This window comes from Arhodomonas aquaeolei DSM 8974, assembly GCF_000374645.1.
In the GTDB taxonomy this organism is placed as follows: domain Bacteria; phylum Pseudomonadota; class Gammaproteobacteria; order Nitrococcales; family Nitrococcaceae; genus Arhodomonas; species Arhodomonas aquaeolei.
In genome coordinates, this window is the sequence record NZ_KB894801.1 from 109,773 (window position 1) to 166,664 (window position 56,892).

Below are 56,892 nucleotides of genomic sequence, written 5' to 3' on the forward strand. Positions count from 1 at the left end.
ACCCCGTCGCTGCCATACGATGGTGTCGTCATGGACGCGGGCACACAGGCCCGCGGACCTGCCCGCGAGTCGCGACCCCCGGCCGCCCTCCGCTGGCGACCTGCCAAGCATGGTCGCTCGCGGCACGTTTTGCCAGCCGGCCGCCCCGGCCACCGTGTTACGCTTGCCGTCACCCATGTGTAACGGGACTACCATGAGCGACACCCTGCCCGAGCTCGCACCGCGGCTGAGCGCCATCATCGAGGCGCTGACGCCGGCGTCCATCGTTGCCGTCGGAGGCGGACTGGCGCCGGAAGAGCGCTGGCACGCGATCACTACGACGCTCGCCGCCGACGATGCGCTGGGACATCTGCAGCCGGGCGTGCGCTTCGATCTGGCTCTGGCGGACGCCGCCACCGGGCCCGCTGGAGAAGACGCCGCCGTGATCCTGGCCCGCCTGCGCGACCTGTGCGCGAGGCACGTGCTGGTGGCTACCCATGATGGCGCCGCCGCGCCCTGGCGGCGGCGTGACCTCGTCGGTCTCGGTTATGTCCATCTCGGCGACTGCGTCGAAGGCCGACGCGAGGTGCGGTTGTTCGAATTCGATATCTCCACCTACAAGACGACGCCGGACTGGTTGAGCCCACGCAACTGGGCCAATCCGGAAATGTGGGACCGCTACCGCTGGTAGACGCCGGCCGCGCGGAGCCAGTGCAGGACCCTGTCGGCCACCGGCTGCCAGTGCGGCTCCAGCATCATGCCGTGTCCCACCCGGCCGGCGAGTTCGTAGTCCGCGCCGATCTGCTGCGCCGCGGAGCGCAGCTCTTCCGGTGCGAACAGCGCGTCCTCCGCGGCGGCCACCAGCAGTGTCGGCACCCCGGCCCGGCGCAGCGCCGCGGCACTCGGCAACGGTCCGAACGTCATCTCCCACAACGCCCGGGGCGATTCCCGCTGCATCAGCGGCGCGAAACGCTCGACCACTGCGTCCGGGACCCGCGGTGAGAACAGGGCGCGGCGGGCCACGTCGATATCCACCAGCGCCGGACCGGCCCCCTGAAGCATCGAGAGCTGGCCGGCGAGCATCGGGTCGCGCCCCATCAGGCGCAGGCCGGAGCCCAGCAGCCCGGTGGGCGGGACCGGTGCCAGCAGCACCGCTGCCGCAACCTCGTGCCGCGCGCGCTCGATCAGGCGCTGCACGACGAACCCGCCCATGGAGTGGCCGACGAGGATGCAGGGTTCCCCGGTCCGGGCCATTACCGACTCGACGTCCGCCACGTAGGCGGCGATGCCGGCGGTATCCAGGCGTCCGCCGCTGTCGCCGTGGCCGCGCAGGCTCACTGCGAGGCCGGGCACGCCGGCCGAGGCCAGGTGGTCCAGCCAGTGGGCCTGCCAGCACCAGGCGGCCGCATACGCACCGTGGACGAGGATCACCGGCGGTGAGCGGCGCCGGTGCACAGGCAGACCCGGGTGACGCACCTCCAGCGACGGCACCGGCCCTGCCGCCATGGCGTCCAGCCAGTCCGTCCAGGTACCGAACATCAGGCCTGTCCCCGCCGGCCGAGGACAAACCAGACCAGGCCGGCGGACTGCAACAGCGCCAGCGTCCCGAGGCAGACCGTGTAACCGGTAGCGCCGTAAGTGCTGGTCGCCGGATCCTCCCAGAGGTGAAGTACGCCGCCCATGCCCCACTGCACCGCGAACGCGCCAACGAACACCAGCAGATTCAGCGCGGTATTCGCGCGTCCGGCCAGCTGGCCGTGGAAGTGCTGCGAGAGCGCGGCGTACGGCACAGTGCCGGAGGTGCCGAGGAGACCGAAGGCCATCCACAGCATCAGCGGGAAGGCGCCGCCGGAGAGGATCAGCGCGATCTCGACGAGCAGGAAGCCCGTCATGCCGCACACGGCGACGGTCCCCGGTGCCACCCCGCGCCGCGCGAACCGGGTCGCCACGGTGCCGGAGAGCAGGAAGCCGGCCACCACCGCCAGGCTCAGCCCGGTGAGATGCAGGGCCACGCCGCCGCGGTCCAGCCCGGCCACGTCCCGTAGCCACGGCCCCGCCCACAGCCCCTGTATGGCGAGGAACGCCGCCTGCGAGGCAACCGTGAACGGTGCCAACCGCCAGAAATAGCGGTCGCGGAAGACCTTGGCAATCCCACCGAGCTGCTGTCCCAGGCCCAGATGCGCCGGGGCCTCCTCGTGTTCCGGCGCAACCTGGAGCAGTGTCAGCGAGATGAGCACGGAAAAACCCGCGAGACCGATGAACAGCATCTCCCAGCTCGTAAAGCCGAGCAGCCACTCCACCGGGGCGGTTGCGGCGAGGGCGCCCGTGCTGCCCACCGCCATCAGGCAGCCGTTGATGAACGGCAGCCGGCGCGCCGGGAACCACTGCACGAAGGCCTTGAACGCGGCCATCATGCAGCCGGATACGCCGAGACCGATAAACGCGCGCCCGACGGTCAGGCTGACCAGCGAGTCCCCCTGGGCGAACAGCCACGCGCCGAGCCCTGCGATCAGCAGCAATGCGGCCTCGACCCGCCGCGGGCCGAAACGGTCAAGCAGCATCCCCAGCGGCAGCTGGGCAACGGCGAACGCCAGGAAGAACGCGCTGGTGAGCAGCCCCAGGTCGGCGGCATTGATACCCGTGTCCGCCACCAGGTTGGGGGCGATCACGGAATTGACCGTTCGGTAGATGTAGGACAGGAAATAGCCGAGGGCGAACGGCACGAACACGCAGAGCGCCGTTGCCACGCCTGGCCTTGTCGATGTCTGTCCCGCCATGTCGCCGGAGGAGCTCATGCCCTGCCCCCTGTGCCCGAAAGCGATGCAGTCTAACAGAGGCCCCGGGGGGCGGCATGGCGCGGTGCGGAACGGCGGTGGCCGTCACCGGTCAATCGTGCAAGGCGTCCCTAGGCCATACCGGTCTGGGGCGATACCCTAGTGTCCTGGTCCAGGACATCGGGGATCCGTCGCCGCGGACCCGAAACCGGAATTGGGAGAATCGATGAGCACCGAGCCCGCCACCGTTTACCTCAGTGACTACACGTCCCCGGCCTACCTTGTCGACGAGGTGGCCCTGGACTTCGAGCTCGGCGACGAGGAGACCCTCGTCTATTCACGGCTGCAAGTGCACCGCGCGGGGCATACGGCACCCGGCTCGCCGCTGGTGCTGGACGGCGAGGACCTCGCGCTGGAGGCGCTGGCCATCGACGACCGCCCCCTGGACGCCACCGAGTTCGACGTCGACGAGCGCTCGCTGACGCTCGCCGGCGTGCCGGAGCGCTTTACCCTGTCCGTCACCACGCGGCTGCGGCCCCAGGACAATACCCGGCTGGAGGGGCTGTACCGTTCCGGCGGGATGTTCTGCACCCAGTGCGAGGCCGAGGGCTTCCGCCGGATCACCTATTTCCCGGACCGTCCCGACGTGATGGCACGGTATACCGTGACCATCACCGCCGATCGCGGCGCCTGTCCGATACTGCTGTCCAACGGCAACCCGGTGGGTAGCGGCGAGCTCGACGACGGCCGTCACTGGGTGCGCTGGCACGACCCCTTCCCCAAGCCGAGCTACCTGTTCGCGCTGGTCGCCGGCGACCTGCACTGCCACGAGGACCGGCACACGACCCCCTCCGGGCGTGATATCCGCCTGGCGATCTACACCGAGCACGCCAACGCCGGGCGCACGGCCCACGCCATGCGTTCGCTCAAGGCGGCGATGGCCTGGGACGAACGGACCTACGGGCTCGAGTGCGACCTCGACAACTACCTCGTCGTAGCGGTCGGCGACTTCAACATGGGGGCGATGGAGAACAAGGGGCTGAACATCTTCAACACCCAGTACATCCTCGCACGGCCCGACGTCGCCACGGACGCCGACTACACCAATATCGAGGCGGTGATCGGCCACGAATACTTCCACAACTGGACCGGCAACCGCGTCACCCTGCGCGACTGGTTCCAGCTCAGCCTCAAGGAGGGGCTGACGGTCTTCCGCGAGCAGCAATTCAGCGCCGACCGCGGCGCGCCGGCGGTGCGCCGCATCCAGGAGGTACGTACCCTGCGTGCCGCCCAGTTTCCCGAGGACGCCAGCCCCATGGCGCACCCCGTGCGCCCGGGCGCGTACGCCGAGATCAATAATTTCTACACCGCGACGGTGTATATGAAGGGCGCCGAGGTCATCCGCATGTACCACACCCTCCTGGGCCAGGAGGGGTTCCGCCGCGGACTGGACCTGTATTTCCGGCGTCACGACGGCCAGGCGGTGACCTGCGAGGACTTCCTTGCGGCGATGGCGGACGCCAATGACGTCGACCTCGGCCAGTTCGCCCGCTGGTATAACCAGTCGGGCACCCCGGTGATGCGTGTCAGCGACGAGTACGACCCGGCAGACGGCCGCCTCACGCTGACCGTCACCCAGGAGACCGCACCGACGGCGGACCAGCCGGATAAGGCGCCGCTGCACATCCCGCTCGCGATCGGCCTGGTCGGGGCGGACGGCGCCGACCTGCCGGTCCGTCTCGCCGGCGAGACGGATGCCCCGGCGCCGGGCACCCGTGTGCTGGACGTGCGCGAGCCGGAACAGCGTTTCGTGGTGGAGGGACTGACGGAACGGCCGGTACCGTCTCTGCTCCGCGGCTTCTCCGCACCGGTGCGTCTGGACTATGACTACACCGACGAGCAGCTGGCCTTCCTGTTCGCCAACGACAGCGACGCCTTCAACCGCTGGGAGGCCGGCCAGCGCCTGGCGACGCGCATCCTGCTGCGCTGGGTGGAGAATGGTGTCGGCGAGGTCCCTGCGACGTTCGTCGATGCGTTCCGCGAGACACTCAACGACACGGCGGCGGACCCCGCGCTCGTCGCCGAGGCCCTCACCCTGCCCGGCGAGGGCTTCATCGCCGAGCAGATGGCGGTCATCGAGGTCGACGCGATCCACGAGGCGCGCGAACACCTCCGCGCCGCCCTCGCCCGCGCCCTCGCCGCGGACCTCCGCACGGTCTATACCCGCAATGCGGTCGATGGCCCCTACCGGCCCGAGGCGGAGGACATGGGCCGTCGGCGGCTGCGCAACGTCGCCCTCGACTACCTCGCCACGGTGGAGGACGACGCGCTGGCACGCTGCCTGGCGCACTACCGCGAGGCGGACAACATGACCGACACCATGGCCGCCCTCGCCCTGCTCGCCGACCGCCCGGATGCGGAGGCCGAGGCCGCGCTGGAGGCGTTCGCGGAGCGCTGGCGCGACGATCCGCTAGTGCTGGACAAGTGGTTCCGCGTGCAGGCGCTCTCCCGCCGCGAGGACGCCTTCGAGCGCGTGCGCGCCCTCGCCGCGCACCCGGCATTCGATCCGCGCAACCCCAATCGCCTGCGTTCGCTGATCGGTGCGTTCTGCCAGGGCAACGCCGTGCGTTTCCACCGCGCGGACGGTGCGGGCTACACTTTCCTCGCGGACTGGGTCATCGAGCTGGACGGGATGAACCCGCAGGTCGCCGCGCGCCTGGCCAAGACGCTGAGCCGCTGGCGGCGCTACGATCCCCGGCGCAGTGAGGCCATGCGGGCCGCGCTCGAACGGATCGAAGCGCGTCCGGCGCTGTCCAAGGATGTTGGCGAGGTCGTGGCGCGCAGCCTCGAACGCTCAGAGGATCATCACAACGGGTAAGCCCATGAAACGTCTCTTCTCGGTCCTGGCCACCGCGATCCTCGCGGTGGCGCTGACGGGGGCGGCGACTGCCCAGTCGCTGCCCCGTCCCACGTCGCTGCAGCAGGGGGAGGCCCGGCTGATTGCCGAGCTGCTCAGCCAGTACCATATCCGTGACCAGGCGGTGAACGACGACCTCTCGCGGGCCGTCTACCGGGCGTACTTCGACGCCCTCGACCCGCAGCGCTACTACTTTCTTGCCAGTGACATCCAGTCGTTTTCGGGCTACCGCACCGAGCTCGACGAGATGGTGCGCAACGGCCGGCTCGACCCGGCGTGGGAGATCTTCAACCGCTACTACCAGCGGGTCCGCGAGCGCGTTGACTATGCCCTGTCGCTCCTCGACGGGGACTTCATCCGCAACGGCGAAGGGCGATTCCAGCTCGACCGGGACGACGCGGACTGGGCGGCCAGCAGCGACGAGCTGGACGCGCTCTGGCGCAAGCGCGTGCGTCACGACGCCCTCACCCTGCGGCTCAACGACACGCCCTGGTCGAAGGTCCGGGAGACCCTGCGCGGACGCTACGAGCGCATGGCACGGACGCTCGGTCAGTATCGCCCGGAAGACATCTTCCAGACGTTCATGAACGCCTGGGCCGGGCGTTATGACCCGCACACCAGCTACCTCTCACCGCGTCGCTCCGAGAACTTCGACATCAACATGAGTCTGTCGCTGGAGGGCATCGGCGCGCTGCTCAAGGGCGAAGGGGCGTACACCGAGATCGTCGAGCTCATCCCCGGCGGGCCCGCCTCGGGCAGCGGTGAGCTCTCCCCCGGCGACCGAATCATCGGCGTCGCCCAGGGCGACGGCCGGATGGTGGACGTAGTCGGCTGGCGGCTCTCGGACGTTGTCGAGCTGATCCGCGGTCCGCGCGAATCCGTCGTGCGCCTGCGCGTGCTCCCGAGCGAGGCCGGTGGCAGCGCCTCCCCCGAGGTGGTGAAGCTCACCCGCAACCGCATCGAGCTGGAGGAGCAGGCCGCGAGTTCGCGGGTCATCGATGTGGACGAGGGTCTCAACGCCCGGCGGATCGGCGTGATCACCATCCCCGCGTTCTACATGGACTTCCAGGCGGCCGAGGCCGGTAAGAAAGACTATCGCAGCACCTCACGGGACGTCGCCGACCTCATCGACGGTTTCGACGGCAAGGTCGACGGCATCGTGCTCGACCTGCGCGGCGATGCCGGCGGCTCCCTGGAGGAGGCGACCCGCGTGGCCGGTCTGTTCGTGCCCGAGGGGCCGATGGTCCAGGTCCGCCGCAGCAGCGGCGACCGCGAAGTCCTGCGTGACAAGGACGACGGCACCACCGCCTACGACGGGCCGCTCACGGTACTGGTCGACCGCTTCAGCGCCTCCGCCTCGGAGATCGTGGCCGGCGCACTGCAGGACTACGGCCGTGCGGTCATCGCCGGCGACCGCACCTTCGGTAAGGGAACGGTGCAGACCCTCGTCGACCTCGAGCGTTTCGGGCTGGACGGCGACGAGCCCACCGGCCGGCTCAAGATGACGGTGGCCAAGTTCTACCGGATTACCGGCCACAGCACCCAGCTTCGCGGTGTCGAGCCTGACATCGATCTGCCCATCGCCAGCCCGGACGAGACCGGTGAACGTGCCACGGACAACCCTCTGCCCTGGGACGAGATCGATGACGTGGCGTTCCACCATCGTGCTGCCCCGCTGCCTCTCGAGCGCCTGCGCGAGCGCCACGAGGAGCGGATGAAGACCGATCCGGCCCTGCAGGCGCTGGCCGGCGAGGTGGCCCGGCAGGAGGCGGCCCAGGCGGATACCACGGTATCCCTGGACGAGGCGGTGCGTCGTGACAGGGCCGACAAGGCCCGGGCCGCGAGGCTCAAAGCGGTCAACCGTGAGCTCGAGGCGCTGGGCCGTTCCCCGGTGGAGAGCCTGGATGACCTCTCCGACGACAATCGTCCGGATCTGGTGCTGCGTGAAGGGGCACGCATCACCGCCGATTTGGCCGAGCTGACCGGCTCGGATCCGGCACGTCATACGGCGGCGGCGGAGGAGTAACCCCCGCCGCGGGTCTTGCCCTCCTCGGCCCGGCATCGCAGAGTGTAGGGCCACCGGGCCAACGCGGGGATTTCTCTCGAATGCAGCGGCTTGTGCAGTTTCCGCTCGACAATCCGTGGCTGTCCGCCCTGTTCTGGGTGGTCGTGACCGTGGCCGTGCTCTACCTGGCGAGGCGACCGGCACGCCGGTGCATCCGGGTGGGCGGCACCGGCCTCGCCCGGGGCCTGCAGCGGGCCCATGCGCAGCTGTCGGCCGTCCGCCGGCGGCTCGGACGGACCTATCGCCGCCTGCTGGTGGCCTATGTCCGCGAGGGTGCGCGCGTGCGCACCGAACGTGAGCTTGCCCATCTCGAGCACACGATACAGCGGGACCTCTCCGGCTTTCCCCACCTCCAGCAGGTGCTCACCGGCCAGCTGCGGGACCTGGAAGCGGACTACCGCCAGACGGAGGAGACACCACCACGGCCGCCGGAGTGGGTTCGGGCGGTGGACTCCGTGGTCTCGCTGGAGCGCCCGGACGACCCGTCCGTGGCCCGTGTGCTGGACGACATGCACGCCACGCTGGAACGCGCCTGTCACAACACCCTGCAGAGCTACCGTTCGGCCAGTCATCGCCGGCACCGGGTGATCCGGCGCATGGTGCCGATCTGGCGGCGCATGAGCCGTACGCTGGAGACGATCCGCGGCGGTGTGGAGCGTGTCGAGGGCCGTGCGGCGGCGCTGGACCGGCGCATTGCGGTCTTCGAGCGCCTGAGCCAGCGGGAGAGCGATCCGGTCCGCCGCGCCGCCGGGCAGGCGCTGGTCCGCTGGATCGGAGCCCTGCTTGCCCTGGCGGTCACCGCGACCGCCGCCGTGACCCTGCACGCCCTGCTCGTGCGGCCGCTCAACGAGATCGGCGCGGCCACCGGTACCGGGCCTGCCGGAATACCGTTCTCCGCCTGGTTGTCAGCGACGTTCATCAGTGTCACCGCCCTCGCCGGCTTCGTGCTGGCGGAAACCACGCGGGTGACGCGTATGGTGCCGGCCCTGGGCAATGCGCGGACGGCGATACGTACGGGATTCGGAGTCCTCGCGGGCACGGTGCTCGCCTTGTTCGCGGTGATGGCCGGCGCGCTGGCGCTCACGCGCGACTATCTATTCGCCCTCGATGCCGCCGGGGATGCGCTGTTCGCCGGCGGCACCGCCTCGATCGCACCGCCCGTATTCATGTGGACGCCGGCACTGGTCGAGGCGGGTCTGGCCTTCACCCTGAGCCTGGTCGTGGCGCTCATCCCCATACCGCTCGAAAACACCCTGCGCCAGGGCCTGGTCGCGATTACGGCGGCCGCGGTCGCGCTCCTGCGGGTGCTGGACGCGGTCGTGCGTCTCGCCACGGCAACCTGCGTATTCCTGACCCGCCTCGTCCTGGCGCTCTACGACCTGATCGTCTTTCTGCCGCTGTTCGTTGAGCGTGCCGTACGCCGCCGCCGAACAGGGACCACCACGGAGGCCCCGGAGGGCGCCACGTGAGGGGATGTGGCATTACCCGCGCCACGGCACTGGCGGCGCTGCTGGCCACCGGCACCGGAATCGCGGCCCCCGGGACCGGGACGCGCCACTGCCTGCTGGTGGACCCGGCGGCCGCCGCCGCGGTCCCGCCCCAGGTCCTGTTCTCACAGATGGGCCGTCCCGACGCCGGGGACACGCTGCGCATCGTTGTCGGGGCCGACCGGGTGACGGATGTCACGCTCTCCCCGCGCCCGGGCCTGCGAACCGCGGAGCTGCTGGCCGGTGCCCGAGGGCTGGCGTCAGCGGGATCGGCAGCGGACGGCGGTACGGCCTGGCGGCCGTCGCCGGCCCGGTGCCTCGGTGACGGTATGCCCACGCGTGTGGTGGTGGCCGGACGTCTGACAGCGACGCCCGCCCCGGAGAAGGTGGCGGCGGGGACGCTCGCCGACGTCACCCTGCTGTCCCTGCCGGTCGGCGACGATGCCGGTGACGAGACCGGGCTGGATGCCTGGCGAAAGGCCTGGCCGGCGGCAACGCCGGTGCGGCTGATGCCCCTCGCGGGACCGGAGCTGCCGGCGACGGAGGAGTCGTCCGACGACGGCTGAACGGCCCCTGGCTCTGTCCGACCCGGCGATCCCGTCCGGCGGGCCGTTGCCGGCCGCGTGGGCCCGTGTGCCATGCCGGGATTCCGGATTCAGGGGGCTAGCTATGCCGGCTCCATGTGCACGACGACGAGCTGCAGGCGTTCACGGCCGCGGTAGGCGTTGACGTCCAGGCGGTAGGCCGCTCGCACCGCGCCGTCCAGATCATCCCAGCCGTGGTCCGCGCCGCCGAAGGCGATCGCGTCCACCACCGGCCCGCCCTCCACCGGCGAGAGCCGCAGCTTGAGATGGCTGCCCCCGACGATCCGGCGCTCACGCACGGCGAACGTCCCCTCGAAGACCGGCTCGGGAAACGCCTGGCCCCACGGGCCGCCGTTGCGCAGCCGTGCCGCGAGCTCCAGGGTGAGCTCATCCGGCGCCAGCGTGCCGTCGGTGAGTACCGTGGCGTCCAGGTCGGAGGCGCTGACCCAGGACTTTACCGTCTCCACGAAGGCCTCCCGGAATCGTTCCAGATGGGCCTCCGGCAGCGATAGTCCCGCCGCCATGGCGTGTCCGCCGAAACGCGGGATCAGCCCGGGATTGAGGGTGTCAATACGCTCGAGCACGTCCCGCATGTGCAATCCCGGAATGGACCGTGCGGAGCCCTTGAGCATGCCCTCCTCCCCTGCCGGGGCAAAGGCGATTACCGGGCGGTGGAAGCGCTCCTTTACCCGCGAAGCCACGATGCCGATGACGCCCTGGTGCCAGTCCGGATGTGCCAGGCACAGGCCCGGCGGGACACCGTCGTCGTCCATCTTCGCGACCAGCTCGTCCACGTGGGCCACGGCCTCGGCCTTCATCCGCCCCTCGATCTCGCGGCGCTCGCGGTTCAGTCCGTCAAGGCGCTCGGCGAGTCCGCGGGCGTGGGCGGGGTCGTCGCTCAGCAGGCACTCGATACCCACGGACATGTCGTCAAGGCGCCCGGCGGCGTTAAGCCTCGGCCCCAGGGCGAAGCCGAGGTCCGAGGCAACGACCCGGGCGGCGGTGCGCCCGGAGACGTCCAGCAGCGCCTGTATCCCAGGGCAGCCCTGCCCCGCGCGGATCCGTGCCAGGCCCTGCTGGACCAGGGTGCGGTTGGTGCGGTCGAGCGGCACGACGTCCGCGACGGTGCCCAGGGCGACCAGATCGAGAAACGCCGCGAGGTTGGGAGGTGCCATGCCGTTGGCGTCGAACCAGTCCGCGGCCGCCAGGCGGCGGCGCAGCGCGGCCATGACGTAGAACACCACCCCGACGCCGGCGAGCGCCTTGCTCGGGAACGGGTCGCCGTGGCAGTTGGGATTCACGATGGCATCAGCCGACGGCAGCGTCGGCCCGGGCAGATGGTGGTCGGTAACGATCACGCGAATGCCCGCGTCACGCGCCGCGGCGACACCATCGAGGCTCGATATGCCGTTGTCGACCGTAACGATGATATCCGGCGAGCGCTCGCGGGCGACCTCGACGATCTCCGGGCTCAGGCCGTAGCCGTACTCGAACCGATTGGGGACGAGGTAGTCGACATTCGTCGCGCCCATCGCCCGGAGGGCGCGTAGGCCCACCGCGCAGCTGGTCGCACCGTCAGCGTCGAAATCGCCCACGAAGAGCACCCGCTGATCGCCCTGTACCGCTTCGGCGAGCAACGCCGCGGCGGCGTCGGCGCCGCCGAGGGTGGCCGGGTTGGCGAGCGTCGCGAGTGCCGTGGAAAGATCGGCCGGGTCGTCGATACCCCGTGCCGCGTAGACCCGGCGGAGCACCGGGTGCCAGTCCGGCGGCATGCGGTCGGGATCGCCGGTGATCGCGCGACGCTCCAGACGTGCGGCCATCAGGCGCGCTCCAGGTGGTGGGCCAGTGCGCGGACCCGGCGCCAGATGCGGTGGCCGTCGCCGCGCCGGCACCGCCAGCCCGGAACGCCGCCGGTATGGATCCGGATCTCGCTGCGGCGGCCGGACGCCAGGGCCGCAGTGAATGCTGGGACCCAGTGGCTCTCGAAGCGCTGCAGCGCTGCGAGCCACCCCTCAAGGTCGCCACTGGTGATCGCGGCGTCCGGCGCCGCCCAGTGGACGATGTCGTGACCGTCCCCCTCGGGCAGGCGACCGTCGTCGACAAGCGGTTCGTGCGCCGCCCCGCCGCTGGCGAGCGCCAGTCCGGCAAGCACCGGGTCGCCGGTGAATGTGCGGCTGCCAGCGAGGACGCCGCCGGGCTCCGGGTGGGGGGCGTAGCCGCCCCCCCAGAACCAAAGTCCGTTCACCGTCAGACGGCCCGCGTCCTCACGGGCCGCGTTGAAGGCGAGCCCGTGAAGCAGCATCTGGGTCTCGTTGAGCAGCCCGCGCCAGGCACGGCCGTCCTCGCCCTCGGGCAGGAAGGCGTCGATGTAGCGGCCCGCCAGCTCACGGGTCGAGGCGACCTCGGGGCCAGGGCGAGCCGGCGTGACCAGGCGCAGGAACAGACGGGATCCGATCGCGGTCACGGTCAGCCCGTCCTCGCGGAACAGGCCGTTGAACGCGTCGGCGACGGCCTGCGCCTCCGCCGGCTCGAGGCTTGCCGCGTCACCGGCGAAGGCCAGAAGCCGGTCGCGGTCCGGGCGCAGATGGAGCGGGTCGGCGCAGTACCACAGGGCCTCGTCCGGGCTGCCGCCGGCGCCGGCGAGCCCCAGTGCGCCGGCGCCGGGGAAGGCGGACGGCCACGGGGCGATGCCTTCCGGGGCGGACACCCGCAGCCGGGACGCACGGGCCAGTAGTCGCTCCGTGGCGGGCACACGTCCCGTCTGCGCCAGGTGGTCCCGCAGCTGCGGCGGCAGCGGCCCAAGCAGCCCCGGTGCCAGGAAGTCGAGGCGCGGCGCCCTCACAGTGTTATCAGGACAGACGGCCGAGGATGGCGTCTTTCACCGCGCCGGTGGTCGCGTCCACGGTGCTCACTGCGCCGTCGGCATGCTGCTTCGCCACGTCCGGGTCCTTGAGGCCGTGGCCCGTGAGCGTGCACACGACGGTGCTGCCGGCCTCGATCCGCCCGGAGCGGACATCGCGCAGGGTGCCGGCGACCGATGCCGCCGAGGCCGGCTCGCAGAAGATGCCCTCATGGTCGGCGAGCATGCGCTGGGTGGCCAGGATCTCCTCGTCGGTGAGCTCGTCGAACCAGCCGCCGGACTCGCTGCTGGCCGCCCAGGCGTAGTCCCAGGACTGGGGATTGCCGATACGGATCGCCGTGGCCACCGTCTCCGGCTCGCTCACCGCGCCGCCGCGCAGGAACGGCGCGGAGCCGCTGGCCTGGTAGCCGACCATGCGCGGGCGCTCGCGGACCACACCGCTGTGGAACGGGCGGTGACCGCAGGGCAGGTACGCCGCCGTCGGCGGGTCGTGGGGTCCGAGGGCGAGCTCCGAGTAGCCCATCCAGTGCGCGGTAATGTTGCCTGCGTTGCCCACCGGCAGGCAGTGGTAGTCCGGCACCCGCTCGAGCTCCTCGACGATCTCGAACGCGGCGGTCTTCTGACCCTGAAGACGGTAAGGGTTGACGGAATTGACGATGCTCACCGGGGCCTGCTCGGCGAGCTCCTTGACGATGCGCATGCCGTCGTCGAAGTTGCCCCGGATCTGCAGCACCGTCGCACCGTGCATGATCGCCTGGGCGAGCTTGCCCAGCGCGATCTTGCCGTCCGGGATGAGCACGAAGGCCTTGATACCGGCCCGGGCGGCGTATGCCGCCGCCGAGGCCGACGTGTTGCCGGTGGACGCGCAGATGAGCGCCTCACTGCCCTCGGAGACGGCGTGGGTCACGGCCACGGTCATGCCGCGGTCCTTGAACGAGCCGGTCGGATTGAGCCCCTCGTACTTCACGTAAAGGTCAACGTTGCTGCCGAGCGTACGCGGGATGTTGTTGAGCCGGATCAACGGCGTGGCGCCCTCGCCGAGGCTCACGACGCGCACGTCGTCGGCCAGCGGAAGGCGGTCATGGTACTTGTTGACGAGGCCGGTGTAGCGGGTTCTGAACGGCATAGGTCCTTCCAAGTGACAACCAGCACGGGCGCGTGCAGGGAATGGACCGCGGTGCGGTCCGGCGCATTATTCCAGTGTTTCCACCCGGATGCGATGCACCTGGCCGCGGATCGCCTCCATCGCCTCGATGGCCTCGCAGGCCTGGTTCATCTGCATCTCCTCGACCCGGTGGGTGAGGATGATCACCGGCACGTCCTCGGCGCCCGGTGCCGGCTGTTTCTGGATGATGGCCTCGATGCTGATGCCGGAGGCGCCGAGCAGCCGTGCCACCTCGGCGAGCACACCGGGGCGGTCGAGCGCCTGCATGCGCAGGTAGTACGCCGTCTCCACGCGGTCCATGGGGACGACGGGGTCGTTCGAGAGCGCGTGGGAGTGGAAGGCGAGGTACGGCACCCGGTCCTCCGGGGCCAGGGTGAACTCGCGCACCACGTCCACCAGGTCGGCCACGACCGCGGACGCGGTTGGCTCGGCGCCCGCGCCCGGACCGTAGTAAAGGGTCGGCCCGAGGGCGTCTCCGTGGATCATGATGGCGTTCATCACGCCATCGACGCTCGCGAGCAGCTGGCGCTTGGGCAGCAGGGTCGGGTGCACCCGCAGCGCGATGCCGGTCTCGGTGCGGCTCGCGATGCCCAGGTGCTTGATGCGGAACCCGAGCTCGTCGGCGTAGGCGACGTCCTCCTGGCCCACGTGCGAGATGCCCTCGACGTGCACCTTCTCGTACTGCAGCGGGATACCGAAGGCGATGGACGCCAGGATCGTGAGCTTGTGCGCCGCGTCCACGCCCTCGACGTCGAAGGTCGGGTCCGCCTCCGCGTAACCCAGGCGCTGGGCTTCGGCGAGCACATCGCCGAATTCGCGATCGGCGTAGAACATCTCCGAGAGGATGAAGTTCGCGGTGCCGTTGATGATGCCGGCGAGCCACTCGATATGGTTGCCGACCAGACCCTCGCGGATCGCCTTGATCACCGGGATGCCGCCGGCCACCGCCGCCTCGAAGGCAATGGACACGCCCTGCTCCCGCGCCCGCTCGAAGATCTCGTTGCCGCTTGCCGCGATCAGCGCCTTGTTGGCGGTGACCACGTGCTTGCCGAGTTCGATGGCGCGGAGGGTGAGGTCCTTGGCCAGGGTCTCGCCGCCGATGAGCTCGACGATAATGTCGGTCTCCGGATCCTCCACCACCTCGAACGGGTCGGTGGTCAGACGGATGCCCTCGGTGGAGCAGGTGCGCGGGCGGTCGAGATGCCGCGCGGCAGCGTGCACGATCTCGATGTCGCGCCCCGCCCGGCGGCTGATCTCGTCGCGATTGCGCTGCAGCAGGTTAATCGTGCCGCCGCCGACCGTGCCCAGGCCCAGAAGGCCGACCTTCACCGGTTTCAAGAGCTCGCCTCCTTCAGGTAACCGTCTCTGCGAAACATCTGTTTGATCCCGCGAATCGCCTGCCGCGTGCGGTGTTCGTTCTCGATCAGGCCGAAGCGCACGTGGTCGTCGCCATAGTCACCGAAGCCGATGCCCGGCGACACCGCCACCTTTGCGTCGGCGAGGAGCTTTTTGGAGAATTCCAGCGAGCCCATGTCGCGGTAGGGCTCCGGGATGGGCGCCCACACGAACATGGTCGCCTTCGGCCGCTCCACCGCCCAGCCTGCCTGGTTGAGCCCGTCACAGAGGGCGTTGCGACGCCGCCGGTAGGTCTCGCGGATCTCCTCGACACAGTCCTGCGGGCCGTCCAGGGCGCTGATCGCGGCGACCTGGATGGGCGTGAACATGCCGTAGTCGAGATAGGACTTCATGCGCGCGAGCGCGGCGATCAGCTTGTCGTTGCCGCAGACGAAGCCGACGCGCCAGCCCGGCATGTTGTAGCTCTTCGACAGCGAGAAGCACTCGACCGCCACCTCCTTCGCCCCGGGCACCTGGAGGATCGAGGGGGCCTGGTAGCCATCAAAGACGATGTCCGCGTACGCGAGGTCGTGGACGACCCAGATGCCGTGCTCACGGCAGATGTCGACCACGCGCTCGAAGAACTCCAGGTCCGCGCAGTTGCCCGTCGGGTTGGAGGGGAAGTTGAGGATGAGCATCTTCGGCTTGGGCCAGGTGTCCTTGATCCCCTTCTCCAGCTCCTCGAAGAAGTCGACCCCGGGCACCAGCGGCACGTGGCGGAGGTCCGCGCCGGCGATGACCACGCCGTAGGGGTGGATCGGGTAGCTCGGGTTCGGTACCAGCACGTTGTCGCCCGGCCCAAGCGTGGCCAGGGCGAGGTGTGCCAGCCCCTCCTTGGACCCGATGGTGACGATGGCCTCGGACTCGCGGTCGAGCGTCACGTCATAACGCCGCGCGTACCAGTCGCAGATGGCCTTGCGCAGGCGCGGGATGCCGCGGGACATGGAGTAGCGATGGGTGTCCGGGCGCTGGGCGGCCTCGACCAGCTTGTCCACGATATGTCTCGGCGTGGGGCGGTCCGGATTGCCCATGCCGAAATCCACGATATCCTCGCCGCGGGCCCGTGCGGCGGCCTTGAGCTCGTTGACGATATTGAAGACGTAAGGCGGCAGCCGGCGTATGCGCTGGAATTCCTCGTTCACCTCAGGGCCCCTGCGTGATGGTTGCAATGTATCGAGCCCCGATTCGGCGCGCGGATCGGGGGGTATCGGTCACGAGCTCAGATAGAGGCCAAAAGCTACTCACGGTACGGAAGGCTGTCAATTGACCGACGGCGCGCCCTTGCCGCCGCGGCGCGCGCTTCGCTATCGTGACCGGTATGAAGCTGAGTGAAGAAAAGGGCGACGGCAGCTTCCGCATTCGAGGTTACGATGCGGGCCGGATCGTTGTAAACGAGACCGGTTACGAGCACAGCCTCGTGCTGGCACCCGAGCACCTGGACACGGACTGGCCGCCGCAGCGCTTCGACGACCTTCGTCGTGAGCACCTGGACGTCGTCCTTGAACTCGACCCGGAGGTTATCCTGCTCGGCACCGGCGGGCACCAGCGTTTCCCGGGCCGCGATCTCATGCTCTGCGTTCTCGAGCGCGGCATCGGTTTCGAGGTGATGGACACCGCCGCGGCCTGCCGCACCTACAACATCCTCATGGCCGAAGGGCGGCCGGTCGCCGCCGCCCTCCTCATCGACTGACTCCGGGGCCGCCCCCGGCTATCCGAATACCGTGTCCTGGGAAAAGCCGGCGCGTTCCATGACGTCCCGCAGCTTGCGCAGGGCGTCGATCTGGATCTGCCGGACCCGCTCACGGGTGACGCCGATCTCGTTACCCACCTCTTCCAGCGTGGCCTTCTCGTGGCCGCGCAGCCCGAAGCGCCGCATCACCACCGCCCGCTGCTTCTCCGAGAGCTGCTCCAGCCAGGCGTCAAGATGTGCCAGCACGTCGCTGTCCTCCAGCGCGGAGAACGGATCCGGGTTGGTATCGTCCGGGATCGCGTCGAGCAGCACCCTGTCCGCCTCCCGGCCGATGGGCACGTCCACGGAGGTCACACCCTCGTTGAGCCCCATCATGCGGCGAACGTCCTCCACCGGCCGGTCCATCGCCTCGGCGATCTCCTCGATGGTGGGCTCGTGGTCGAGCTTGTGGACGAGCTGGCGGGCAGTGCGGAGGTACTGGTTGATTTCCTTGATGACATGGATCGGCAGGCGGATCGTGCGGGTCTGGTTCATGATCGCCCGTTCGATGGTCTGGCGTATCCACCACGTGGCGTAGGTGGAGAAGCGGAACCCCCGTTCCGGGTCGAATTTCTCCACGGCACGGATCAGCCCGAGGTTGCCCTCCTCGATCAGGTCGAGGAAGGCGAGGCCGCGGTTCATGTAGCGCCGGGCGATCTTCACCACCAGGCGCAGGTTGCTCTCGATCATGCGCCGCCGCGACGCCTCGCAGCCGCGCTGGGCGCGACGCGCGTAATAGACCTCCTCGTCAGCGGTGAGCAGCGGCGAGAATCCGATCTCGTTGAGGTAGAGCTGGGTAGCGTCGACGGTGTGCTCGTGCCCCTCTCCGCGCCGGCTGCGCGATGGGGCGGGTTCTTCGGTAGCGCTCTCCCCGTCGTCGGCGATGCCTCCGGCAGCAGCCGGGGCAGCGGCGGGTTCCTCGAGCAGCAGCTCGTCCTCCTCAATACCGCCTACCGGGACTACGGCCTCGGGTTCAACCCTAAGAGCCTGCTTACTGGCCATGTTGCTCCTCCATGCCCGCCGGTACCGACACGCCGGCACCGGACATCTAGGGAACCGGTCGTTCCACGGGAAAACGGGCTTATCGTTATATGGGTCCCAATATATGCCTGCTCGGGAGGCGAAGCAACGGGGCGTGGGCGGGATTCGGAGCCGCCTTAGCGGGACGGGAGATATTTCAACGGATTCACCGGGTTACCGTTTCTCCTCAACTCGAAATGTATCCCGGTATGACCTTTCGGCGTCCGGCCGGCGTGCGCGAGTGGCGTCCCTGCGTCGACACGCGTGCCCTCGGTGACGAGCAGCTCCCGGTTGTAGGCGTAGGCAGTGAGGTAGGATTCATTGTGCTTGACGATGACGAGCCGTCCGTAACCACGCAGGCCGCTGCCACTGTAGACCACACGCCCCGAGGCGGCGGCACGGACGGTATCGTCGCCGCCGGTGCCGATCGTGATCCCGTGCTTGCCGCTGCCGCCCGCGCTGTAGCCCTCCAGCACCTTTCCTTTCAGCGGCCAGCGCCAGTCGCCCGGTGGCTTCGTTTCCGGCGCGGGGCTGCTGCTGCGGGTACCCGCACTGCGTGTGCTCCGGGAGGAGCTGCCGGAACCCGTCGAGGTGGCCGCCGAACGGCTGCCTCCGGACGACGGACGCAACGTCAGGCGCTGCCCCGGGTAGATGGTGTACGGCGCCCCGATGTGGTTCCAGCGGGCCACCTTCTTGTAGCTGAGCCCGTAACGCCAGGCGATGCGGTAAAGGGTGTCGCCGCGCTGGACGCGGTAGGTCGCCGGTGGATCGCCGGCGGAGCCGGCCGGCGGCAGCCGTGAGCGGCCGTAATCGAACTCGGCGCAGCCCGCGAGCACGAGTGCAAGCATCATCACCAGAGCCGGCGCGGCCAGCCGGATCACAGCCGGACGACGACCACCGCCAGGACGATCAGCGCCACGCTCGCCCAGCCGATCCGGTCGACATAGCGGCGCAGCCAGGGCTCCACGCGGGGACCGCCCCAGGCAACCACCGCCGCCACCAGCACGAAGCGCGCGCCACGCCCCACCGCGGAGGCGAGCACGAAGGGCGCGAGGGCCAGTGACATGGCACCCGCGGCGATGGTGAACACCTTGTAGGGGATGGGCGAGAAGCCTGCGGCGAGCACCACCCAGAACCCCCATGCCGCGAACCACGTCCGTGCGGTCTGGTAGGCGGACCAGTAGCCGAGGTCGTGGATCAACGGCTCGACGACCTGCAGTGCAAACGCACCGATGGCGTAACCGGCGAGCCCGCCCACCACCGAAGCGAGCGTGGTCACAACGGCAAGCCGCCACCACCGCTGCGGGCGCGCCAGCACCATCGGTGCCAGCATCACATCCGGCGGGATCGGAAAGAAGGACGACTCGGCAAAGCTCAGCGCCGCCAGCAGCCAGGCGGCGTGGCGGTGGGCGGCCCAGGCGAGCGTCCGGTCGTACAGCCACGAGAACACCCGCGTCACGCCAGGCCTGCCTGCATCGGCACGAAGCTCACGTCCGAGAGCCGCCGCACGGACACGCCCTCCCCGTCACGCTCGTAGACACACAACGATTGCCCGCCGGATTCGCCGATTGGCGCGACCAGGCGCCCGCCGGGGGCGAGCTGTTCGAGCAGGGTCTCCGGCAGATGGGATGGCGCCGCGGTCAGGAGGATGGCATCGAACGGCGCCTCACTGGGCCAGCCGGCGTAGCCGTCGCCGAGGCGCTGACGGACGTTGTGCACGCTGAGCTCGCGCAGATGGGCGTTGGCCTTGCCGTAGAGTGCCCGGATCCGTTCGATGGTGAACACCCGCGGCACCAGCGCGGCCAGGACGGCGGTCTGGTAGCCGCAGCCCGTGCCGATCTCGAGCACCGAGCGCGGCTGGGCACCGCTCGCGATCAGGGCCTCGGTCATGCGGGCCACGACGAACGGCTGGGAGATGGTCTGGCCGTGGCCGATGGGCAGCGCGGTGTCCTCGTAGGCTCGGCTGGCCAGGGCTTCGTCGACGAACAGGTGGCGCGGGATGTGACGCATGACGTTGAGTACCCGGGGGTCGCCGATACCGGCGTCGCCGAGGCGGCGCACCAACCGCTCGCGGGTACGTTGGGAGGTCATGCCGATGCCGCGGCGAAGCTGATCCGGGGTCATGACAGCCCCCCGAGCCAGCCGGCGATCTGTTCCAGTGCCGAGTATCGCGTGAGGTCGACCTGCAGCGGTGTGATCGACACGTAGCCACGGCGGACGGCGTCGAAGTCGGTTCCCGCGCCCACGTCCTCGGCATCCCCCGGCGGGCCGATCCAGTAGATGGGCCGGCCGCGGGGGTCGGTATCGCGGACCACGGGCTCGGCGCGGTGACGTTGGCCGAGCCGCGTCGCCTCGAAACCGGCGATGCGCTCCAGCGGCAGGTCGGGTACGTTGACGTTCAGGATCGTGTCCGCCGGCAGCGGGTCGCGGCGCAGCTGCTCGAGCAGTCTCTCGGCCACGGCAGCCGCCGTGTCGTAGTGGGTCGGCTCGTTGCCGGCGAGGGAGACGGCCACCGCGGGCAGCCCGAGGTGCCGGCCCTCCATCGCCGCCGCCACGGTGCCGCTGTAGAGGACGTCATCGCCGAGGTTCGCACCGGCGTTGATCCCGGAGACCACCATGTCCGGCTCCGGGTCGATCAACCCGGTCACCGCGAGGTGAACGCAGTCCGTCGGGGTCCCCTCGACCCGGAACACCCCCTCGCGGACCGGCCAGACCCGTACCGGCGTATCCAGTGTCAGGGAGTTCGAAGCGCCGCTGCGGTCGCGCTCGGGGGCGACGACCACCACTTCCGCATGCCGATCGAGCGCCGCGGCAAGGGCCCTCAGTCCCGGTGCGCGGTAGCCGTCGTCGTTGCTGACCAGAATGCGCATGCGCCTCCCCAGTGCCCGTCACAATGACGGCCAGTATACCGTGACTGCGAGCCGCATCCAGCAGTAGCGGTGCGTGTGCGCAGACAGGTAGCATGTCGTCGAGGCCGCCACCGGCGCACACCGGCGTCAGCCCAGAGGGAACGATGAGCGAGCATGATCGGGACAGCGACCCCACCCTCTTTCGCGAGGCCATGCGTGACGTCCGCCCCCTGAAGGACGACGGCCGGCACGACGCCGCGGCACCGCGTCCGCGGCCGGTCCCCCGCCAGCGCCTCGCGGACAACAGCCGGGTGATGGCGGAGCTGCTGCGCCCGCCGCAGGACGACACCGACCTCGGTCCGGAGCGCGGTGAGGCGCTGAGCTACCTCCGCGACGACATCGACCGCCGGGTGCTGCGCCGCCTGCGACGCGGACGCTTCGTGATTCAGGCCGAGCTCGACCTCCACGGGATGGTCGCCGCGGACGCCGTCGGCGCGCTGCGGGATTTCCTCCAGGAATGCCGGGAGCGGGACGTGCGCTGCGTGCGCATCATCCACGGCAAGGGCCGGCGCTCCGGCAACGACGGCCCGGTGCTCAAGGGCAAGGTCGACCGCTGGCTGCGCCAGCGTGACGACGTCCTCGCCTTCTGCTCGGCGCGCCGCGTGGACGGCGGCACCGGCGCGGTCTACGCGCTGCTCGGCGACTGACTCAGCTCAGGTATTCGGCGCCACCGAAGTACGGTCGCAGGACCTCCGGCAGGCGCACGCGGCCGTCCGCCTCCTGGTAGTTCTCCAGTACCGCGATCAGGCAGCGCCCGACGGCAAGACCCGAGCCGTTGAGCGTATGCACGGGCTCCGGCCGGCCGGTCTCCGGGTTGCGCCAGCGCGCCTGCATCCGCCGGGCCTGGAAGGCCTCGGTGTTGCTGCACGAGGAGATCTCCCGGTAGGCCTGCTGTCCCGGCAGCCACACCTCCAGGTCATAGGTCTTGGCCGCGGCGAAGCCCATGTCGCCGGTGCACAGCGTGACCACGCGATACGCGAGCCCGAGGTCTCGCAGGACGCGCTCGGCGTGGCCGGTGAGCTCCTCCAGCGCCTCGTACGAGCGCTCCGGATGGCTGATGTGCACCAGCTCCACCTTCTCGAACTGGTGCTGGCGGATCATGCCACGGGTGTCCTTGCCGTAGGAGCCGGCTTCCGAGCGGAAGCACGGGGTCTGTGCCACCATGCGCAGCGGGAGCGCGGCCGCCTCGATGATCTGCTGGCCCGCGAGGTTGGTCACCGGGACCTCGGCGGTGGGGATAAGGTACAGGGGGTGGTCGCCGGATACGGCGAACAGGTCCTCCTCGAACTTGGGCAGCTGGCCGGTGCCCTCCAGGGTCTGCGGGGCCACGAGATACGGGACGTAGACCTCCTCGTAGCCGTGCTCGCGGGTGTGCACGTCGAGCATGTAGCCGGCGAGCGCCCGGTGCAGCCGGGCCACCGGCCCGCGCAGGACCACGAAACGCGATGCCGCGATACGCGCCGCCGCCTCGAAGTCCATGCCGTTGGCGAGCGCGCCCAGGGCGACGTGGTCCCGGGGCGTGAAATCGAACGCCGCCGGCTCGCCCCAGTGGCGCAGGGGCACGTTGTCCGACTCGTCGTCGCCGTCGGGCACGTCGGGATGCGGCAGGTTAGGGAGCCCCAGATGGATCTCGTGGAGCTCGCGCTGAACCGCCGCCAGGCCCTCCTCCGCCTCGCTCACCCGGTCAGACAGTGCCGAGACCTCGTCGAGCAGCGGCTGGATGTCCTCGCCGGCGGCCTTCGCCTGGCCGATGGCCTTGGAGCGGGTCTTGCGCTCGTTCTGCAGCTCCTGGGTGCGCACCTGCAGCGTGCGGCGCTCCTCCTCCAGGGCCTGGTAGCGCTTCGTATCCAGCTCGTAGCCCCGGCGGCGCAGCTGGGCCGCCACACCGTCGAGGTCGCCCCGCAGGGTCTTTACATCCAGCATAGGTCTGTCCGTGTCTCCGGTTCTCTACAACACTCGGCCCGGGGGCGCCCGAACCGCGCCGCGGGTGGGCACGGGCCCGGCCGGCCAAGCCGTCGGCGGGCGCGTCATCGCCGCAGCACGGGATTGTAACCGCCCCGACCCGCCGGCGCGAAGCGACCGTGGCTCCGCGCGCGCGAACCGGCGCGATGACAGGTAGAATCGGCGTTCCCGAATCGGTGCGGGGCATACGGTCCCGGCCGGAACGGTTCAGGCAGAGTCATTGCGCCGGCACGGCGGCGCGGAACGAGGCGTTGATGGATCTTTTCGAGAGCAGCGCCGGCGGCGAGCACGAGCCGCTGGCCCACCGCATGCGGCCGCGGGATCTGACGGATTTCGCCGGGCAGCCCCATCTCGTCGCCGAGGGCAAGCCCCTGCGGCGCATGGTCGACTCGGGCGTGATCCGCTCGATGATCCTCTGGGGGCCGCCCGGCACCGGCAAGACCACCCTCGCCGAGGTCCTCGCGACCGCCTCCGGGGCGCGCTTCGAACGACTCTCCGCGGTGATGGCCGGCGTCCGCGAGCTCCGGGCGGCGGTGGACCGTGCCCGTGCCGCCACGGGCGAGGCCACGGTGCTGTTTCTCGACGAGATCCACCGCCTGAACAAGAGCCAGCAGGACGCGCTGCTCCCTCACGTCGAGTCCGGCCTGCTGACCCTGATCGGCGCCACCACGGAGAACCCGTCCTTCGAGGTCAACTCCGCCCTGCTCTCCCGGGCCCGCGTCTACGTCCTCAAGGCCTTGGACGAGGACGCGCTGGTCACGGTCATGGAGCGTGCCCTCGGCGACGCGGAACGGGGCCTGGGAAGGCGCGGCATCCGTGCCGACAGCGACGCCCTGAAGACCATCGCCCGCGCCGCCGGCGGCGACGCGCGCCGCGCCCTGGGGCTGCTGGAGACCGCGACCGACTTCACCACCCGGGACGGGACCGGCGAGCGCCTGACCATGGATGCCCTGGAGGACGTCCTCGGCCATCAGGGCACGGCCATGGACCGCCAGGGCGATGCCTATTACGACCTGCTCTCGGCGGTACACAAATCCATCCGTTCGTCGCGTCCGGATGCCGCCCTGCTCTACATCGCACGCTTCATCGACGGCGGCGGCGACCCCCTGGACGTCGCCCGGCGGCTCGCCGCCATCGCCTCCGAGGACGTCGGCAATACCGATCCCCGTGCCCTGCCCCTGGTCATCAGCGCCTGGGATGCCTACCTGCGCCTCGGGGACTACGAAGGGCAGCGCGCTCTGGCCCACGCGGCGATCCATCTCGCGGTCGCGCCCAAGAGCAACGCCATCGACCGGGCCTGGAAGACGGCGCAGGCGTATGTCCGCGCCCATCCGGACCTGGAGGTGCCGATGTACCTGCGCAACGCGCCGACAAAGCTCATGGAGGGGCTCGGCTACGGCAAGGGATACCGTTACGCGCACAACGAGCCGAACGGCTACCCGGCCGGCGGGAATCACGACTGCTGGCCGGAAACCCTGACCCCCGAGCCGTTCTTCCGGCCCACGGAGAACGGCCAGGAACGGCGCTTCCGCGAGCTCATGGAATGGCGCCGCCAGCTTGACGAGCAGGCCGACAGCGGCGGGCACGCCTAGTCCCGCGGAGAGGGGGAGGCGGCCCCGGCTCGCCGTGAAACGACGCGGACGGCCGGACGCTCAGCCGCCCTGCCCCGCCTCGTACTCCGGCGGCGCGATCAGGTCCGAGCCCTCGGGCACCTCCGTGGCGAAGACGTCGGCCGACAGGCTGACGTTGCGCTCCAGTGCCGACAGCTCCAGGCGGACCGTCTGGCCCAGCCCGTCCTCCAGCCGCAGGACATTGGGCACACCGTCGTTCATGTGCAGGCGCACACGCTGCACGCTCCAGTCGTCGCTGCGCGGCTGCAGATGGATCCAGCCGTCGTCGCCGACGCTCATGTCGAACTGCTCGCGCAGGTCGTCGTAGCTGCCGCTCAGCAGCAGCGCCGGCCCCACGCCGAGGACGTCGCCCACCGGGCGCACCGTTACCTGGCGCAGATCACGATCGTTCACCCACAGCCACTCGCCGGTGGCCACGATGCGCTGGGCGTACGGCGTCTCGTAGACCCAGTCGAACTCCCCGGGCCGGCGCAGGGCGAAGTGCCCGGTAGCGCGCTCGACCACGGCGCCGGATTCGTCCCGGGTGGTCTGCACGAACGCGCCGCGCAGGGTGTTCACGGACTCGAAATAGGACTGCAGCGCGTCCAGCGGTGCCGCGGCGGCGGTACCGGTGACGGCGGCCAGCGCGAGCACGAGGGTGTGGATGCATCGCTTCACGGGTAGCACTCCCCTGGGTCGGTGCGTTCAGTCGGCGGGCGGCGGCGGCGAGGCGAGGACCTCGCGGCCGCCGTTGGACTGCAGCGGCCCCACGATACCGGCACTCTCCATCTCCTCGACCAGCCGGGCCGCACGGTTGTAGCCGATCTTCAACCGGCGCTGCACGCCGGAGATGGAGGCCTTGCGGGTCTCCGTGACCACGCGCACGGCCTCGTCGTAGAGCGGATCGCTGTCCTCGCCGCCGCCGTCGGACGACAGGCCCGGGATGCTCGCGGCATCACTGCCCGGCTCCTCCAGGATCTCCTCGACGTAGTCCGGGCTGCCGCTGCGCTTGAGGTGTTCGGCGACCCGGTGGACCTCCGCGTCGGAGACGAAGGCGCCGTGCACGCGCTCCGGCATGCCGCGGCTGCTCGGGCCGAGATAGAGCATGTCGCCCTGACCGAGCAGCGACTCCGCACCCATCTGGTCGAGGATGGTACGGGAATCCACCCGTGAGGAGACCTGGAAGGCCATGCGCGTGGGGATGTTCGCCTTGATCAGGCCGGTGATGACGTCCACGGACGGCCGCTGGGTGGCGAGGATGAGGTGGATGCCGGCGGCGCGCGCCTTCTGCGCCAGCCGGGCGATGAGCTCCTCCACCTTTTTGCCCACCATCATCATCATGTCGGCGAACTCGTCCACCACCACCACGACGTAGGGCATGGGCTCGAGCCGCGGTGCCTCGGGCACAGCGTCCGGGTCGCCGGCGGACGAGGCGGGCATCTCCGGCGGCGTCCACAGCGGATCGGCAAGGGGCTCGCCGCGATCGGCGGCCTCGCGGATCTTGCGGTTGCAGCCGGAGATGTTGCGCACCCCGAGGGCGGCCATGAGCCGGTAGCGGCGCTCCATCTCGCCGACGCACCAGCGCAGGGCGTTAGCGGCCTCCTTCATGTCCGTGACCACCGGCGAGAGCAGGTGCGGGATGTCGTCGTAGACCGAGAGCTCCAGCATCTTCGGGTCGATCATGATCAGGCGCACGGCCTCCGGGGTATTCCGGTAGACCAGGCTGAGGATCATCGCGTTCACGCCGACCGACTTGCCGGAGCCGGTGGTGCCCGCCACCAGCAGGTGCGGCATCTTGCCGAGATCCACGGTCACCGGGGCACCGCCGATGTCCTTGCCGATCGCCAGCGTCAGGGGCGCATGGGCACGGGAGAAGGTATCCGACTGGATGATCTCGGAGAACGCGATCACCTGGCGGTGCTCGTTGGGGATCTCCAGCCCCACCACGGACTTGCCGGGGATCACCTCGACGACGCGCACGGAGGTTACCGACAGCGCCCGTGCCAGGTCCTTGGACAGGTTGGAGATCTGGCTGACCTTCACGCCCGCCGCCGGCTGGAGCTCGAAGCGCGTGATCACCGGGCCCGGGTGGACCGCGACCACCTCGACCTTCACGCCGAAGTCCGCGAGCTTCGTCTCGACCAGCTCGGACATCGTCCTGAGCGCCTCCTCGCCGTAACCGGCCTGCTCCGCCGGCGGCGGGTCGAGGAGATCGGTGCCCGGCAGCTCGCCCGGACCCACGTCCTCGAGCAGCCGCAGCTGGTCCCGGGTGCTCGCCGGCCGCTGTGAGGACGCCGGCGCCGGCTCGACCTGCGGCTCCTTTGCCACCTTCTTCGGCTTGTCCCTGCCACGGCTCTTCGGCCTCGCCTTCTCCGCCGGCGGCGGCGCGGGCGATTCCACCACCTTGGGCCGGCGGGCCCGTTCGGCACGCCGCTGACGCGCCGACTCGGCCCCCCGGTTGATCGCCTGGCGCACCGCCCGGGTCAGCGCAAACACGAACCGGCCAATCCGCTCGGCAAGCCGTATCCAGGACACACCCGTGCAGACGGTGAACCCGGCGGCGAAGGCGGCCATTGCCAGCAGGGTGGCACCGGTGAAACTGAACGCCTGCTCCAGCGCCCGCGCCGTGACCACGCCGAGGATGCCGCCGGAGCTGAGCGGCACGGTCCCCGGAACCGGCGCCACGTGGAGCGTCGCCACTGCGGTGCCGGCGACGAGGGTGACGACGAAGCCGGCAAGCCGCAGCCCGAAGACACCCCAGTGCATCGCACCGTGGAGACGCTGCCACTGCCAGACCAGCGCCGCGCCGAAGGCGATCATCGCCGGGATGAGGTAGGCCAGGTAGCCGAGCAGGAACAGGCTCAGGTCGGCAAAGAACGCCCCCACGCGGCCGCCGGCGTTATGGACGTCGGCGACCAGGGTGGTATAGCTCCAGCCTGGGTCCCTCGGGTCATAGGTGACCAGCGAGAGCAGCAGGAAGCCGGCGACGGCGAGCAGCAGCAGCAGGGCTGCCTCCCGCAGGCCGCGGCTGATATGTTGCCCCCATGGCAGGGCGGCGTTTTCGGTGGACTGTGCCTTGGCCACTACGTCGGCCCCATGCGTTCACAAACAGTCAGAAGTTTAGCGCGTAAGCGCCTATCATTGCGAGAAAATGATCAATGGATGAAGCGGTGCCAGAAGGCCCCGGCCCGGATACGTCCCTGACCCTGGAGCTCGTCGACGACATTCGCCGTGTCCCCGCGGCGGCGTGGAACGCCCTCGAGGGTAGCGGCAATCCGTTTCTCCGCCACGAGTTCCTCGCGACACTGGAGGCATACGACGCCGTCGGCGAGACGGTCGGCTGGCTGCCCCACCACCTCGTCCTCCGCGACCACCACGGGGATATCGTCGCCGCCGCGCCGGCCTATCTCAAGACCCATTCCTGGGGCGAGTTCGTGTTCGACTTCGCCTGGGCCGACGCCTACGCCCGGCACGGGCTCGATTACTATCCGAAACTGGTGGTTGCAGTGCCGTGGACGCCCGCCACCGGACCGCGGCTGCTGCTGTCGCCCGGCGGGGACGCCGAGCGCCTGTCGCGGGCACTGTTCGACGGCGCCCGGGAGTGGGCCGGCCGCAGCGGTGTGTCCTCCGTGCACTGGCTCTTCCTCACCGCCGTGGAGGCCGACCGTGCCGAGGCGGCGGGGTATGCGCACCGGCTGGGCTGTCAGTTCCACTGGCACAACAACGGTTACGGGGATTTCGACGACTTCCTGGCCGCGCTGACGTCCAAGCGGCGCAAGAACATCCGCCGCGAGCGACGGCTCGTGGCAGACGCAGGGCTGCGGATGCGCACCGTCCACGGCGACGAGGCGGACGCCGATCTCTGGCGTGCGATGCACCGGTTTTACTGTAACACCTTTCATGAACGCGGAAACGTGCCGGTACTCAGCGAGGCCTGCATGGCGGCGCTCGGGCGATCACTGGGGCGGCGGGTGGTGCTGTTCGTCGCCGAGCGCAACGACCGTCCGATCGCGGCGGCGATGTGCCTGCGTGACGGCGAGACCCTGTACGGCCGCTACTGGGGGTGCGACGAGGTGGTCGATGCCCTGCACTTCGAGACCTGCTATTACCAGGGTATCGACTACTGCATACGCGAGGGGCTGCGGTGTTTCGAGCCGGGCGCGCAGGGCGAGCACAAGGTGCCGCGCGGGTTCATGCCGACGCTGACCCACTCTGTACATCACCTGCATGAACCCGCATTCCGGCGGGCGGTCTCGGAATTCCTCGGCCGTGAGCGGCCCGCCGTGAAGGCCTACGCCGAGGAGCTTACACTGTCGGGACCGTATAGGCAGAGCGACTGAACGACGACGATGACGCAGGTTCCATGGATCGCACCCGGTGACAACGAGACACCGTTCCCGGACCCGGAGACGTTTGCGCTCGAAGAGCCGAACGGACTGCTCGCGATCGGTGGCTCGCTGACGCCGTCACGGCTGATCGAGGCCTACGCAGCGGGGATATTCCCGTGGTTCTCCGAGGACCAGCCGGTGCTGTGGTGGAGCCCCGACCCCCGCGCGGTCATTCCGCCGCACGCCATCCACGTCGGGCGCAGCCTGCGCAAGCGCCTGCGCCATTCCGGTCTGTCCGTGACCCTGGACCGGGCGTTCGAGGCCGTGATCCGGGCCTGCGCGGCACCGCGTGCCGATGAGGCCGGCACCTGGATCACACCGGCGATGGCCGATGCCTACACGGCCCTGCACCGGATGGGCATCGCCCACTCCGCGGAGGTCTGGGACGATGGGCGCCTCGTCGGCGGGCTCTATGGCGTCTCCCTGGGCGCGGCCTTCTTCGGCGAGTCCATGTTCAGCCTGGTCGCCGACGCGAGCAAGATCGCCCTTGCCCGGCTGGCCGGGCAGCTTGACGAGTGGGGTTTCGGGCTGATCGACTGCCAGCTCCCGACCCCACACCTGGAGCGCCTCGGTGCCCAGGCCTGGCCGCGGCCGCGCTTCCTGCGTGCGCTGCGCGAGACCCAGCAACGCGCACAGCGGCACGGTCCATGGGCCTTCGGGACAATTTCACCGCTGGAGGGGGCATCGCAGCCATGACCGAGGGTGCGCCCCGCCGTCTGGCCGCGTACCTCACCGGCGAGGAGCCGTGTCCCTACCTCCCGGACCGGCAGGCCCGGACGGCCTTCCTCGACCCGGAGGCAGCAATGTCCCCGGCGCTCTACGGACAGCTCCTCGCCATGGGGCTGCGCCGCAGCGGCGCCTACGTCTATCGGCCGCTGTGCCCCGGCTGCAGCGCCTGCGAGAGCCTGCGCATCCCCGTGGCGGCGTTCCGGCCGCGCCGACGCCAGCGACGCGCGCGCCGGGCTGCCGCCGGCTGGCGTGTCGAGGTCTCGCCGGCGCATTACGACCCCGCGCACTACGCCCTCTTCCGGCGCTACATCGACAGCCGCCACCCGGAGGGCGGGATGGCCGACACCGACGAGGCGGCCTACCGGCGTTTCCTGTTCGCGGACTGGTGTGACACGGAGCTGATCGAGCTCCACGATGGCGATCACCGCGTGGCCGTGGCCGTCACCGACCGGGTGCCGGACGCACTGTCCGCGGTGTATACCTTCTTCAATCCCGCCTACTCGTTTGCGAGCCCTGGCACGGTGGCGATCCTGCTCCAGCTCGAGCGGGCCGCCGCCCTCGGGCTGGATTGGCTGTACCTCGGCTACTGGATCGCGCAGGCACCGACCATGCGTTACAAGAGCGAGTTTACGCCCCATGAGCGTTTCGAGCCGGATGGGCAGTGGTACCGTATCGAGGCCAATGGCCGCCGCCGACTCGCGCCGAGTGAGCCGGTAACGCGATAAACACTTGGAGGGTAGGCCCCGGATTCGCTAGCATTAGGGGTTTAGATCAGCTCCGATGGCGCACGTCCGCCCGGGGCGTTGTCGGGCAACAAGAGTAGAGGCTGAATGGCGAAAGAAGACAACATCCGGATGAACGGCACGGTAATCGACGTGCTCCCGAACACCATGTTCCGCGTCGAACTGGAGAACGGTCATCAGGTTACCGCGCATATCTCCGGTAAGATGCGAAAACACTACATCCGGATCCTGCGCGGCGACAAGGTAACGGTGGAACTCACCCCCTACGACCTCAACAAGGGACGTATCGTCTACCGCGCCCGCTGACCCGCCATCTCGCCGATCACCGCGGTCGCCGCCGGACAGGCTCCGGCGGCGACACCCTGTAAGGCGACTCCCCGTCGCCTGATTACTCCTCGACCACCGCCTCGCTGATCTCGAAGAGCAGCTCGTCGGTACCCTCGTCTGCGTCGATGGCGACGTGGCCACCGTTGGTGAGCCGGCCGAAGAGCAGCTCGTCCGCCAGCGGCCGCTTGATCCGGTCCTGGATGAGGCGGGCCATCGGCCGCGCGCCCATCTTCGGATCGTAGCCCTGGGTCGCAAGCCATCGCCGCCCGTTGTCGGTAACGTCCACGGTGACCTTCTTCTCCGCGAGCTGGTGACGCAGCTCCCGGATGAACTTCTCCGCCACCTGCTCGACCACAGCCGGGGCCAGCGGATTGAACTGGATCATCGCGTCCAGGCGGTTGCGGAACTCCGGCGTGAACGTCCGGCGGATCGCCTCCACGCCGTCGCTGGCATGATCCTGCGTGGTAAACCCGATGGATCGACGGCTCTGCTCCTCGGCCCCGGCGTTGGTGGTCATCACCAGGATCACGTTGCGGAAATCGGCATGACGGCCGTTGTTATCCGTGAGCGTACCGTGGTCCATGACCTGCAGCAGGAGGTTGAATACGTCCGGATGGGCCTTCTCGATCTCATCGAGGAGCACCACCGCGTGGGGGTGCTTGATCACCTCCTCGGTGAGCAGCCCGCCCTGGTCGAAGCCGACGTAGCCCGGGGGGGCACCGATCAGCCGCGAGACCGCGTGACGCTCCATGTACTCCGACATGTCGAAGCGCACCATGTGGATACCCATCTGCTCGGCGAGCTGGCGGGTGACCTCGGTCTTGCCCACGCCCGTCGGACCGGCGAAGAGGAACGAGCCCACCGGCTTGCCGGTGTCCCGCAGCCCGGCGCGTGAGGTCTTGATCGTCGCCGCCAGGGTATCGATGGCCTCGTCCTGGCCGTAGATATTGCGCTTGAGGTCCCGCTCCAGGTGCTCGAGCATCCGCATGTCGGAGTTCGAGACCCGCTTCGGGGGGATTCGGGCGATCTTGGCGATGATCGTCTCCACATCCGACGCTCCCACCGTCTTCTTGCGCCGCGACGGCGGCAGCAGCCGCAGGTTCGCGCCCGCCTCGTCGATTACGTCGATGGCCTTGTCCGGCAGACGCCGGTCGGTGATGTAGCGTGCGGACAGCTCCGCCGCCGCCTCCAGGGCCGGCTGGGTGTACTTCACCCCGTGGTGTGACTCGAAGCGGTCCTTGAGTCCGCGCAGGATCTGCACCGTCTCCTGGACCGTCGGCTCGGATACGTCGATCTTCTGGAAACGCCGGGCCAGGGCCCGGTCCTTCTCGAAGATGCTGCGGTACTCCTGATAGGTGGTCGAGCCAATGCACTTGAGCTCGCCGCTGGCGAGCATCGGCTTGATCAGGTTGGAGGCGTCCATCACGCCCCCGGAGGCCGCACCGGCACCAATGATGGTGTGGATCTCGTCGATGAACAGGATCGCGTGCTGCTCCTTGTGCAGCTGCGCGAGCAGCCCCTTGAGGCGTTTCTCGAAGTCACCGCGATACTTGGTACCCGCCACCAGGGCGCCGAGGTCCAGGGCATAGATCTTGGCGTCCTCGAGCACGCTGGGCACGTCGCCCTCGACGATAAGACGCGCCAGGCCCTCCGCTATCGCGGTCTTGCCGACACCCGCCTCGCCCACGAACAGCGGGTTGTTCTTGCGCCGCCGGCACAGCACCTGAATCGTGCGCTCGATCTCGTGACGCCGCCCGATCAGCGGGTCGATCTTGCCGCGGCGGGCACGGGCGTTGAGGTCGGTGGCGAAGCTCTCGAGCGGGGTCTTCTGGGACGATTCCTGCACGGTCTCCTCTTCGTCCTCCTTCGGCGAATCCGGCTCGCCGGCACCCTCCTCGCCCGGCACCTTGGAGATACCGTGGGCAATGTAGTTCACGGCGTCGAGCCGCGAGATGTTCTGCTTGTGCAGCAGATAGAGGGCCTGGGACTCCTGCTCGCTGAAGATCGCCACGAGCACGTTCGCCCCGGTGACCTCCTTGCGCCCGGAGGACTGCACGTGAAGGATCGCGCGCTGGAGTACGCGCTGGAAGCCCAGCGTCGGCTGGGTCTCGCGGGTATCCTCCGGCGGCAGCAGCGGCGTGGTCTCGTCCAGGAAGGCCTCCAGCTCGTCGCGGAGCTGGTCGAGATCGGCACCACAGGCCCGCAGCACCTCGAGCGCCGCCGGGTTATCCGTCAGTGCCAGCAGCAGGTGCTCCACCGTAAGGAATTCGTGCCGCTTGTCCCTCGCCTCCTTGAAGGCGAGGTTCAGGGTAAACTCAAGTTCTTTGCTCAACATGCGCCCTCACCCGATTGCCCTCGTGCCAGGGCCTGGCTTTGCCGTGGCGAAAAAGCCGGTACTCGATCGGTTGGACCGGGCACTCGGCACGCGGTTCCCATTCAGGCCGGTTCCATGGTGCACATCAATGGGTGTTCGTGGGTCCGGGCATAGTCCATTACCTGCTCGACCTTGGTCTCCGCGATATCCCGACTGTACACCCCACAGATGCCTTTGCCCCGTGTATGTACGTGTAGCATGACCTGCGTGGCCTGACTGCGATCCATGCGGAAGAACGTCTGCAGCACCTCGACCACGAAGTCCATGGGGGTGTAGTCGTCGTTGAGGAGCACGACCCGGTAGAGGGGCGGCCGCTTGAGCTTCGGGCGCGCCTCCTCGACCGAGACGTCTCCTTCCTTGCGCGGATCGTTCGGCTCACTCATCGATATTCATGCCTGCCTTTCTGGTCGAGTGATATGGGCCCTGAGGGTCGATTTTAAAAGGTCCCGGCGGGGTAACCAACGCCGACGCAAGCCGCAGGTAGGCGCTGAGCCTATATTAACGCGATCAATGGGCGCGGCTGTCCCCGGCCGCCATGCACCTCGCAATGGCGCGACGGGCATTGGTCATACGATAACAGGGACGAAAAAAAGCCCGGTGCCTGACCGGCACCGGGCCCCGTTCGGGCAGCTCGCCGCCGCGGTCTACTTCGCCGCGGTCTTGAACTGCTCCTCCTCGGTCGATCCGGTCATGGCCGTCACGGAGGAGGTGCCGCCCTGGATCACCTGGGTGACCAGGTCGAAGTAGCCGGCACCCACCTCGCGCTGGTGGCGCGTGGCGGTGTAGCCGTCCTTCTCGGAGGCGAACTCCGCCTCCTGGAGCTCCGAATAGGCCTCCATCTGACGCTCCTTGTAGCCCTTGGCAAGGGTGAACATGGAGTAGTTCAGGCTGTGGAAGCCGGCCAGCGTGATGAACTGGAACTTGTAGCCCATCGCCGCGAGCTCGTTCTGGTACTTGCGGATGGTCGCCTCGTCGAGGTTGCCCCGCCAGTTGAACGACGGCGAGCAGTTGTACGCCAGCAGCTGGTCCGGGTACTCCTTGCGGATCGCCTCGGCGAAACGCTTGGCGAAGCCGAGGTCCGGCTTGCCGGTCTCGCACCAGATCAGGTCGGCGTACGGGGCGTACGCGAGACCGCGGGCGATCGCCTGTTCCTCGCCGGCGCGGGTGCGATAGAAGCCCTCCGCGGTACGCTCACCGGTGATGTAGGCGTGGTCGCGCTCATCGATGTCGGAGGTGATCAGGTCCGCCGCCAGGGCGTCGGTGCGGGCCACCACCAGGGTCGGCACGCCCATCACGTCCGCCGCGAAACGCGCGGCCACCAGCTTCTGCTCGGCCTCCTGGGTCGGCACGAGCACCTTCCCGCCCATGTGGCCGCACTTCTTGACCGCCGCGAGCTGGTCCTCGAAGTGCACACCGGCGGCGCCCGCGCGGATCATGCTCTTCATCAGCTCGAAGGCGTTGAGCACGCCGCCGAAGCCGGCCTCCGCGTCCGCCACGATCGGCGCGAGCCAGTCGACACTGTCATCGCCCTCGGCGGTGGTGATCTGGTCGGCGCGCAGCAGCGCGTTGTTGATCCGCTGCACCACGGACGGCACGGAGTTCACCGGGTACAGGGACTGGTCGGGGTACATGGTCTCGCCGAGGTTGGCGTCCGCCGCCACCTGCCAGCCGGAGAGGTAGATCGCCTTGAGACCGGCCTTGACCTGCTGCATGGCCTGGTTGCCGGTCATCGCACCCAGCGCGTTGACGTAGTCGTCGTCCTGCTGGATCAGGTTCCAGAGCTTCTCCGAACCCAGGCGGGCCAGGGTATGCTCGATCTGCACGGAGCCGCGCAGTCGCACCACGTCTTCGGCGCTGTACGGACGGGTAATGCCCTTCCAGCGCGGATTCTCCGCCCACTCGCGCTCGAGTTCGCGGATCGCAGTCTGTTTGTCACTCATCTGTCTTCGCCTCCCGTTGACGGGGCCTTCGCAGGCCCCTGCAAGTACAGGTCGTCAGCTTCGTGTCTCCGGGGGATACGGCGTCCTGACCGGCGTCTGGCCGGTACGATCTGGCCATGGGACGCTTTAGACTGTGCGCCTCTCATCGATCGACACGGACGCCTCCCGAAGACGGACGGCCCTGCCGCCCGCGCCGGATCCCGGCCCGGGCGACTCTCCACCTGGGGCCATGTCGGCACGCCACCGTGTGGTCGTGCCTCAAGCCCGTCGGCCCCTGGTGGCACCGGCATCCCGCGCCTCAATCTTTAGCCCCACGGCCCGGGATGCTGATCTGGAGCATAATGCCGCGACGCAACATTTGACAACCCTATTTCAACAATATTCAATATTGGAAATTCCAATCATTATGCTCGCGAGGTATCAACGTGGCGGATGAGCCGGACAGCATCGGGCGCATCTATTACAAGCACAACCGCATCAAGCAGCTACGCGCGTTCTGCTTTGCCGCCCAGTCCGGCAGTATCTCCAAGGCGGCGGAACGGCTGTTTCTCAGCCAGCCCTCGGTATCGCTGCAGATCCAGGCGCTGGAGCGGGAGCTCGCGATAACCCTGTTCGAGCGCCGTGGCCCACGGATACGGCTGACGCCGGACGGAGAGACGCTCTACGAGCTCGCACAGCCGCTGGTGGAGGGCGTCGACGCCCTGCCCGAGCGTTTCGCCGCACGCAGCCAGAGCCTGCACGCCGGACGGCTCGACATCGCCGCCGGCGAGAGCACCACGCTCTATATCCTCCCGGACCTGATCCGGCGGTTCATGGCGCAGTACCCCGAGGTCCACGTCAAGCTCCACAACCTCCAGGGCCGGGAGCTCTGCCAGGCCATCCGCCAGGACGAGGTGGACTTCGCCGTGGGCTCCATGCTCGACCTCCCGGACGACATCAATTACCGCGCGGTCTACTCCTACGGCCTGTCGCTGATCACGCCGCTGGATCACCCCCTCGCCCAGAAGTCGGTCATCAGCCTCGAGGACTTGGCGGACGGCGAGCTGATCGTCCCCCCCAGGCAGCTGACGACCTGGCGACTGATCAACCTGGTGTTCCAACAGCACAGCGTGCCCTATCACGTCCGCCTGGAGGTCGGCGGCTGGGAGATCATCAAGCGCTACGTGGAGCTCGGCTTCGGTATCGCCATCGCGAGCAATATCTGCCTCACCGGCGAGGAGGCCATCGCCGTACGCCCGCTGCCGGACATCTTTCCCCGCCGCACCTACGGCGTGATGACGCGCCGGGGCAAGTTCCTCTCGGCCCAGGCGCGGCGCTTCATCGAGCTGATGAAACCGGACTTCTTCGCCGGCGAGAGCGCGCTGCGCGCGAACCCCGCCCCCGCGGTCAGCGAGAACGTTTTCGTCTCCGCGGACGACCTGGAGGCGCCGCCCCACAATGACTGAACGCTGGCATCCCCACGTCACCGTGGCCGCCGTCATCGCCGACGGCGACCGTTTCCTGTTCGTCGAGGAGTCCGTGGACGGCAGCATGCGGCTGAACCAGCCCGCCGGCCACCTCGAGCCCGGAGAAGGTCTGGTCGATGCCGTGCGCCGTGAGACCCTGGAGGAGACCGCGCGGGTCATCGAGCCTACGGGCATCGTCGGCATCTACCGCTGGCGCCACCCGGAGCGGGACCGGACCTTTCTGCGCACGACGTTCGCCGCCCGGGTCGTCAGTCACGATCGCGATCGGGCCCTCGACCCAGACATCCACCGCACGGTGTGGCTCACCGCCGGCGAGGTTACCGCGGCACGTGAGCGCTGGCGCAGCCCCATGGTCGGCCGCTGTGTCGAGGATTACCTGCGCGGCGCGCTCCACCCCCTGGAACTCCTCAGCGACCTGGCATAGGTGCCGGCCGGCGCCCGGGGCGGTGGTCAGCGGCAGTGCCGGGTTAGTAAGATCCCCAGATGACTTCCGAGCGCATCATCGTCGGCCTCTCCGGGGGCGTGGACTCCGCGGTCGCGGCACTGACCCTGCTCGAGCAGGGGCACCGCGTCGAGGGACTGTTCATGAAGAACTGGGAGGACGACGACACCGATACCCACTGCACCGCCGCCGAGGACCTCGCCGATGCCGCGCAGGTCTGCGACGAGCTCGGCATCCCGCTGCATCAGGCCAACTTCGCCGCCGCCTACCGCGAAGAGGTCTTCGCCCACTGCCTGCGCGAGTACCGCGCCGGGCGCACCCCTAACCCGGACATCCTGTGCAACCAGCGGATCAAGTTCCGGGCGTTCCTCGATCACGCACGCCGGCTCGGTGCCGACCGCGTCGCCACCGGGCACTACGCCGGCATCGGCGAGGCGAACGGACGCCATACGCTCCTGCGCGCGGCCGACCGCAACAAGGATCAGAGCTACTTCCTGTACACGCTGGATCAGGAACGCCTCGCCGCCGCCGTCTTTCCCCTAGCGGGGATGACCAAGCCGGACGTTCGCGAGCGCGCCGAGGCCGCCGGTTTCGACAACTTCGACAAGAAGGACAGCACCGGGATCTGCTTCATCGGCGAGCGCGATTTCCGCGCCTTCCTGGCCCGTTACATCGCCACCGACCCCGGCGACATCGTCACGCCGGACGGCGAGGTCGTCGGCCGCCACCAGGGCCTGGCCTTCTACACGCTTGGCCAGCGCCGCGGCCTCGCCCTTGGCGGGCGCGCCGGGCACGGCGACGGGGCCTGGTACGTGGTCGACAAGGACATGACCGGCAACCGGCTGATCGTCGGCCAGGGCCACGACCACCCGCTGCTGCTCAGCACCGGCCTGCGTGCCGGCGAGCTCTGCTGGGTGGACGGGGAAGGCCCGGCGGGACCGCTGCGGTGCACCGCCAGGACCCGCTACCGCCAGCCCGACCAGCCCTGTCGCCTGACCCCGGAAGGCGACACCGTCCGTGTCACCTTCGAGACACCGCAGCGCGCGGTGGTGCCCGGGCAGTCCGCGGTCTTCTACGACGGTGAGCGCTGCCTGGGCGGCGGCATCATCCAGGAACGCCTCGCCGGCAACACCCCGGAGGTCGTGCGTGGCGTCGCGTGAAATGGATCAGGTGCTGGCCCTTGCCGGGATTCTCCAGGCCCTGGAGCAGGTACGCGCCATAGCCGCCCACGGCCACGCTGACCCCAGGCGGATGGAGCCCTGCCTGCGGGGCCTGCTCGGCACGATGGATGGGGGCGTGGCGGATCTCTACGGCGGCCGCGAGGCCCTCTATCCGGGCCTGCGCCTGCTCGTCGAACAGCTCAGCGCACCCCGCGAGGCCCAGCTCACCCGCTATCTCGTCACCGTCCTGCATCTCGAGCGCCGGCTCTCCAGCGACCGCCGGCGCTTCCCCCGGGTCGTCTCCGGACTGCGCACCGCGGCGGAACAGGCGAGCTATTTCGGCTCGGTGCGCCACGACAACGTCCTCCACAATCTGGGCGATCTATACTCCGAGACGGTGAGCACGCTGCGGCCCCGGATCATGGTCCAGGGCGAGCGCGCGCACCTGGAGGACGGCCGCAACGCCGCGGCGATACGCGCCCTGCTGCTCAGTGCGTTACGCGCCGCCGCATTGTGGCGTCAGACCGGCGGCAGCCGCTGGCGGCTGGTCTGCTCCCGTCACCGCCTCATTGAGCGCGCGCGCGAGGCCCTGGCGACCACCTGAGCGCGCACGGGTGTGTCGCCGATGGCGCTACCGCACTGCCACATCAATACTTTCCTCGTGTATCATAGCCTGCGCTTTGAGCTAGCACATCCAATGGACACGCAGTGCATCACCGCCCGGCAACGGCAGGGAGACAAGGCCGAAGCCGCGGGGCTGACTGCCCGCACTCGCACTGGGAGGTAAAATGAGCAACAGCTTCAATACAAAATCCACGCTGGAGGTCGGCGGGAAAACCTACGACATCCACAGCCTCGACGCCCTCAAGGGTCAGCACGACGTCGACCGCCTCCCCTACTCGCTGAAGATCCTCCTCGAGAACCTGCTGCGCAAGGAAGACGGCGAGGCGGTCACCGCCGATCACGTCCGGTCCGTGCTCAACTGGCAGGCGAAGGCGGAGCCGTCCGACCAGATCGCCTTCACGCCCGCACGCGTGGTGCTCCAGGACTTCACCGGCGTCCCTGCGGTGGTGGACCTCGCGGCGATGCGCGATGCGATGCAGGAGCTGGGCGGTGACCCGAACCTGATTAACCCGCTGGAGCCGGTGGACCTGGTGGTGGACCACTCGGTGATGGTCGATCACTTCGGCAAGCCGGATTCCCTCGATCTCAACACCAAGATCGAGTTCAAGCGCAACGAGGAGCGTTACAAGTTCCTGCGCTGGGGCCAGAAGGCGTTCTCGAACTTCCGTGTGGTGCCGCCGGGCACCGGCATCGTCCATCAGGTCAACCTCGAGTACCTGGCCAAGGGCGTGATGACCAAGGAGGAGAACGGCCGCACCCTCGCCTACCCGGACACCCTGGTGGGCACGGACTCCCACACCACCATGATCAACGGCCTCGGCGTGCTCGGCTGGGGCGTCGGCGGCATCGAGGCGGAAGCGGCGATGCTTGGCCAGCCGATCACGATGCTCATCCCGCAGGTCATCGGCTTCAAGCTCAACGGCTCGCTCCGCGAGGGCGCCACCGCCACCGACCTGGTGCTCACGGTCACCCAGATGCTCCGGCAGAAGGGCGTGGTCGGCAAGTTCGTCGAGTTCTACGGCGACGGCCTGGACAACCTGCCCCTGGCGGACCGGGCGACCATCGGCAACATGGCCCCGGAGTACGGCGCGACCTGCGGCATCTTCCCCATCGACGCCGAGACCATCCGCTACATGGAGCTCTCCGGGCGCGACGCCGAGACCGTCGAGCTGGTCAAGGCCTATTCCAAGGCCCAGGGCCTGTGGCGCGAGACCGGTGCCCGCGAGGCCGACTACTCGGATACCCTGGAGCTGGATCTCGGCGACGTCGTGCCGAGCATCGCCGGCCCCAAGCGTCCCCAGGACCGCATCGCCCTCACCGACGCGAAGAGCGCCTTCCTCGATACGCTGGAGAACGAGCTCGAGGCCCACGACGCGATGCCGGCGAACGGCGACGTCGCCCGCTTCGAGGGTGAGGGCGGCCACGCCGCACCGGGCAACGAGAACTGGCACGAGGCCGGCGCGGTCGAGTTCGAGCTCGACGGCGAGAAGCACTGGCTCAAGCATGGCGACGTGGTGATCGCCGCGATCACCTCCTGCACCAATACCTCCAACCCCGCGGTCCTGGTCGCCGCCGGCCTGGTGGCCAAGAAGGCGCACGAGCTCGGTCTCACGACGAAGCCCTGGGTGAAGACCTCCCTCGCCCCCGGTTCCCAGGTCGTGCCGGCCTACCTCAAGGATGCCGGGCTGATGCCGCACCTCGAGGCGCTGGGCTTCAACGTGGTCGGCTTCGGCTGCACCACCTGCATCGGCAACTCCGGCCCGCTGCCCGAGCCGATCCAGAACGCCATCCGCGAGGGCGACCTGGTCGTCTCCTCCGTGCTCTCGGGCAACCGCAACTTCGAGGGCCGGATCCACCAGGACGTGCGTACCAACTACCTCGCCTCGCCGCCGCTGGTCGTCGCCTACGCCCTCGCCGGCTCCATGGCCAAGGACCTCGACCGCGAGCCACTGGGTCAGGACAAGGACGGCAACGACGTCTATCTCAAGGACATCTGGCCGTCCCAGCGCGAGATCTCCGAGCTCATCGAGAGCAAGATCAACTCGACCATGTACCGCGACAAGTACGCCGACGTGTTCGCGGGTTCCGAGACCTGGCAGAAGCTCCCGGTGCCGGAGGGTCAGATCTACGAGTGGCCGGAGTCGACCTACGTCAAGAACCCGCCCTACTTCGAGGGCATGGCCATGCAGCCCGCCGGTCTCGGCGACATCAGCGGCGCGCGCTGCCTGGTCAAGGTCGGCGACTCCATCACCACCGACCACATCTCCCCGGCCGGTGCGATCAAACCGGACAGCCCGGCGGGCAAGTACCTCCAGGAGCAGGGGGTGGTGCCGGCGGACTTCAACAGCTACGGCTCCCGCCGCGGCAACCACGAGGTGATGATGCGCGGCACGTTCGCCAACGTGCGGCTGAAGAACCAGCTCGCCCCGGGCACCGAGGGCAGCTGGACCACCTTCTTCCCCACGGACGAGCGCACCAGCATCTACGACGCCGCCATGCGCTACAAGGAGGCGGACACCCCGCTGGTCGTGCTTGCCGGCAAGGAATACGGAACCGGCTCCAGCCGTGACTGGGCGGCCAAGGGCACGCGCCTGCTCGGCGTGCAGGCGGTCATTGCCGAGGGCTATGAGCGTATCCACCGCTCCAACCTGGTCGGCTTCGGCGTCCTGCCGCTGCAGTTCAAGCAGGGCGACAGTGCCGACAGCCTCGGCCTCACCGGCGAGGAGGTCTTCGACATCGCCAGCGTCGAGAACGAGCCGGAGACCGTGAAGGTCACCGCCCGCGGCGCCGACGGCAAGACCACGGAGTTCGAGGTGGACGTGCGCATCGACACGCCCACCGAGTGGGAGTATTACCGCAACGGCGGCATCCTCCACTACGTGCTTCGCCAGCTCGCCGAGAACGGTCACGCGGCCTGACCCGGCCGGGTAAGGCATGACGTGACGACCAGGCCCGGCCCTCCGCGGAGGTCCGGGCCTTTTCCTTGTCATGAAGACAGCGAACGCTCGCGCCCTGCCCATGGCCTCGCTGGAACGCCGCCTGCTCGCCGGCGAATTCCTGGGGCATGTCCTGCTCGTGGTGCTGCTGCTTGGCGCCGGCGTCCACTGGCCGGTGGCCATCGCCGTGGCGATCTCTCTGGCGCTCGCCGGTCGCGCGGGCTATGTCGCTTTCTCCCGCACCCTCGCCCGCACGCTGGATGACCGTCCCGCGCCGCGCACCGGGCTCGCCGCCGGGCTTCGCGCCGGCGTTGGCGAGTGGCTCGCGCTCACGTTCACCCACAGCGTCCTCCAGCCGTTCTGCGCCGGATTGCTCCTCAGGTGCCGCTGGCCGTCACCCGGCGACCGCGACGAGCCGGCCGTGGTCCTCGTGCACGGCTACTGCGCCACGGCCACCTACTGGCTACCCATGTTCCTGCGCCTGCGCCGCCGGGGCCTGGCGGTGGTGCCGCCGCCGACCCTGGAGCCGGCGTTCGGAGGCATCGACGAACAGGCCGACGCCCTCGGCGCGCACCTGCGCGACGTCCGGGCCCGGTATCCCGGGAGGCCCGTCGTGCTTGTTGGTCACAGCATGGGCGGACTGACCGCCCGCGCCTGTCTCGCCGCCGGCGGCGGCGACGCCGTTATCGGCATGGTGACGCTGGGCACGCCCCACGGGGGCACCCGTCTGGCCCGGTTCGGCCCCGGGAAGAACGCCCGCCAGATGCGCCCCGGTAGCGCCTGGCTGGCGGAACTGGAGCGCGTGGCACCGCCGGGCGCCCTGCCCCTGACCGCGGTCGCGGCGAGCCACGACGAGCTCGTCAGCCCCTGGCGTAGCGCACTGCCCGCAGGCGCGTGCGCCCACCGGATCGTGCCGAGCGGTCACCTCGCACTCGGCTGGCAACGCGCGAGCGCGGACGCGGTCTCGGAGGCAGTGTCCGCCGCTCGTCGGCGGCCGGAGTCACCGTCGCCAAGGTGATCACAGAACACGAATCCGTAGGCCGCGGTCGCCGGCCGGGACGCTAGACTTCAGGACCCGGGCCACGCCATGCAGTGACGGAGGCGGACTATGGGATTCCTGCATCAGCTTCGCGAGGAGCAGGCGGCTATCCGCGAGCGGCTCGACGCCCTGGAGCGCGGCCTCGCGGCCTTTCACGCCGCCGACCATCCGGACGCCCGCGCCCTGCACGATGACACCCTTGCGCTGGTTCAGGCGCTACTCCCGCATCACGTGCACGAGACCCAGGCCCTTGCCCGCTGTCTGGCCGCCCATGAAGGGAACGGCCGTGCCGAGGCCCTCCGGCGCGCGGCGGAGCGGGTCCTGGAGTGCGGTCAGGCGCTGCTCGAGCAGCTCGAGGATATCGAGGAGGACATCGTCATCCCCCGCGACCGGCTCCCGACTCTCGGCGAGCGATTCATCACCGTGACCCGGGAGCAGCTACGCCGGGAGGAGCAGGAACTGCTGGACGCGGCGGAGGACACCCTGAGCGCCGGCGAGTGGCGGCGCCTGGCGAAGAGCCATACCGGCGCCACCGCGGACCGTGGCTGAACGCCCGGTCAGGCGCCGCCGGGGGTAACGACCCGGTCGCCGCCCGCCTCGTGGGCAGCGTCCGCGGCAGCGCGGGCCCGTCCGATGAGCGTCCACGTGTCGTCGTCGTCCTTCAGCGAGGCGACGCCGACGGACGCAGACAGCCGGATCGTGGGCGCGAGGTCCTGGAAACGGCAGCCGCTAACGCGCTGGCACAGCGTCTCCGCCCACTCCAGCGCCTCCGATTCGGCGACGTCCGGGAGCGCGACGAGAAACTCCTCACCGCCGTACCGGCCGACGGTGTCGATCGCACGCAGCTTGTCGCGCAGCGCGTCCGCGACACGCCGGAGCACCACGTCGCCGGTATCGTGCCCGTACTCCCGGTTGATCGCCTTGAAGCCGTCCAGATCCACCATTACCACGGACAGCGGTTGTCCCAGGCGCAGCCCCCGGCGGACCTCCTCGGCGACCGCGTTGATGACCGTAGGGCGGTTGCTCAGTCCCGTGAGCGGGTCGAGGACACTCAGGTCATGGGCCCGTTCGCGGGCGCGCTGAAGCTCGATCTGCTGGCGCTTGAGCTGCCGCCTCAGCCCGTCCACGTAGCCGGCAAAAAAGCCGCCGCAGGGCACCATCACGGCCAGTGCGATCAGCTGCAGGACCTCTTCGCGGGGATCGATCGCCCATGGCCGGGTGTGCATGAGCAGCGCCACCACCGCGCCGTAACACCCCATCGCCAGCACGCCCACGGTCGTGAACTGCCAGTTGCGCAGGCGGAAGACCCCGAACATCAGCAGGATCAGGTAAAGCAGCAGCAGCGCTCCGCGCGCCCCAGACACATAGTAGAGGCTGAGGGTCATGAACACGCAGGCCGCCACCATCTGCACGCCGGTGATACTCGGATCGCGCAGACGTTCGTTACGGCCGCTGCGCAGTATCGCGTAGATCACCGCGTTAAAGACCAGGATCCCGGCGGAGATGCCCAGCCACGGACGCCAGTCGAGCAGCCCCTGATGGACGTACAGCCCCTTGACCCCGATGGCGGTGGCGTAGACCAGACCGGCCATCAGGAAGCGCTTCACGCGAAGGCGCTGGAAAGGATCGTGATCGGGGATCACACCAAGCGTCGTCATCACCGCCACCTCTAGGGCCCGTCAGCCGTCATCCGACCGTACGGGCTCATCCGATTCCAGGTCCCCGAGCTGGACGTTAAGCGCGTCTATGGAGATCCAGATCTCGCGTAGCGACAGCCCCAGCGAGACCATCATCGCGCACAGGCTCACCCCGAACGCGATCTTTGCAGGTCCCGGCTGTGCGGCGAAGATCAGAAACATGCACAGCACGCACAGGAACAGGCTCGTCACCCCCGCGACCTGCATGTGCCGGATCAGCATCACCCGCCGCCGCAGGTTATCGATCTGCCGGCGTACGCTGTGGCTCTGCTCGCTGCGATAACGTGCCTGCAGCTCCCGAATGAGGGCCGCAAGGCCGAGGAACCGGTTCGTATAAGCGAGCAGAAGCAGCGAAATGGCGGGAAACAGGAGGGATGGCGTGGCCAGGGAGAGTTCCATGGGGCCAACTATACCCCCGGCCGCCGCCCGCGGACAGCGGCCGGGAAACGCCGGTGGCTACTGGCCGCCGCCCTGGGGCTGGCCGCTGCCACCCCCCTTCTTCTGGGCCGCCGCCGCATCACGCATGCGCTTACGCAGATCACGCTGGGCCGCGTTGTACTGCTTGATGAGGTCCTCGGTGTTCGGGTCCTCTTTCTTCATGGCCGCCAGGAGTTCATCGCGGAACTTTTTCTGGGACGCCTGGATATCCTCGTTCGACAGCGCCTTGCGCCGGGCCTCGAGGAGCGCCTCGCGCTTCTTGCGGTACTCCTTGGTCAGGGCCTTCTGCTCCTCGCCCTTGACGTCGCCGGCGCGCAGCTTCTTCGCGATCTCGCGCAGCCGCGCGACATCCTTCTTGGGATCGACGCCGCTGGAGCGAATGGAGTCGTTGACCGACTGCCGGAGCGCATCCCGCTGCTTGGCGAGGTCCGGATTGTTCTTGATCGCGGACTGGCGGATCTTGGAGAGCTTCTGGCTGAGCTTGCGGACCTTGAGCCGCGACTCGACCAGCTTGCCGCCCTGCTGGGCCGCCTTCTGCTGGGCCGCCTGGCCGCCCCCGTTACCCTCGCCATTGCCGTTCTGCTGGGCCATGGCCGGGGCGGTCACCGCCAGTGCGCCGGCGAGCAGACCGACGATCAGGCCCTGGCGGGTGGTGAAGCGCTTCGATTTCAGCATAGTGCTCTTAGCCTCGTTTGCGGATGTCCGGTAAGGCACCGTCCGCGTGCATCTGTGAAACCCGATCACGGCGCCGCGCGCCGAGGCAGAGACACTAGCAATGCCCCGCACCTTCCTGTCAATCGCCGCCGTCTCCGGGGGTATGCCGCGCACGTGCCATGTGCTCGGCGAGGCGCGACTGGTAAGCGGGGTCCGCCCACAGGGGCGCGGTACCTCCGCGTTGCGCCTCGACCTGCTGGCGCAGGGCCGTCAGCCGCCGCCTCGCCTCGCGCGCCGTCGGCGTGTGGGCATCGTCGACGTGTGCGAGCAGCTCCTCGAGCTGGTTGATCTCGCGACGTCGCTCGAGCTCCGGCGGCAGGCAGTTCGCGTTGCGCAGCACGCGGTAGGCCATACGCAGGTGCTCCGGCATCAGCGGGTCGTCGTCCAGCGGCAACGCCCCGCCGGCGCCGGGCAGTCCCTCGAACTCGCCACGGGCCTGCGCCTCGCGCATGCGCTGCTCGGCAAGCTGTTCCATCGGGTCCATGCGTGTTCCTCCCGCATCGCGACGATGCCCGGCGACCACCTTAGCGGAGTTGCAGCCCACCGGCGACCCCGCTTCAGCCAAACAGGTCGAACTGCCCGTCCTCACGCGGCGGGCGAAAGGCGGCACAATCGAGCACCGGGCCGCCGCCGTCGAGGCCCAGGCGTCGCGCGGCGACACGGAAACGCGCAGCGATGACGTCGGCATGCGCCCCAGTCCCGCGCATCCGCGAGCCGAAGCGCGAATCGTTGCTGGACCCGCCGCGCATCTGCTGCACGAGGCTGAGCACATGTGCCGCGCGGTCCGGATAGTGGGCCTCGAGCCATTCCGTGAACAGCCCTTCCACCTCCCGGGGCAGGCGCAGCAGCACGTAGGCCGCCGATACCGCGCCGGCGTCGCTGCTCTGCGCGAGCACCGATTCCATCTCGGCGTCGTTCAGCGCCGGGATCACCGGCGCGAAGAGCACTCCTGCCGGGATCCCCGCCTCGGTGAGCGCCGTCAGGGTCCGGAGGCGGCGTTGTGGTGCCGCCGCCCGTGGCTCCATCCGCCGCCCGAGGTCGCGGTCCAGTGTCGTGATGGACAGATGCACGGACACGAGGTTCCGTCCCGCCATCTCCGCGAGGATGTCCAGATCGCGCTCAACCAGGGCCGACTTGGTCACGATCACCACCGGGTGGCGGGCCTCGGCCAGCACCTCCAGGACGCCCCGGGTGATCCCCAGCCGACGTTCCGCCGGCTGGTACGGGTCCGTGTTGGCGCCGAGGGCCATGGGCGCGGGAGTGTAGCCCCGCTGCGCCAGCGTCCGCCGCAGCAGCGCGGGCGCGTCCCGCTTGGCCAGGACCCGCGTTTCGAAGTCCAGTCCCGGCGACATGTCCAGGTAGGCGTGGGTGGGGCGCGCATAGCAGTACGGACAGCCATGCTCGCAGCCCTTGTAGGGATTCACGGAACGATCGAAGGGGATGTCCGGCGATGTGTTCCAGCTCACCACCGAGCGGCTGGGATCGTCGAGGATCCGGGTCGGAAGCCGCTGCGGCGGCGGTTCGGCGCTGTCCCACCCGTCGTCGAACACCTCGCTCTGCCAGGCACTGAAGCGGGAAGCGCGGTTGGTGAAGCTCCCCCGTCCCTTGAGCGGTCCATCCGTGCGGTGCGCCGGCATGATCGCCTCCATTCGGTTCCGGCCCGTAGCTGGCCATACGTTCACGGTGACCCTAAACTCCGCGTCGTCGCCCGACTGGCGCGGCGCCGACAACTGTTCTCCATAGGTTCTCATACCCGGGGGCTCCGCACCACGGGTCCGGCTGACGAGACGACTCGACCATGTCCGACACCTTTCACCGCCGCTTCGACCCGGCCAACGGGCGCTTCACCTCCCGCGTGCACTGCCTGGAAATGCGCTCGCCGCCGCAACGCGGGCCGGGACCGGTGCCGGTCGGGACGAGCATCGCGGAATGGCCGGCCCCGGCCCTTGTCGATTACCTGGCGCTGTTCCACCGCGTCGGCGATCCCTGGCTCTGGTACGGCCGGCTGGAGGCGACGGCGGCGGAGATCGGGGCCTACCTGCAGGCACCGAGCACCACCATCCTGCGCCTGACCGTGGACGGCGAGGCCGCCGGGCTGGTGGAGCTCGACGCCCGCGATAGGGAGGCCGGGAGCGTGGAGATTGCCTACTGTGGTCTCGCGCCCGGTCAGACCGGTCGGGGGCTGGGCGGGCTGCTCCTGCGCACCGCCGTCGCGCGTGCCTGGTCGGAGCCCTGGGTCCGGCGGGTATGGCTGCACACCTGCAGCGAGGATCACCCGGACGCGCTGGCGGTCTACCAGCGCGTCGGCTTCCGGGTCTTCGACACCTATGACGAATGGGTCGCCGACCCCCGGCTGCGGGGACTCGTACCCCGTGAGGCGGGTCCCCACGTGCCGATCCCGGCATGAGCAGCCCTCGGCCGGCGGCCGCGCCGGTGCGACCGTGCAGGCGCCCTCACAATCGATAGTACCGCTGAGAAGACTAATGACCGGTGCGGGGCCGGAGGTGGCGGTTGAGGCGCCGCTCGACGAGGCGGAAGCCGCCGAGGATGAGGAAGGTGATCAGCACGTAGAGCACGCCCGCGGCCAGGAAGATCTCCAGTGGCGTATACGTCCGCGCGATGATGGTGCGGGCCATGCCGGTCAGATCAAGCAGCGTGATCGTGCTCGCCAGCGCACTGCCCTTGAGCATCAGGATGACCTCGTTGCTGTAGGCCGGCAGCGCGATCCGGAAGGCCCGTGGCAATACGATCCGCCGCCAGGTCACGACCCGGCCCATACCCAGCGCGCGTGCCGCCTCGACCTCGCCTTCCGGCACCGCCTGGATCGCCCCGCGCAGGATCTCCGCGGTATAGGCGGACGTGTTGAAGGTGAACGCGATGATCGCGCACCAGTAGGCCTGGCTGAGCACCGGCCAGAGCAGCGAATCCCGGACCCATGGCGACTGCCCGAGCCCGTAGTAGACCAGGAAGATCTGCACCAGCAGCGGCGTGCCGCGGAAGAAATAGATATACACCCACGGGAAGGCGCGCACGGAGGCAAAGCGTGAGCACCGTACGATCGCCATGGGCACCGCGATGGCGAGCCCCAGAACGCCGGAGACGAGCACGAGCTCGAGTGTCAGCCAGGCCCCGTGCAGAAGCTGCGGCAGGTTTTCCAGAATGACCGACCATCTCATGACGACAGCGTCCGCATTCCGTGGCTAGTGTGGCGTTCGAGCGTGTGTATCACCAGCGTCGCCACCGCCGTAAGGCCCAGGTAGATCAGTGCCGCGGCGAGGTAGAACGTGAACGGTTCCTTGGTGTAACCGACCGCCAGGGCCGTCTCGCGCATGAGGTCCTCGATCCCGATCACCGACACCAGCGCCGTGTCCTTGAGCAGTGACATGAATATATTGCCCACCGCCGGCAGGGCCACGCGCCAGACCTGGGGCAGGACGATGCGCCGGAATATACGGCGGCGTCCGAGCCCGAGGGCGAGCCCGGCCTCGACGTGGCCGCGGGGAATGGTGTGCAGCGCGCCGCGGAACACCTCGGTCAGGTAGGCACCGTAGTTGAAGGCGAGCGCGACCACGCCGGCCGCGAAGGCCGAGAGCTCGACATAGCCGTTGTGGCCGAACCATCCGGCCGCGGTGGTGAGCAGGCGTGCCGAGCCGAAATAGACCAGCAGGATGACCAGCAGCTCCGGCAGGCCGCGGACCATGCCGGTGTAGAGGTTAGCCAGCCATCTCAGCGGCGCGACCGGTGCCTCCTTGGCGAGGGCGCCGAGCAGGCCCAGCACGACGGCCACCGCCATCGCGTACACGGCCACCTGGGTGGTTACCCACGCGCCGGCGGCAAGCTGGGCGCCGAATCCCTGCAGTTCAGGCATCAAGGGGGTCCCAAGCAGCTGCCCGGGCCGCCGCCGGCGGCCCGGGGCGTCGGATCAGTAGATATCGAACGGGAAGTACTTCTCGTTGATACGCTGGTACGTCCCGTCCTCACGGATGGCCTTGATGGCGTCGCTGAAGCGATCCGCGAGCTCGGTGTTCCCCTTCTGCACCGCGATCGCGATCTTGTCGTCGTCGTAGACCGGATCGCCCTTGAACTCGTAGGCCGAACCATCCTTCGAGTTCAACCACTCCCAGCTCACGTACTTGTCCGCGAGGATCGCATCGAGGCGCCCGGAGGCGAGGTCCAGGAACGCGTTCTCCTGGGTGTCGTAGCGCTTGATATCGACACTGTCGCCGAGATTGTCGGCGAGCCACTGGGCAGCGATGGTCGCACGCTGGGCGCCGATGGTCATGCCTTCCAGGTCCGCCGTCGGGTCGAAGTCGCTGTCCTTCGGCGCGATGAACTGGAGCTTGTTGGAGTAGTACGGCGCACTGAAGGTGACCGCTTCCTGGCGCTCCGGGGTGATGGACATGGACGCGATGATGGCGTCGTACTTACCGTTGATCAGGCCCGGGATGATGCCGTCCCAGTCCTGGGTGACGAGCTTGCAGTCTGCCTCCATCTCCTCGCAGAGCGCGCGGGCGATATCGACGTCGAAGCCCTTCACCTCACCGGACTCGTCGATGAAGTTGAAGGGGGGGTATGCGCCCTCGGTGGCGATGCGGATGGTATCCCCCGCGTGGGCGGCGGTACCGGCGAGGCCCGCCGCGAGGGCGGCAGTAACGATCAGCTGTTTGATTCTCATAGTGCTGGCTCCTTGTGCTGCGGCCCGCGCGGGGCGTCCGCTAGAGATGACTCGCCAGAAACTCCCGGCAGCGCGGGGATTCCGGCGACTCGAAGACCTTCGACGGCGGGCCCTGCTCCTCGATGCGGCCCTCGTGGAGGAAGACCACCTGGGTGGAGACATCCCGTGCAAAACGCATCTCGTGGGTAACGATGAGCATGGTCCGCCCCTCCTCCGCCAGATCGCGGATCACGGCGAGCACCTCCGTAACCAGTTCGGGGTCCAGCGCCGAGGTGGGCTCGTCGAAGAGGATCACCCGGGGGTGCATGGCCAGGGTCCGGGCGATGGCGGCACGTTGCTGCTGGCCACCGGAGAGGAACGCCGGATAGCCGTCGCGCTTGTCGGCCAGGCCGACCTTTTCCAGCAGCGACTCGGCGTCCGCGATCGCGCGGTCCCGGGAGTACCCCAGGACCTGGCGAGGGGCCTCGATGACGTTCTCCAGGATCGTCATGTGGGGCCAGAGGTTGAAGTTCTGGAACACGAAGCCCACGCCGGCGCGCAGCCGGGTGATCTGCTGCTGGTCGGCGGCGACGAGGGTGCCGTCCCGTGCCCGTCGCAACGCGAGGGACTCGCCGTCGAAGATGATCTCGCCCTCGTTGGGCGGCTCGAGCAGGTTGATGCAACGCAGCAGCGTGCTCTTGCCGGAGCCGCTGGAGCCGATCAGCGTGATGACGTCGCCGGAGCCGGCGCGCAGATCGATACCGCGCAGCACCTCGAGCCCGCCGAAGCGTTTGTGGATGTTGCGCACCTCCAGCGCCGCGCTGGTCTCGTTCATATTCGCGTCATGCCCCCCGATTTGCGGTGAAAGAGTACCAATGCCTCCGCGGTCTGACCATGGGGAATCAGCGCGGCGGGAACAGATCCACCAGCAGCGGGTCGTGGTCGCTGCTTCGCCATGGGCCCCGCCCCGCGGCCACCGGCGGCTCATCGGCGTTGATGTGCCACAGGCGCACGCCGCGTACCGACTCTGCCAACCCCGGGGTCGCCAGGGCATGATCCAGCAGGCCGGCACGACCACGATAGACATAGCTATAGCGTTGCCCCGGCGGGATGTGGCGCACCGCGAGCGCCTGCAGCCGGCGTCCGCCGGCGAGGACGCGTAGCGGCGGCTCGCCCGGATAGGTATTGAAATCACCGAGGACGAGAGCGCGGTCGCCCCCCGCCAGGCCGTGCAGCCAGACGCTCAGCGCCCTCGCCTGGCGTGTGCGTCGCCGCGCCCAGCAGCCCGCCCCCCGATCCACGTCCCCTTCGGCCGGACAGCCGCCGCGGGACTTGAAATGCACGCTGACCACCCACGCCCGCCGGCCTCGAGCGTCGCGCAGGCGCGCCGCCACGGGGGCACGGTTGTGGGTACGGTCCTGGTCGAGGACCACGCGCTCGACGGAGAACCGCGAGGGCCGGTAAAGCAGCGCGTTGCGCAGTACCGCGCCGCCCCGGTCGCGCCCGGCAGCCGCGGACCGGTAATGGCGTGCCCCGGGCAGGCTGCGGTTGAGCGCCGCGACCAGCCGACGGACCGCCGCCGGGCGGTTCTCGATCTCCTGCAGGGCGAGCACATCGGCGTCGAGCGCGGTCAGCGCGGCGACCAGCCGTCGTTGCTGGGCTCGGAAGGACGCCGCCGTCGGCGCCCCCCGGCCGCCCCGGGTAATGAAATAGTTTTCCAGGTTCAGGCTCGCGACGCGCCATGCCCCCCGCCGCCCCGGTGCGCGGGCGCGCGGGTTACCGGCGGCGAAGCGCGGCGGCTCCACCGGATGAATGCGCCAGGCGCCGAACGCCCGATCGAGTATCCCCGTGACCGCATACACCCGGTCGCCGGCGCGCCGGGTGCCGTTGCCGTCCAGATACGGGACGGGACGCGGATCCCGGGTATAGCGCCCGTCATCGAGCAGCACCCCGGCGGGCAGCCCCCGCTTGCCGCCCGACGAATGGAGACGCCTCCCCACGGCCAGGCGGAGGCTGCCGTAACGCCCGAGATCATGGTTGCCCGTGACCACGAGCGGGCCGTCCAGGCGCACCAGGGTATCTTCCAGCATGGTCAGCCGCCCGGTGGCCGCGGGTAGCTCGAGCGCAACCGGTGCAAGCGTTGCACGCCCGCAGCGCTCGATGCGCTGGACCCATTCCAGCTGGAAACGCCCGTGGTAACGCCCGCTCCGCGCACTCACACGCACCCGCGTCCCCGCCGGCGGCAGCTCTGCTGCGGTCCGGTCCGGGGCATAGACGAAAACGCCCGCCGGCTCGGACCCTGTGGCCTGGACGTACAGACCGCCAAGGGCGTTGTCACCGCCGAAGTTCGCCGCCACGACCCCGTGGACGGCGACGGCGTCGCCCTCCGGCGGCGGTGCCTCCCTCAGGGCGGCCGGCGAGACGGCGGCGTCACTGCAGTCGGCGCCGGCCACCGCCGGGAGCAGCAGCGCGAGGACGGCGGCGAACGCGGCCGCCCTCATCCCTCGTCCCCGTCCGTGCCGGCATCCCGCGGCAGGCTGCCGGCCGGCGCCTGATTCCGCCGGGTCATGGCTTCGTCCTCGGTATGCCGCCCCCGGGCCGGACGGCGAGCCTGCTGGGCCCGAGGGGACATGAATGCCAGCACCACGTCACCGCGTTCCGGAGCGAGCGCCCGACCGGCCTCGCGCAGACGCAGGCCGCCATCGGCGCGTACCGCGATCATCGGCATGGTGTCGTCGCCGAGACCCGCGAAATACTCGCCCGCGCGGTAGTTGCGGGTGATCCGGGTACGCTGCAGGCGCCAGCCCTGGTAGTAACGCTGCTGAAGGACCTCGTAGCGGGCCTCGCGCCCGTAGAGCGGGCGCCCCGTGAGCGGACGCTGGATCTGGCGCGGGTGGTCCTCGGCGTCCGTGGGCAACTGGAAAACGTGCTCACGCCCGAGATCGCGGGTGTAGCGGCTGCATACCAGGGCGTTATAGGCGTCATTGTCCGTTGCCGCGACGAGATAGCCGATATCCGCCAGGTCGAGACTCTGCTCCGCCGTCTCGGAGAGGACCTCGCCGTAGAAATACGGGATGGACGCCAGGCGCACCGCCCGCAGGCGGTGCCAGGACTGGTCGCAGATGATCACGTAGACACCGAGCTCACGGAGCCGGATCGCCAGCGCGACGCTCCACGGCGAGGCCCCGACGATCATCAACCCGTGGCGGTCCCGGGACGCGAGTCCCAGACGCAGGGCCACCGTGCGGATGGAAAAACCATGGAGGATCACGGTCACCAGCACCAGCAGGAAAACCAGTGGTGTAAGCGCCCGCGCCTCCGGATAGCCCGCAGCGGCCATCTCCGGGGCGAACACGCCGGCCACCGCGGCGGCGACGATCCCGCGGGGAGCGATCCACGCCACCAAGGCGCGTTCACCACGGGTCATCGGGGTACCCTGGGTTGCAAGCCAGATCGCCACCGGGCGCACCACGAATACGACCGCGAGAAGCAGCGCCACCGCCCGCCCGTCGATCATCGCGAGCATGGCGGTATCCACGTCCGCGGACAGCAGGATGAATACCGTGGAAACCAGCAGGACAGCGAGGTACTCCTTGAAACGGCGGACCTCCTGGATGTCCGCGAGCCCGGAGTTGCCCAGGACCATGCCCATGACCGTGGCGGCCAGCAGCCCGGCCTCCGCCTGCACCGCGTTGGCGCCGGCGTATACCACGAGCACGCTCACCAGCAGCACCGGCGGTTTCAGGAACTCCGCCACCTGCCCGCGCAGGAACAGCGCCACCATGCCGCGGGCGGCCAGATAGCCACCGCCGGCCCCGACCAGCGCACCGCCAATGAGGCGCCAGACGATCTCCAGCGTGGCGCTCGGGGCCTGGACAGTGACGAAGAACTGGAAGACCAGCACCGCAAGCATCGCGCCCAGCGGGTCGTTGATGATGCCCTCCCACTTCAGATAGGAGGCCGGGCGGCGGCGCAGCGCCGCGTGGCGCAGCAGCGGCATGATCACGGTTGGCCCGGTGACCACGATGATCGCACCGAATACCAGCGCGACCGGCCATGGCAGCCCGCCGATGTAGTGGGCGGCCAGACTGCCGAGCAGCCAGTTCAGGGGCAGTGCCGGGAACAGCAGCCGGCGGACGCCGCTGCGTGCCTCACGGAACTCGTGCCAGCGCAGGCTAAGTCCGCCCTCGAAGAGAATTACCGCGACGCACAGCCGGATCACCGGGTGCACGAGCTCCCCGAGATCGCGGCTGGGCACCAGCCAGCCGGTCACCGGTCCGGCGACCACGCCGAAGATACAGAGCACCACGATGGCCGGCCACTGGAGCCGCCACGCGAGCCACTGGGCCCCCACGCCCAGTACGGCGATGACCACGAGCACGTCGGTGAGATGGGATTCGGGCATACACGTCCCCGCACCGGCTGGCAAAATGGCCGCGGAGCATAGCAGAGGGTCCACACCGCGGCGACCCTCGATGTCACCGTCCCGGAGGTGCTCATGGCCCGCACCGAGATCTACTGCTCGACGGACATCGAGACCGACGGCCCCGCTCCGGGGGTGCACAGCATGCTCTCCTTCGGTACCGCCGCCTACACCGCGGACGGGACGCTCCTGGCGACCTACTCGGCGAACCTCGTGCGGCTAGCGGACGCCGTCGAGCACCCGGACACGATGGCCTGGTGGCGGACGCAGCCGGAGGCCTGGGCCGCATGCCGGGCCGAACCGCAACCGCCGGAGACGGTGATGCCCGGCTACGCCGCGTGGCTGAAGGCGCTTCCCGGGCGGCCCGTTTTCGTGGGCTACCCGGCGAGCTTCGATTTCGCCTTCGTCAATCACTACCTGCACCGCTTCCACGGCAGCAACCCATTCGGTTTCGCCGCGCTCGACATCAAGAGCTACGCGATGGCGGTGCTCGGCGAGACCTTCACGCGCACCACTCGCGCGCGCATGCCGGCGCACTGGTTCGCGGACCTGCCCCACACCCACGTGGCGCTGGACGACGCCATCGAGCAGGGGACGCTGTTCTGCAACCTGCTCGCCGCCGGTGACCCCGCCTCGCCCCGTGAGTGACGATCGCCCCGCTCCCGTGGCGCCCGGCGTGCCGCCGCGGGACCGCCTCACCGGGCATCGCTGCCGGACTGCAGCAGGGCCGCAAGCTCGTCCGGGGAGCGGTAGCCGGTGACCAGCCGCCCGGTATCGGTCACGAACGTCGGCGTCCCCTGGACGTCGAAGGCCCGCGCCAGGCGCAGGTCGGCGTCCACGGGGTTGTCGCACTGGCGCTCCGGGACGTGCCTGCCCTGCTTGGCGCGGGTCAGTGCCCGGTGCCGGTCGTCGGCGCACCAGACGCTCACCGCCTTGTCGTAGGACGCACCATTGCGGCCCGCCCGGGGCATGAACACGTAGCGTACTCGGATCCCGCGGGCGAGGTAGTCGCGGATATGGCGGTGGAAACGCCGGCAGTAGGGACAATCGATGTCGGTGAATACCGTGACCTCGTGACGCACCTCTCCCCGGGGCTCGTAGACGATCATGCGCGATTCGCCCAGGTCGTTGAGCCGCTGCAGACGCAGCTCCCGGCGGATGTCCTCGGTGAGCGAATGCCCGCTGTTCACGTCCACGAGCTCCCCGTCCAGGAGGTAGCCGCCGTCGGCGGTCACGTAGACGACGCGGCCGCCGAGCACGGCGGCGTAGAGGCCGTCGACCGGTGTCTCCTCGACCCGGGTGACGGTGGCGTCCGGCGCCAGCGCCCGCACGGCGTCGCGCACCTGCTGCTCCGGCGTTTCCGCCGTGGCCGTGGACACGGCCAGCAGGCCGCAGAGGATCAGTGCGATGGAACGGGGCATGGTGCCATCCGGGTCGATGAGGTCCGGGCCGAGTCTACCACCGCCGCCGGTCAGGCCCGGGGATGATGCACGGCGTAAAGGTCCTGGAGGCGCTGGCGCGCCACGTGGGTGTAGATCTGCGTGGTCGACAGGTCGGAGTGACCGAGCAGCATCTGCACCACGCGCAGGTCGGCGCCGTGGTTGACCAGGTGGGTCGCGAATGAGTGGCGCAGGGTGTGCGGCGACAGCGGCCCGTGGATCCCGGCCTCGACGGCGTAGTGGCGCACCCGGTACCAGAACGCCTGGCGCGTCATCGCCGCACCGCGGGCGGTCACGAAGGCGTGCCGGGAGCCACGTTCGCCGAGCAGCGCCGTCCGCGCCCCGCGCAGGTAACGCGCGAGCCAGTCCCGGGCCGCGTCCCCGAGGGGCACCAGACGCTCGCGACCGCCCTTGCCTGTCACCCGGACCACCCCTTCGGTAAGCCCGAGTGCCGCGACCGGCAGCCCAACCAGCTCGCTCACCCGCAGCCCCGTGGCATAGAGCACCTCGAGCATCGTGCGGTCCCGCTCGCCGATGGCGGTTTCGGTGTCCGGCGCCGCGATCAGCGCCTCCACCTCTCCTTCGGTAAGCACCGCCGGCAGCGCCCGTCCTCGTTTCGGCGGGGAGACATCGGCGGTGGGATCGTCGCCGCGCAGCCCCTCGCGCACGGCGTGACGATAGAAGCGCCGCAGGCTCGAGAGCAGCCTCGCGACACTGCGCGGTCTTGCCCCGCCGCGCATGCGCTCGCCGAGCAGACCGAGCACGTCCGGCGCCTCCGCGGTGATCAGGCCGCGACCGTTTGCGTTCAGCCAGCGGGAGAACGCCGCCAGATCGCTGCGGTAGGCCGCCAGCGTGGCATCGCTGAGGCCGCGCTCCATCCAGATGGCGTCGAGGAACGCCTCG

The 56,892-nt window shown here is 69.3% G+C and carries 52 protein-coding genes (1 of these 52 cut by a window edge); 21 read left to right on the forward strand and 31 right to left on the reverse strand.

Translation table 11 applies throughout. The features are described 5' to 3' along the window. Positions 1 to 193: 193 nt before the first annotated feature. Positions 194 to 670 (forward strand): DUF6231 family protein, encoded by a 477-nt coding sequence (locus C516_RS18355; RefSeq protein ID WP_018716849.1) that lies wholly within the window; start codon positions 194 to 196, stop codon positions 668 to 670. Here the strand turns inward: C516_RS18355 and C516_RS0102840 are convergent. Continuing rightward, complete coding sequence (locus C516_RS0102840) at positions 658 to 1,518, reverse strand: alpha/beta hydrolase (RefSeq protein ID WP_018716850.1); 861 nt, start codon at positions 1,516 to 1,518, stop codon at positions 658 to 660. The genes C516_RS18355 and C516_RS0102840 overlap by 13 nt on opposite strands. Beyond that, a complete protein-coding gene (locus C516_RS0102845; RefSeq protein ID WP_084594052.1) occupies positions 1,518 to 2,774 on the reverse strand; it encodes an MFS transporter in 1,257 nt (418 codons plus the stop codon). The genes C516_RS0102840 and C516_RS0102845 overlap by 1 nt, the downstream gene beginning before the upstream one ends. A 205-nt stretch (positions 2,775 to 2,979) precedes the next feature. On the opposite strand from C516_RS0102845, the gene pepN reads away from it, so the two are divergent. The 4 genes from pepN to C516_RS0102865 all read left to right on the forward strand — a co-directional run bounded on the left by pepN (position 2,980) and on the right by C516_RS0102865 (position 9,788). Further along, complete coding sequence (gene pepN, locus C516_RS18360; RefSeq protein WP_018716852.1) at positions 2,980 to 5,631, forward strand: aminopeptidase N; 2,652 nt, start codon at positions 2,980 to 2,982, stop codon at positions 5,629 to 5,631. A 4-nt stretch (positions 5,632 to 5,635) separates the two neighbouring features. Beyond that, entirely contained in the window at positions 5,636 to 7,696 is a 2,061-nt protein-coding gene (locus tag C516_RS18365; protein WP_018716853.1) for a carboxy terminal-processing peptidase, read from the forward strand. 80 nt (positions 7,697 to 7,776) lie between these two features. Then, positions 7,777 to 9,204, forward strand: coding sequence for a hypothetical protein (locus tag C516_RS0102860; protein WP_018716854.1), 1,428 nt, complete (start codon positions 7,777 to 7,779; stop codon positions 9,202 to 9,204). After that, positions 9,201 to 9,788: a hypothetical protein gene (locus C516_RS0102865; protein ID WP_018716855.1), complete on the forward strand. Its 588-nt coding sequence runs from the start codon at positions 9,201 to 9,203 to the stop codon at positions 9,786 to 9,788. The genes C516_RS0102860 and C516_RS0102865 overlap by 4 nt, the downstream gene beginning before the upstream one ends. Positions 9,789 to 9,889: 101 nt before the next feature. Here C516_RS0102865 and recJ read toward each other — a convergent pair whose 3' ends face one another. The 5 genes from recJ to alaC form a co-directional block, all read right to left on the reverse strand. Next, on the reverse strand, positions 9,890 to 11,626 hold the full coding sequence (recJ, locus tag C516_RS0102870; protein WP_018716856.1) for a single-stranded-DNA-specific exonuclease RecJ: 1,737 nt from the start codon (positions 11,624 to 11,626) through the stop codon (positions 9,890 to 9,892). Continuing rightward, positions 11,626 to 12,648 (reverse strand): hypothetical protein, encoded by a 1,023-nt coding sequence (locus C516_RS20305; protein ID WP_018716857.1) that lies wholly within the window; start codon positions 12,646 to 12,648, stop codon positions 11,626 to 11,628. Before C516_RS20305 ends, recJ begins: the two co-directional genes overlap by 1 nt. Before the next feature lie 7 nt (positions 12,649 to 12,655). Continuing rightward, a complete protein-coding gene (gene thrC, locus C516_RS0102880) occupies positions 12,656 to 13,792 on the reverse strand; it encodes a threonine synthase (RefSeq protein ID WP_018716858.1) in 1,137 nt (378 codons plus the stop codon). Positions 13,793 to 13,858: 66 nt separating this feature from the next. Then, positions 13,859 to 15,169 (reverse strand): homoserine dehydrogenase, encoded by a 1,311-nt coding sequence (locus C516_RS0102885; protein ID WP_018716859.1) that lies wholly within the window; start codon positions 15,167 to 15,169, stop codon positions 13,859 to 13,861. Next, a complete protein-coding gene (alaC, locus tag C516_RS0102890) occupies positions 15,166 to 16,368 on the reverse strand; it encodes an alanine transaminase (RefSeq protein WP_018716860.1) in 1,203 nt (400 codons plus the stop codon). The genes C516_RS0102885 and alaC overlap by 4 nt, the downstream gene beginning before the upstream one ends. A 176-nt stretch (positions 16,369 to 16,544) precedes the next feature. Here alaC and C516_RS0102895 point away from each other — a divergent pair, with 176 nt between their 5' ends. Continuing rightward, a complete protein-coding gene (locus C516_RS0102895; protein WP_018716861.1) occupies positions 16,545 to 16,916 on the forward strand; it encodes an Mth938-like domain-containing protein in 372 nt (123 codons plus the stop codon). A gap of 18 nt (positions 16,917 to 16,934) precedes the next feature. Here the strand turns inward: C516_RS0102895 and rpoS are convergent, their stop codons facing one another. The 5 genes from rpoS to surE form a co-directional block, all read right to left on the reverse strand. Beyond that, positions 16,935 to 17,957, reverse strand: a complete 1,023-nt coding sequence (gene rpoS / locus C516_RS0102900; protein ID WP_018716862.1) for an RNA polymerase sigma factor RpoS — start codon at positions 17,955 to 17,957, stop codon at positions 16,935 to 16,937. Between the two features lie 155 nt (positions 17,958 to 18,112). Further along, complete coding sequence (locus C516_RS0102905) at positions 18,113 to 18,826, reverse strand: peptidoglycan DD-metalloendopeptidase family protein (protein ID WP_084594077.1); 714 nt, start codon at positions 18,824 to 18,826, stop codon at positions 18,113 to 18,115. 26 nt (positions 18,827 to 18,852) lie between these two features. Continuing rightward, a complete protein-coding gene (locus C516_RS0102910) occupies positions 18,853 to 19,434 on the reverse strand; it encodes a YqaA family protein (protein WP_018716864.1) in 582 nt (193 codons plus the stop codon). After that, entirely contained in the window at positions 19,431 to 20,099 is a 669-nt protein-coding gene (locus C516_RS0102915) for a protein-L-isoaspartate(D-aspartate) O-methyltransferase (protein ID WP_018716865.1), read from the reverse strand. The genes C516_RS0102910 and C516_RS0102915 overlap by 4 nt, the downstream gene beginning before the upstream one ends. Then, positions 20,096 to 20,845, reverse strand: a complete 750-nt coding sequence (gene surE, locus C516_RS0102920; protein ID WP_018716866.1) for a 5'/3'-nucleotidase SurE — start codon at positions 20,843 to 20,845, stop codon at positions 20,096 to 20,098. The genes C516_RS0102915 and surE overlap by 4 nt, the downstream gene beginning before the upstream one ends. A gap of 143 nt (positions 20,846 to 20,988) precedes the next feature. Between surE and C516_RS0102925 the strand changes: the two genes are divergently transcribed. Beyond that, a complete protein-coding gene (locus C516_RS0102925; protein WP_018716867.1) occupies positions 20,989 to 21,531 on the forward strand; it encodes a Smr/MutS family protein in 543 nt (180 codons plus the stop codon). 1 nt (position 21,532) lies between these two features. Here C516_RS0102925 and serS read toward each other — a convergent pair whose 3' ends face one another. Continuing rightward, positions 21,533 to 22,807 (reverse strand): serine--tRNA ligase, encoded by a 1,275-nt coding sequence (serS, locus tag C516_RS0102930; RefSeq protein WP_018716868.1) that lies wholly within the window; start codon positions 22,805 to 22,807, stop codon positions 21,533 to 21,535. A 293-nt stretch (positions 22,808 to 23,100) separates the two neighbouring features. Between serS and C516_RS0102935 the strand changes: the two genes are divergently transcribed. After that, positions 23,101 to 24,438: a replication-associated recombination protein A gene (locus tag C516_RS0102935; RefSeq protein WP_018716869.1), complete on the forward strand. Its 1,338-nt coding sequence runs from the start codon at positions 23,101 to 23,103 to the stop codon at positions 24,436 to 24,438. A 60-nt stretch (positions 24,439 to 24,498) separates the two neighbouring features. On the opposite strand, the gene lolA is transcribed toward C516_RS0102935, so the two are convergent. After that, positions 24,499 to 25,134 (reverse strand): outer membrane lipoprotein periplasmic chaperone LolA, encoded by a 636-nt coding sequence (gene lolA / locus C516_RS0102940; protein WP_018716870.1) that lies wholly within the window; start codon positions 25,132 to 25,134, stop codon positions 24,499 to 24,501. A 27-nt stretch (positions 25,135 to 25,161) separates the two neighbouring features. After that, positions 25,162 to 27,540 (reverse strand): DNA translocase FtsK, encoded by a 2,379-nt coding sequence (locus tag C516_RS0102945; protein ID WP_018716871.1) that lies wholly within the window; start codon positions 27,538 to 27,540, stop codon positions 25,162 to 25,164. 74 nt (positions 27,541 to 27,614) lie between these two features. Between C516_RS0102945 and C516_RS0102950 the strand changes: the two genes are divergently transcribed. From C516_RS0102950 to infA, 4 genes are all read left to right on the forward strand, one after another. Then, on the forward strand, positions 27,615 to 28,796 hold the full coding sequence (locus C516_RS0102950; RefSeq protein WP_051088178.1) for a GNAT family N-acetyltransferase: 1,182 nt from the start codon (positions 27,615 to 27,617) through the stop codon (positions 28,794 to 28,796). Positions 28,797 to 28,805: 9 nt separating this feature from the next. After that, positions 28,806 to 29,540 (forward strand): leucyl/phenylalanyl-tRNA--protein transferase, encoded by a 735-nt coding sequence (aat, locus tag C516_RS0102955; RefSeq protein WP_018716873.1) that lies wholly within the window; start codon positions 28,806 to 28,808, stop codon positions 29,538 to 29,540. After that, positions 29,537 to 30,298, forward strand: a complete 762-nt coding sequence (locus tag C516_RS18375) for an arginyltransferase (protein ID WP_018716874.1) — start codon at positions 29,537 to 29,539, stop codon at positions 30,296 to 30,298. Before aat ends, C516_RS18375 begins: the two co-directional genes overlap by 4 nt. 105 nt (positions 30,299 to 30,403) lie before the next feature. Next, complete coding sequence (gene infA / locus C516_RS0102965; protein WP_026320895.1) at positions 30,404 to 30,622, forward strand: translation initiation factor IF-1; 219 nt, start codon at positions 30,404 to 30,406, stop codon at positions 30,620 to 30,622. An 82-nt stretch (positions 30,623 to 30,704) separates the two neighbouring features. On the opposite strand, the gene clpA is transcribed toward infA, so the two are convergent. The 3 genes from clpA to aceA form a co-directional block, all read right to left on the reverse strand. After that, positions 30,705 to 32,978: an ATP-dependent Clp protease ATP-binding subunit ClpA gene (gene clpA, locus C516_RS0102970; RefSeq protein ID WP_018716876.1), complete on the reverse strand. Its 2,274-nt coding sequence runs from the start codon at positions 32,976 to 32,978 to the stop codon at positions 30,705 to 30,707. Between the two features lie 101 nt (positions 32,979 to 33,079). Continuing rightward, positions 33,080 to 33,400: an ATP-dependent Clp protease adapter ClpS gene (gene clpS, locus C516_RS0102975; RefSeq protein ID WP_018716877.1), complete on the reverse strand. Its 321-nt coding sequence runs from the start codon at positions 33,398 to 33,400 to the stop codon at positions 33,080 to 33,082. A gap of 261 nt (positions 33,401 to 33,661) precedes the next feature. Continuing rightward, the gene (gene aceA / locus C516_RS0102980; protein WP_018716878.1) at positions 33,662 to 34,957 is read right to left on the reverse strand and encodes an isocitrate lyase; all 1,296 of its coding nucleotides are present in this window, start codon (positions 34,955 to 34,957) and stop codon (positions 33,662 to 33,664) included. A 425-nt stretch (positions 34,958 to 35,382) separates the two neighbouring features. On the opposite strand from aceA, the gene C516_RS0102985 reads away from it, so the two are divergent. The 7 genes from C516_RS0102985 to C516_RS0103015 all read left to right on the forward strand — a co-directional run bounded on the left by C516_RS0102985 (position 35,383) and on the right by C516_RS0103015 (position 43,173). Further along, the gene (locus tag C516_RS0102985) at positions 35,383 to 36,402 is read left to right on the forward strand and encodes a LysR family transcriptional regulator (RefSeq protein ID WP_018716879.1); all 1,020 of its coding nucleotides are present in this window, start codon (positions 35,383 to 35,385) and stop codon (positions 36,400 to 36,402) included. Further along, entirely contained in the window at positions 36,395 to 36,847 is a 453-nt protein-coding gene (locus tag C516_RS0102990; protein ID WP_018716880.1) for an NUDIX hydrolase, read from the forward strand. The genes C516_RS0102985 and C516_RS0102990 overlap by 8 nt, the downstream gene beginning before the upstream one ends. A gap of 59 nt (positions 36,848 to 36,906) precedes the next feature. Further along, positions 36,907 to 38,025, forward strand: coding sequence for a tRNA 2-thiouridine(34) synthase MnmA (mnmA, locus tag C516_RS18380; RefSeq protein ID WP_018716881.1), 1,119 nt, complete (start codon positions 36,907 to 36,909; stop codon positions 38,023 to 38,025). Continuing rightward, positions 38,012 to 38,629: a high frequency lysogenization protein HflD gene (gene hflD / locus C516_RS0103000; protein ID WP_018716882.1), complete on the forward strand. Its 618-nt coding sequence runs from the start codon at positions 38,012 to 38,014 to the stop codon at positions 38,627 to 38,629. Before mnmA ends, hflD begins: the two co-directional genes overlap by 14 nt. A 184-nt stretch (positions 38,630 to 38,813) precedes the next feature. Beyond that, positions 38,814 to 41,567 (forward strand): aconitate hydratase AcnA, encoded by a 2,754-nt coding sequence (acnA, locus tag C516_RS0103005; RefSeq protein ID WP_018716883.1) that lies wholly within the window; start codon positions 38,814 to 38,816, stop codon positions 41,565 to 41,567. A gap of 70 nt (positions 41,568 to 41,637) precedes the next feature. Beyond that, positions 41,638 to 42,603 (forward strand): alpha/beta fold hydrolase, encoded by a 966-nt coding sequence (locus C516_RS20310; protein WP_084594054.1) that lies wholly within the window; start codon positions 41,638 to 41,640, stop codon positions 42,601 to 42,603. A gap of 90 nt (positions 42,604 to 42,693) precedes the next feature. Then, a complete protein-coding gene (locus C516_RS0103015) occupies positions 42,694 to 43,173 on the forward strand; it encodes a hypothetical protein (RefSeq protein WP_018716885.1) in 480 nt (159 codons plus the stop codon). An 8-nt stretch (positions 43,174 to 43,181) separates the two neighbouring features. On the opposite strand, the gene C516_RS0103020 is transcribed toward C516_RS0103015, so the two are convergent. The 5 genes from C516_RS0103020 to C516_RS0103040 all read right to left on the reverse strand — a co-directional run bounded on the left by C516_RS0103020 (position 43,182) and on the right by C516_RS0103040 (position 47,110). After that, positions 43,182 to 44,282, reverse strand: coding sequence for a GGDEF domain-containing protein (locus C516_RS0103020; RefSeq protein ID WP_018716886.1), 1,101 nt, complete (start codon positions 44,280 to 44,282; stop codon positions 43,182 to 43,184). A gap of 21 nt (positions 44,283 to 44,303) precedes the next feature. Beyond that, complete coding sequence (locus tag C516_RS0103025; protein WP_018716887.1) at positions 44,304 to 44,720, reverse strand: DUF2721 domain-containing protein; 417 nt, start codon at positions 44,718 to 44,720, stop codon at positions 44,304 to 44,306. Between the two features lie 57 nt (positions 44,721 to 44,777). Continuing rightward, entirely contained in the window at positions 44,778 to 45,434 is a 657-nt protein-coding gene (locus C516_RS0103030) for a hypothetical protein (RefSeq protein ID WP_018716888.1), read from the reverse strand. A gap of 118 nt (positions 45,435 to 45,552) precedes the next feature. Continuing rightward, positions 45,553 to 45,957: a DnaJ family domain-containing protein gene (locus C516_RS0103035; RefSeq protein ID WP_018716889.1), complete on the reverse strand. Its 405-nt coding sequence runs from the start codon at positions 45,955 to 45,957 to the stop codon at positions 45,553 to 45,555. Between the two features lie 73 nt (positions 45,958 to 46,030). Continuing rightward, positions 46,031 to 47,110, reverse strand: coding sequence for a PA0069 family radical SAM protein (locus C516_RS0103040; RefSeq protein ID WP_040409193.1), 1,080 nt, complete (start codon positions 47,108 to 47,110; stop codon positions 46,031 to 46,033). 161 nt (positions 47,111 to 47,271) lie between these two features. Between C516_RS0103040 and C516_RS18390 the strand changes: the two genes are divergently transcribed. Next, positions 47,272 to 47,880 (forward strand): GNAT family N-acetyltransferase, encoded by a 609-nt coding sequence (locus C516_RS18390; protein ID WP_018716891.1) that lies wholly within the window; start codon positions 47,272 to 47,274, stop codon positions 47,878 to 47,880. A gap of 73 nt (positions 47,881 to 47,953) precedes the next feature. Here the strand turns inward: C516_RS18390 and C516_RS0103050 are convergent, their stop codons facing one another. The 6 genes from C516_RS0103050 to C516_RS18395 all read right to left on the reverse strand — a co-directional run bounded on the left by C516_RS0103050 (position 47,954) and on the right by C516_RS18395 (position 54,532). Further along, positions 47,954 to 48,649 (reverse strand): ABC transporter permease, encoded by a 696-nt coding sequence (locus C516_RS0103050; RefSeq protein WP_018716892.1) that lies wholly within the window; start codon positions 48,647 to 48,649, stop codon positions 47,954 to 47,956. Continuing rightward, positions 48,646 to 49,341 (reverse strand): ABC transporter permease, encoded by a 696-nt coding sequence (locus tag C516_RS0103055; RefSeq protein ID WP_018716893.1) that lies wholly within the window; start codon positions 49,339 to 49,341, stop codon positions 48,646 to 48,648. The genes C516_RS0103050 and C516_RS0103055 overlap by 4 nt, the downstream gene beginning before the upstream one ends. 54 nt (positions 49,342 to 49,395) lie before the next feature. Next, positions 49,396 to 50,148 (reverse strand): ABC transporter substrate-binding protein, encoded by a 753-nt coding sequence (locus C516_RS0103060; RefSeq protein ID WP_018716894.1) that lies wholly within the window; start codon positions 50,146 to 50,148, stop codon positions 49,396 to 49,398. 40 nt (positions 50,149 to 50,188) lie between these two features. Then, a complete protein-coding gene (locus C516_RS0103065; RefSeq protein ID WP_018716895.1) occupies positions 50,189 to 50,962 on the reverse strand; it encodes an ABC transporter ATP-binding protein in 774 nt (257 codons plus the stop codon). Between the two features lie 67 nt (positions 50,963 to 51,029). Continuing rightward, positions 51,030 to 52,628, reverse strand: coding sequence for an ExeM/NucH family extracellular endonuclease (locus C516_RS0103070; RefSeq protein WP_018716896.1), 1,599 nt, complete (start codon positions 52,626 to 52,628; stop codon positions 51,030 to 51,032). After that, positions 52,625 to 54,532, reverse strand: a complete 1,908-nt coding sequence (locus C516_RS18395; RefSeq protein WP_018716897.1) for a cation:proton antiporter — start codon at positions 54,530 to 54,532, stop codon at positions 52,625 to 52,627. Before C516_RS18395 ends, C516_RS0103070 begins: the two co-directional genes overlap by 4 nt. Positions 54,533 to 54,625: 93 nt before the next feature. Between C516_RS18395 and C516_RS0103080 the strand changes: the two genes are divergently transcribed. Next, the gene (locus C516_RS0103080) at positions 54,626 to 55,198 is read left to right on the forward strand and encodes a 3'-5' exoribonuclease domain-containing protein (RefSeq protein ID WP_018716898.1); all 573 of its coding nucleotides are present in this window, start codon (positions 54,626 to 54,628) and stop codon (positions 55,196 to 55,198) included. A 47-nt stretch (positions 55,199 to 55,245) separates the two neighbouring features. On the opposite strand, the gene C516_RS0103085 is transcribed toward C516_RS0103080, so the two are convergent. Both C516_RS0103085 and xerD read right to left on the reverse strand, forming a co-directional pair. Then, the gene (locus C516_RS0103085) at positions 55,246 to 55,971 is read right to left on the reverse strand and encodes a DsbC family protein (RefSeq protein WP_018716899.1); all 726 of its coding nucleotides are present in this window, start codon (positions 55,969 to 55,971) and stop codon (positions 55,246 to 55,248) included. Between the two features lie 50 nt (positions 55,972 to 56,021). Beyond that, positions 56,022 to 56,892, reverse strand: partial view of a site-specific tyrosine recombinase XerD gene (gene xerD / locus C516_RS0103090; RefSeq protein WP_425386804.1) — the 3' portion only. It continues 62 nt past the right edge of the window; the window shows 871 of its 933 coding nt (coding positions 63–933); its start codon lies off the right edge, out of view — the gene reads right to left on this strand; the stop codon is at positions 56,022 to 56,024.

Coding starts and splice junctions, on each gene's coding strand:
- C516_RS0103020 (WP_018716886.1), bottom strand. CDS start 44,282: ATGACGACGCTTGGTGTGATCCCCGATCACGATCCTTTCCAGCGCCTT.
- recJ (WP_018716856.1), bottom strand. CDS start 11,626: ATGGCCGCACGTCTGGAGCGTCGCGCGATCACCGGCGATCCCGACCGC.
- rpoS (WP_018716862.1), bottom strand. CDS start 17,957: ATGGCCAGTAAGCAGGCTCTTAGGGTTGAACCCGAGGCCGTAGTCCCG.
- C516_RS0103080 (WP_018716898.1), top strand. CDS start 54,626: ATGGCCCGCACCGAGATCTACTGCTCGACGGACATCGAGACCGACGGC.
- C516_RS0103085 (WP_018716899.1), bottom strand. CDS start 55,971: ATGCCCCGTTCCATCGCACTGATCCTCTGCGGCCTGCTGGCCGTGTCC.
- C516_RS18375 (WP_018716874.1), top strand. CDS start 29,537: ATGACCGAGGGTGCGCCCCGCCGTCTGGCCGCGTACCTCACCGGCGAG.
- C516_RS0103040 (WP_040409193.1), bottom strand. CDS start 47,110: ATGCCGGCGCACCGCACGGATGGACCGCTCAAGGGACGGGGGAGCTTC.
- pepN (WP_018716852.1), top strand. CDS start 2,980: ATGAGCACCGAGCCCGCCACCGTTTACCTCAGTGACTACACGTCCCCG.
- mnmA (WP_018716881.1), top strand. CDS start 36,907: ATGACTTCCGAGCGCATCATCGTCGGCCTCTCCGGGGGCGTGGACTCC.
- C516_RS0102990 (WP_018716880.1), top strand. CDS start 36,395: ATGACTGAACGCTGGCATCCCCACGTCACCGTGGCCGCCGTCATCGCC.
- C516_RS20310 (WP_084594054.1), top strand. CDS start 41,638: ATGAAGACAGCGAACGCTCGCGCCCTGCCCATGGCCTCGCTGGAACGC.
- C516_RS0102860 (WP_018716854.1), top strand. CDS start 7,777: ATGCAGCGGCTTGTGCAGTTTCCGCTCGACAATCCGTGGCTGTCCGCC.
- C516_RS0103070 (WP_018716896.1), bottom strand. CDS start 52,628: ATGAGGGCGGCCGCGTTCGCCGCCGTCCTCGCGCTGCTGCTCCCGGCG.
- C516_RS18390 (WP_018716891.1), top strand. CDS start 47,272: ATGTCCGACACCTTTCACCGCCGCTTCGACCCGGCCAACGGGCGCTTC.
- surE (WP_018716866.1), bottom strand. CDS start 20,845: ATGCGCATTCTGGTCAGCAACGACGACGGCTACCGCGCACCGGGACTG.
- infA (WP_026320895.1), top strand. CDS start 30,404: ATGGCGAAAGAAGACAACATCCGGATGAACGGCACGGTAATCGACGTG.
- aat (WP_018716873.1), top strand. CDS start 28,806: ATGACGCAGGTTCCATGGATCGCACCCGGTGACAACGAGACACCGTTC.
- C516_RS0103065 (WP_018716895.1), bottom strand. CDS start 50,962: ATGAACGAGACCAGCGCGGCGCTGGAGGTGCGCAACATCCACAAACGC.
- clpS (WP_018716877.1), bottom strand. CDS start 33,400: ATGAGTGAGCCGAACGATCCGCGCAAGGAAGGAGACGTCTCGGTCGAG.
- C516_RS0102915 (WP_018716865.1), bottom strand. CDS start 20,099: ATGACCCCGGATCAGCTTCGCCGCGGCATCGGCATGACCTCCCAACGT.
- C516_RS0103050 (WP_018716892.1), bottom strand. CDS start 48,649: ATGAGATGGTCGGTCATTCTGGAAAACCTGCCGCAGCTTCTGCACGGG.
- C516_RS0102935 (WP_018716869.1), top strand. CDS start 23,101: ATGGATCTTTTCGAGAGCAGCGCCGGCGGCGAGCACGAGCCGCTGGCC.
- C516_RS18365 (WP_018716853.1), top strand. CDS start 5,636: ATGAAACGTCTCTTCTCGGTCCTGGCCACCGCGATCCTCGCGGTGGCG.
- C516_RS0102845 (WP_084594052.1), bottom strand. CDS start 2,774: ATGAGCTCCTCCGGCGACATGGCGGGACAGACATCGACAAGGCCAGGC.
- thrC (WP_018716858.1), bottom strand. CDS start 13,792: ATGCCGTTCAGAACCCGCTACACCGGCCTCGTCAACAAGTACCATGAC.
- C516_RS0102905 (WP_084594077.1), bottom strand. CDS start 18,826: ATGATGCTTGCACTCGTGCTCGCGGGCTGCGCCGAGTTCGATTACGGC.
- C516_RS0103035 (WP_018716889.1), bottom strand. CDS start 45,957: ATGGACCCGATGGAACAGCTTGCCGAGCAGCGCATGCGCGAGGCGCAG.
- acnA (WP_018716883.1), top strand. CDS start 38,814: ATGAGCAACAGCTTCAATACAAAATCCACGCTGGAGGTCGGCGGGAAA.
- C516_RS0103030 (WP_018716888.1), bottom strand. CDS start 45,434: ATGCTGAAATCGAAGCGCTTCACCACCCGCCAGGGCCTGATCGTCGGT.
- C516_RS0102840 (WP_018716850.1), bottom strand. CDS start 1,518: ATGTTCGGTACCTGGACGGACTGGCTGGACGCCATGGCGGCAGGGCCG.
- aceA (WP_018716878.1), bottom strand. CDS start 34,957: ATGAGTGACAAACAGACTGCGATCCGCGAACTCGAGCGCGAGTGGGCG.
- C516_RS0103015 (WP_018716885.1), top strand. CDS start 42,694: ATGGGATTCCTGCATCAGCTTCGCGAGGAGCAGGCGGCTATCCGCGAG.
- serS (WP_018716868.1), bottom strand. CDS start 22,807: ATGCTGGATGTAAAGACCCTGCGGGGCGACCTCGACGGTGTGGCGGCC.
- C516_RS0103025 (WP_018716887.1), bottom strand. CDS start 44,720: ATGGAACTCTCCCTGGCCACGCCATCCCTCCTGTTTCCCGCCATTTCG.
- C516_RS0102925 (WP_018716867.1), top strand. CDS start 20,989: ATGAGCGAGCATGATCGGGACAGCGACCCCACCCTCTTTCGCGAGGCC.
- C516_RS0102895 (WP_018716861.1), top strand. CDS start 16,545: ATGAAGCTGAGTGAAGAAAAGGGCGACGGCAGCTTCCGCATTCGAGGT.
- C516_RS18395 (WP_018716897.1), bottom strand. CDS start 54,532: ATGCCCGAATCCCATCTCACCGACGTGCTCGTGGTCATCGCCGTACTG.
- C516_RS0102950 (WP_051088178.1), top strand. CDS start 27,615: ATGGATGAAGCGGTGCCAGAAGGCCCCGGCCCGGATACGTCCCTGACC.
- C516_RS0103060 (WP_018716894.1), bottom strand. CDS start 50,148: ATGAGAATCAAACAGCTGATCGTTACTGCCGCCCTCGCGGCGGGCCTC.
- C516_RS18355 (WP_018716849.1), top strand. CDS start 194: ATGAGCGACACCCTGCCCGAGCTCGCACCGCGGCTGAGCGCCATCATC.
- clpA (WP_018716876.1), bottom strand. CDS start 32,978: ATGTTGAGCAAAGAACTTGAGTTTACCCTGAACCTCGCCTTCAAGGAG.
- C516_RS0103055 (WP_018716893.1), bottom strand. CDS start 49,341: ATGCCTGAACTGCAGGGATTCGGCGCCCAGCTTGCCGCCGGCGCGTGG.